General features: G+C 44.7%; 60 protein-coding genes (2 of these 60 running past the window's edge). 31 read left to right on the top strand and 29 right to left on the bottom strand.

The genetic code is table 11. The features are described 5' to 3' along the window. Window positions 1–334 carry the beginning of a transglycosylase domain-containing protein gene (locus DOE51_RS16435; protein ID WP_246845144.1) on the bottom strand. The gene continues 1931 nt to the left of window position 1, outside the view, so the window shows 334 of its 2265 coding nt (coding positions 1–334); its start codon is at window positions 332–334; its stop codon lies beyond the left edge, outside the window. A 115-nt stretch (window positions 335–449) separates the two neighbouring features. On the opposite strand from DOE51_RS16435, the gene DOE51_RS16430 reads away from it, so the two are divergent. From DOE51_RS16430 to DOE51_RS16415, 4 genes are all read left to right on the top strand, one after another. Further along, window positions 450–1085, top strand: coding sequence for a co-chaperone GroES (locus DOE51_RS16430; protein ID WP_246845143.1), 636 nt, complete (start codon window positions 450–452; stop codon window positions 1083–1085). Between the two features lie 9 nt (window positions 1086–1094). Further along, window positions 1095–2513 carry a hypothetical protein gene (locus DOE51_RS16425; RefSeq protein WP_142697614.1) on the top strand — a complete coding sequence of 473 codons (1419 nt, stop codon included), beginning with the start codon at window positions 1095–1097 and terminating at the stop codon, window positions 2511–2513. A 154-nt stretch (window positions 2514–2667) separates the two neighbouring features. Further along, a complete protein-coding gene (locus DOE51_RS16420; protein ID WP_142697613.1) occupies window positions 2668–3357 on the top strand; it encodes a hypothetical protein in 690 nt (229 codons plus the stop codon). A gap of 8 nt (window positions 3358–3365) precedes the next feature. Next, window positions 3366–3740, top strand: a complete 375-nt coding sequence (locus DOE51_RS16415; protein ID WP_142697612.1) for a hypothetical protein — start codon at window positions 3366–3368, stop codon at window positions 3738–3740. Between the two features lie 44 nt (window positions 3741–3784). On the opposite strand, the gene DOE51_RS16410 is transcribed toward DOE51_RS16415, so the two are convergent. From DOE51_RS16410 to DOE51_RS16395, 4 genes are all read right to left on the bottom strand, one after another. Continuing rightward, window positions 3785–4474, bottom strand: coding sequence for a hypothetical protein (locus DOE51_RS16410; protein ID WP_142697611.1), 690 nt, complete (start codon window positions 4472–4474; stop codon window positions 3785–3787). Beyond that, complete coding sequence (locus DOE51_RS16405; protein ID WP_142697610.1) at window positions 4471–6165, bottom strand: DUF1501 domain-containing protein; 1695 nt, start codon at window positions 6163–6165, stop codon at window positions 4471–4473. The genes DOE51_RS16410 and DOE51_RS16405 overlap by 4 nt, the downstream gene beginning before the upstream one ends. Window positions 6166–6178: 13 nt before the next feature. Next, window positions 6179–7735, bottom strand: coding sequence for a hypothetical protein (locus DOE51_RS16400; RefSeq protein WP_142697609.1), 1557 nt, complete (start codon window positions 7733–7735; stop codon window positions 6179–6181). 205 nt (window positions 7736–7940) lie between these two features. Next, on the bottom strand, window positions 7941–9272 hold the full coding sequence (locus DOE51_RS16395; protein WP_142697608.1) for a hypothetical protein: 1332 nt from the start codon (window positions 9270–9272) through the stop codon (window positions 7941–7943). 312 nt (window positions 9273–9584) lie between these two features. Here DOE51_RS16395 and DOE51_RS16390 point away from each other — a divergent pair, with 312 nt between their 5' ends. After that, on the top strand, window positions 9585–10775 hold the full coding sequence (locus tag DOE51_RS16390) for a KamA family radical SAM protein (protein WP_142697607.1): 1191 nt from the start codon (window positions 9585–9587) through the stop codon (window positions 10773–10775). On the opposite strand, the gene DOE51_RS16385 is transcribed toward DOE51_RS16390, so the two are convergent. Beyond that, a complete protein-coding gene (locus DOE51_RS16385; RefSeq protein ID WP_142697606.1) occupies window positions 10772–11242 on the bottom strand; it encodes a hypothetical protein in 471 nt (156 codons plus the stop codon). The genes DOE51_RS16390 and DOE51_RS16385 overlap by 4 nt on opposite strands. A gap of 67 nt (window positions 11243–11309) precedes the next feature. Next, window positions 11310–11927, bottom strand: coding sequence for a hypothetical protein (locus DOE51_RS16380; RefSeq protein ID WP_142697605.1), 618 nt, complete (start codon window positions 11925–11927; stop codon window positions 11310–11312). 171 nt (window positions 11928–12098) lie between these two features. Here DOE51_RS16380 and DOE51_RS16375 point away from each other — a divergent pair, with 171 nt between their 5' ends. Then, entirely contained in the window at window positions 12099–13394 is a 1296-nt protein-coding gene (locus DOE51_RS16375) for a C1 family peptidase (protein WP_142697604.1), read from the top strand. Between the two features lie 18 nt (window positions 13395–13412). Here DOE51_RS16375 and DOE51_RS16370 read toward each other — a convergent pair whose 3' ends face one another. Then, a complete protein-coding gene (locus DOE51_RS16370) occupies window positions 13413–15707 on the bottom strand; it encodes an ATP-dependent helicase (RefSeq protein WP_142697603.1) in 2295 nt (764 codons plus the stop codon). A gap of 172 nt (window positions 15708–15879) precedes the next feature. Between DOE51_RS16370 and DOE51_RS16365 the strand changes: the two genes are divergently transcribed. Further along, on the top strand, window positions 15880–17217 hold the full coding sequence (locus DOE51_RS16365) for a hypothetical protein (protein WP_142697602.1): 1338 nt from the start codon (window positions 15880–15882) through the stop codon (window positions 17215–17217). Between the two features lie 4 nt (window positions 17218–17221). Beyond that, window positions 17222–17857, top strand: a complete 636-nt coding sequence (locus DOE51_RS16360; RefSeq protein ID WP_142697601.1) for a hypothetical protein — start codon at window positions 17222–17224, stop codon at window positions 17855–17857. A gap of 70 nt (window positions 17858–17927) precedes the next feature. On the opposite strand, the gene DOE51_RS16355 is transcribed toward DOE51_RS16360, so the two are convergent. Beyond that, complete coding sequence (locus DOE51_RS16355; protein ID WP_246845142.1) at window positions 17928–18740, bottom strand: SPOR domain-containing protein; 813 nt, start codon at window positions 18738–18740, stop codon at window positions 17928–17930. A gap of 132 nt (window positions 18741–18872) precedes the next feature. Between DOE51_RS16355 and DOE51_RS16350 the strand changes: the two genes are divergently transcribed. Further along, the gene (locus DOE51_RS16350; RefSeq protein WP_142697599.1) at window positions 18873–19712 is read left to right on the top strand and encodes an inositol monophosphatase family protein; all 840 of its coding nucleotides are present in this window, start codon (window positions 18873–18875) and stop codon (window positions 19710–19712) included. Between the two features lie 27 nt (window positions 19713–19739). On the opposite strand, the gene DOE51_RS16345 is transcribed toward DOE51_RS16350, so the two are convergent. From DOE51_RS16345 to DOE51_RS16325, 6 genes are all read right to left on the bottom strand, one after another. After that, entirely contained in the window at window positions 19740–20096 is a 357-nt protein-coding gene (locus DOE51_RS16345; RefSeq protein ID WP_142697598.1) for a hypothetical protein, read from the bottom strand. Window positions 20097–20106: 10 nt separating this feature from the next. Further along, entirely contained in the window at window positions 20107–21030 is a 924-nt protein-coding gene (locus DOE51_RS16340; protein ID WP_142697597.1) for a phosphatidate cytidylyltransferase, read from the bottom strand. Beyond that, window positions 21027–21677 (bottom strand): CDP-alcohol phosphatidyltransferase family protein, encoded by a 651-nt coding sequence (locus DOE51_RS16335; protein ID WP_142697596.1) that lies wholly within the window; start codon window positions 21675–21677, stop codon window positions 21027–21029. Before DOE51_RS16335 ends, DOE51_RS16340 begins: the two co-directional genes overlap by 4 nt. After that, complete coding sequence (locus DOE51_RS19220; protein ID WP_168196475.1) at window positions 21664–21828, bottom strand: hypothetical protein; 165 nt, start codon at window positions 21826–21828, stop codon at window positions 21664–21666. The genes DOE51_RS16335 and DOE51_RS19220 overlap by 14 nt, the downstream gene beginning before the upstream one ends. 144 nt (window positions 21829–21972) lie before the next feature. Further along, window positions 21973–22821 carry an SDR family oxidoreductase gene (locus tag DOE51_RS16330; RefSeq protein WP_142697595.1) on the bottom strand — a complete coding sequence of 283 codons (849 nt, stop codon included), beginning with the start codon at window positions 22819–22821 and terminating at the stop codon, window positions 21973–21975. Window positions 22822–22852: 31 nt separating this feature from the next. Beyond that, window positions 22853–23380: a YceI family protein gene (locus DOE51_RS16325; protein WP_142697594.1), complete on the bottom strand. Its 528-nt coding sequence runs from the start codon at window positions 23378–23380 to the stop codon at window positions 22853–22855. Between the two features lie 135 nt (window positions 23381–23515). On the opposite strand from DOE51_RS16325, the gene DOE51_RS16320 reads away from it, so the two are divergent. After that, a complete protein-coding gene (locus DOE51_RS16320) occupies window positions 23516–24412 on the top strand; it encodes a LysR family transcriptional regulator (protein ID WP_142697593.1) in 897 nt (298 codons plus the stop codon). Between the two features lie 58 nt (window positions 24413–24470). On the opposite strand, the gene DOE51_RS16315 is transcribed toward DOE51_RS16320, so the two are convergent. Further along, a complete protein-coding gene (locus DOE51_RS16315) occupies window positions 24471–24767 on the bottom strand; it encodes a hypothetical protein (RefSeq protein WP_142697592.1) in 297 nt (98 codons plus the stop codon). Between the two features lie 311 nt (window positions 24768–25078). Here DOE51_RS16315 and fliL point away from each other — a divergent pair, with 311 nt between their 5' ends. From fliL to DOE51_RS16255, 12 genes are all read left to right on the top strand, one after another. After that, the gene (fliL, locus tag DOE51_RS16310; protein WP_246845141.1) at window positions 25079–25612 is read left to right on the top strand and encodes a flagellar basal body-associated protein FliL; all 534 of its coding nucleotides are present in this window, start codon (window positions 25079–25081) and stop codon (window positions 25610–25612) included. A 9-nt stretch (window positions 25613–25621) separates the two neighbouring features. After that, complete coding sequence (gene fliM, locus DOE51_RS16305; protein WP_142697591.1) at window positions 25622–26629, top strand: flagellar motor switch protein FliM; 1008 nt, start codon at window positions 25622–25624, stop codon at window positions 26627–26629. Window positions 26630–26644: 15 nt separating this feature from the next. Continuing rightward, window positions 26645–27022 (top strand): flagellar motor switch protein FliN, encoded by a 378-nt coding sequence (gene fliN / locus DOE51_RS16300; RefSeq protein ID WP_142697590.1) that lies wholly within the window; start codon window positions 26645–26647, stop codon window positions 27020–27022. Window positions 27023–27035: 13 nt separating this feature from the next. Further along, entirely contained in the window at window positions 27036–27716 is a 681-nt protein-coding gene (locus DOE51_RS16295; protein WP_246845140.1) for a flagellar biosynthetic protein FliO, read from the top strand. Between the two features lie 8 nt (window positions 27717–27724). Next, window positions 27725–28486, top strand: a complete 762-nt coding sequence (fliP, locus tag DOE51_RS16290; protein ID WP_142698333.1) for a flagellar type III secretion system pore protein FliP — start codon at window positions 27725–27727, stop codon at window positions 28484–28486. A gap of 8 nt (window positions 28487–28494) precedes the next feature. Next, window positions 28495–28767, top strand: coding sequence for a flagellar biosynthesis protein FliQ (fliQ, locus tag DOE51_RS16285; protein WP_142697588.1), 273 nt, complete (start codon window positions 28495–28497; stop codon window positions 28765–28767). After that, window positions 28768–29547 (top strand): flagellar biosynthetic protein FliR, encoded by a 780-nt coding sequence (fliR, locus tag DOE51_RS16280; RefSeq protein WP_142697587.1) that lies wholly within the window; start codon window positions 28768–28770, stop codon window positions 29545–29547. A gap of 35 nt (window positions 29548–29582) precedes the next feature. Continuing rightward, window positions 29583–30641 carry a flagellar biosynthesis protein FlhB gene (gene flhB, locus DOE51_RS16275; protein WP_142697586.1) on the top strand — a complete coding sequence of 353 codons (1059 nt, stop codon included), beginning with the start codon at window positions 29583–29585 and terminating at the stop codon, window positions 30639–30641. Beyond that, complete coding sequence (gene flhA, locus DOE51_RS16270) at window positions 30641–32740, top strand: flagellar biosynthesis protein FlhA (protein ID WP_142697585.1); 2100 nt, start codon at window positions 30641–30643, stop codon at window positions 32738–32740. The genes flhB and flhA overlap by 1 nt, the downstream gene beginning before the upstream one ends. Then, window positions 32730–34199 (top strand): flagellar biosynthesis protein FlhF, encoded by a 1470-nt coding sequence (flhF, locus tag DOE51_RS16265; protein ID WP_142697584.1) that lies wholly within the window; start codon window positions 32730–32732, stop codon window positions 34197–34199. The genes flhA and flhF overlap by 11 nt, the downstream gene beginning before the upstream one ends. Beyond that, complete coding sequence (locus tag DOE51_RS16260; protein WP_142697583.1) at window positions 34196–35026, top strand: MinD/ParA family protein; 831 nt, start codon at window positions 34196–34198, stop codon at window positions 35024–35026. The genes flhF and DOE51_RS16260 overlap by 4 nt, the downstream gene beginning before the upstream one ends. 77 nt (window positions 35027–35103) lie before the next feature. Beyond that, complete coding sequence (locus tag DOE51_RS16255) at window positions 35104–35889, top strand: FliA/WhiG family RNA polymerase sigma factor (protein WP_142697582.1); 786 nt, start codon at window positions 35104–35106, stop codon at window positions 35887–35889. A 50-nt stretch (window positions 35890–35939) separates the two neighbouring features. Here the strand turns inward: DOE51_RS16255 and DOE51_RS16250 are convergent, their stop codons facing one another. Then, window positions 35940–37814, bottom strand: coding sequence for an acetyl-CoA hydrolase/transferase C-terminal domain-containing protein (locus tag DOE51_RS16250; RefSeq protein ID WP_142697581.1), 1875 nt, complete (start codon window positions 37812–37814; stop codon window positions 35940–35942). A 137-nt stretch (window positions 37815–37951) separates the two neighbouring features. Between DOE51_RS16250 and DOE51_RS16245 the strand changes: the two genes are divergently transcribed. Next, window positions 37952–38269 carry a hypothetical protein gene (locus DOE51_RS16245; protein WP_142697580.1) on the top strand — a complete coding sequence of 106 codons (318 nt, stop codon included), beginning with the start codon at window positions 37952–37954 and terminating at the stop codon, window positions 38267–38269. 38 nt (window positions 38270–38307) lie between these two features. Further along, the gene (locus DOE51_RS16240; protein ID WP_142697579.1) at window positions 38308–38643 is read left to right on the top strand and encodes a hypothetical protein; all 336 of its coding nucleotides are present in this window, start codon (window positions 38308–38310) and stop codon (window positions 38641–38643) included. On the opposite strand, the gene DOE51_RS16235 is transcribed toward DOE51_RS16240, so the two are convergent. After that, a complete protein-coding gene (locus DOE51_RS16235) occupies window positions 38640–39749 on the bottom strand; it encodes an RNA polymerase sigma factor RpoD/SigA (protein WP_142697578.1) in 1110 nt (369 codons plus the stop codon). The two genes, DOE51_RS16240 and DOE51_RS16235, sit on opposite strands and share 4 nt — an antisense overlap. A 22-nt stretch (window positions 39750–39771) precedes the next feature. After that, on the bottom strand, window positions 39772–40077 hold the full coding sequence (locus tag DOE51_RS16230; protein WP_142697577.1) for a polyhydroxyalkanoic acid system family protein: 306 nt from the start codon (window positions 40075–40077) through the stop codon (window positions 39772–39774). Window positions 40078–40357: 280 nt separating this feature from the next. On the opposite strand from DOE51_RS16230, the gene aspS reads away from it, so the two are divergent. Further along, a complete protein-coding gene (aspS, locus tag DOE51_RS16225) occupies window positions 40358–42175 on the top strand; it encodes an aspartate--tRNA ligase (protein ID WP_142697576.1) in 1818 nt (605 codons plus the stop codon). On the opposite strand, the gene DOE51_RS16220 is transcribed toward aspS, so the two are convergent. Next, window positions 42159–42818 carry a DUF4097 domain-containing protein gene (locus DOE51_RS16220; RefSeq protein ID WP_142697575.1) on the bottom strand — a complete coding sequence of 220 codons (660 nt, stop codon included), beginning with the start codon at window positions 42816–42818 and terminating at the stop codon, window positions 42159–42161. The genes aspS and DOE51_RS16220 overlap by 17 nt on opposite strands. A 74-nt stretch (window positions 42819–42892) precedes the next feature. On the opposite strand from DOE51_RS16220, the gene DOE51_RS16215 reads away from it, so the two are divergent. Both DOE51_RS16215 and DOE51_RS16210 read left to right on the top strand, forming a co-directional pair. Beyond that, window positions 42893–43660: a DUF1266 domain-containing protein gene (locus tag DOE51_RS16215; RefSeq protein WP_246845138.1), complete on the top strand. Its 768-nt coding sequence runs from the start codon at window positions 42893–42895 to the stop codon at window positions 43658–43660. A 96-nt stretch (window positions 43661–43756) separates the two neighbouring features. Next, complete coding sequence (locus tag DOE51_RS16210) at window positions 43757–44179, top strand: hypothetical protein (protein ID WP_142697573.1); 423 nt, start codon at window positions 43757–43759, stop codon at window positions 44177–44179. On the opposite strand, the gene DOE51_RS16205 is transcribed toward DOE51_RS16210, so the two are convergent. From DOE51_RS16205 to DOE51_RS16195, 3 genes are all read right to left on the bottom strand, one after another. Beyond that, the gene (locus DOE51_RS16205) at window positions 44112–45224 is read right to left on the bottom strand and encodes a CpaF family protein (protein ID WP_142697572.1); all 1113 of its coding nucleotides are present in this window, start codon (window positions 45222–45224) and stop codon (window positions 44112–44114) included. The two genes, DOE51_RS16210 and DOE51_RS16205, sit on opposite strands and share 68 nt — an antisense overlap. A 71-nt stretch (window positions 45225–45295) precedes the next feature. Further along, entirely contained in the window at window positions 45296–46585 is a 1290-nt protein-coding gene (locus DOE51_RS16200; protein ID WP_142697571.1) for a type II and III secretion system protein, read from the bottom strand. Between the two features lie 80 nt (window positions 46586–46665). After that, window positions 46666–47769 carry a hybrid sensor histidine kinase/response regulator gene (locus tag DOE51_RS16195; RefSeq protein WP_142697570.1) on the bottom strand — a complete coding sequence of 368 codons (1104 nt, stop codon included), beginning with the start codon at window positions 47767–47769 and terminating at the stop codon, window positions 46666–46668. A gap of 220 nt (window positions 47770–47989) precedes the next feature. On the opposite strand from DOE51_RS16195, the gene DOE51_RS16190 reads away from it, so the two are divergent. After that, window positions 47990–50161, top strand: a complete 2172-nt coding sequence (locus DOE51_RS16190) for a hypothetical protein (protein WP_142697569.1) — start codon at window positions 47990–47992, stop codon at window positions 50159–50161. 54 nt (window positions 50162–50215) lie between these two features. Further along, the gene (locus DOE51_RS16185; protein ID WP_142697568.1) at window positions 50216–51478 is read left to right on the top strand and encodes an amidohydrolase; all 1263 of its coding nucleotides are present in this window, start codon (window positions 50216–50218) and stop codon (window positions 51476–51478) included. A 24-nt stretch (window positions 51479–51502) separates the two neighbouring features. Here DOE51_RS16185 and DOE51_RS16180 read toward each other — a convergent pair whose 3' ends face one another. The 6 genes from DOE51_RS16180 to DOE51_RS16155 form a co-directional block, all read right to left on the bottom strand. Then, on the bottom strand, window positions 51503–52372 hold the full coding sequence (locus DOE51_RS16180; RefSeq protein WP_142697567.1) for a hypothetical protein: 870 nt from the start codon (window positions 52370–52372) through the stop codon (window positions 51503–51505). An 8-nt stretch (window positions 52373–52380) separates the two neighbouring features. Beyond that, a complete protein-coding gene (locus tag DOE51_RS16175) occupies window positions 52381–52866 on the bottom strand; it encodes a hypothetical protein (RefSeq protein ID WP_142697566.1) in 486 nt (161 codons plus the stop codon). Window positions 52867–52965: 99 nt separating this feature from the next. Next, the gene (locus DOE51_RS16170; RefSeq protein WP_142697565.1) at window positions 52966–53712 is read right to left on the bottom strand and encodes a hypothetical protein; all 747 of its coding nucleotides are present in this window, start codon (window positions 53710–53712) and stop codon (window positions 52966–52968) included. A 41-nt stretch (window positions 53713–53753) separates the two neighbouring features. Next, the gene (locus DOE51_RS16165; RefSeq protein ID WP_142697564.1) at window positions 53754–54128 is read right to left on the bottom strand and encodes a hypothetical protein; all 375 of its coding nucleotides are present in this window, start codon (window positions 54126–54128) and stop codon (window positions 53754–53756) included. Between the two features lie 2 nt (window positions 54129–54130). Beyond that, the gene (locus DOE51_RS16160) at window positions 54131–54403 is read right to left on the bottom strand and encodes a Flp family type IVb pilin (RefSeq protein ID WP_246845137.1); all 273 of its coding nucleotides are present in this window, start codon (window positions 54401–54403) and stop codon (window positions 54131–54133) included. Window positions 54404–54519: 116 nt separating this feature from the next. Beyond that, complete coding sequence (locus tag DOE51_RS16155) at window positions 54520–54810, bottom strand: hypothetical protein (protein ID WP_142697563.1); 291 nt, start codon at window positions 54808–54810, stop codon at window positions 54520–54522. Between the two features lie 166 nt (window positions 54811–54976). Here DOE51_RS16155 and folD point away from each other — a divergent pair, with 166 nt between their 5' ends. Then, a complete protein-coding gene (gene folD / locus DOE51_RS16150; protein WP_142697562.1) occupies window positions 54977–55834 on the top strand; it encodes a bifunctional methylenetetrahydrofolate dehydrogenase/methenyltetrahydrofolate cyclohydrolase FolD in 858 nt (285 codons plus the stop codon). Window positions 55835–55871: 37 nt separating this feature from the next. Further along, window positions 55872–56788 carry the 5' portion of an aromatic ring-hydroxylating dioxygenase subunit alpha gene (locus DOE51_RS16145; protein WP_142697561.1) on the top strand. 124 nt of this gene lie beyond the right edge of the window, so only the first 917 of its 1041 coding nucleotides appear in the window; the start codon lies at window positions 55872–55874; the stop codon falls past the right edge of the window.

Genomic DNA, 56788 nt, shown 5'->3' with positions numbered 1-56788 from the left:
TGTCCACATCTTTATTCACCCATCCAAAGCAAGATTCTTGTTCTTCATTCAGTGGAACTTGCAAACGCGCACTGCATTCTTCTCGAGTTGCAATGAAATAATCCCCTGGAAGAAGGCGTTGATCGTAAGTGCGCTTGCGGAAGGAATCCTTCACAAACATCGCTTCAAGATCGTCGATTTTTGTGAATGTGTGAGCAGTGAAAGACGCCGGAGCCGCGTAATATTCCGTCGGAATAAGAAACTTTTTCGACTCAAGTTTTTGAGTCATCTCTTTTTCCAGAGAGAAGTAAGAGTAGACACCAATGCCAAGCCCCGTGATGATTACAAGCGTCACAAGGATTGTAAAACAAATTAAAATGGTCTTTAATCGTGGTCGCAACATACATGTAGCGTAGTACGAAATTGTCTCTGAAGCAAAGCTCAGATGCAGTTGATTGAAAGGATCGTTTGTGGCTAAGAAGAAATCTTCTGCTAAGCAAACCAAAAAAGCTTCTCCAAAGAAGGCCTCAGTAAAAAAAACAGCTAAAACTACAGCTAAGGCCGCTCCGAAAAAGAAAACATCTCCAAAAGCAAAACCAAAAGTCGTAGCGAAGAAAAAAGCTCCGGTGAAAGCGAAAGCTAAAACTGCTGCTAAAAAATCTGCGCCAGCGAAAAAAGCTGTTAAAAAAGCGACTCCGGTTAAGTCAGCGAAGAAAACTCAAACAAAAGCTCCTGCGAAAGCAGTTGCAAAGCCTGCAGCTCAACATTTGTTGAAGCCAGCGGCGCCAAAGAAAGCTTTGGATTTGAGTCAATTTGTAACTCCACTAGATGACCGCATGATCGTGCAAGTTTCTGGTGCAGAAAGAATGACTGCTGGTGGTTTGTATATTCCAGACACTGTCGCTGATACTTCTGGCAATTTGGAAGGCACTGTTGTGGCAGTTGGCCGCGGTCACGTAAGTAAGAAAGGTCACCTTCGTCCGATGGACGTAGCCGTTGGCGATAAAGTTGTTTTTTCTGAATACGCGGGCTCAAAAATTAAAATTCAAAATGAAGACCTGATCATCATTCGCGAAGGCGACGTGATGGGCGTGGTTGCGAAATAAGGGAACACAATGTTGAACAAAAATTTGATCAAAGTTTTGGGTCTTTCCATTGCATTGATGTCTAGCACTGCGGGTGCGATGGCGTTGGACTGGAGCGGTGGTTATCGCGCTGAATGGACAGAAGTTGATAAACCTTCTTTGGGTACGCCTCCGCAAAGAAAAGCTTATGGTTTGAACTCTTTGTACCTAAGCCCAAAAATCATCGCGGCTGATGGTGTGAACATCAATTCAAAATTCGATATCTTGACGAACTCATTCTACAACAACTCTCAGTTGGGTGAAATCTGGGGTCTGAATGATAGTTCGCCTGTTGTGAACTCACAAAATCAAGGCACATCTTCAATTCGCGTCAGCCAACTTTATTTGACTGTGAATCAAGAGTACGGCGCTTTGATGGTCGGTCGTGTTCCTTGGGAATTCGGTTTGGGCATGACTTACAATGCAGGTAAAGGCATGTTCGATCACTGGTATGACACTCGTGATTTGATCGCTTACAAAATCGTTGTCGGTGACTGGTTCATTATGCCGATGTTGGGTCGCCAACAATCAACTGATTTCGGTCAAGGTGGCACAATCAGCACATTGGGTGTGCAACTTCAATACGAAAACACTGAAAACAAATCATTGATCGGTGTGTATATGGAGCAAAAGAAAGGTGCGGCGAACGCACTTGACTATTCTGCAAGCCAAATTGCGGCTTACGGTGCTTCAGGTGCCGCTCCGAATGCATTGAATGAAACAACAACAAGCTTCGTGTTGGGTCGCGGTTGGGACAGCTTCGGTTTCAAATTGGAAGCTTCATTCTTGCAAGGTGAAACAGGTCTTGTGACTTCTTTCGGCGATGACATCCGCTTGGGTGGTTATGGTATCGCTGCTGAATTGTATTTCCCACGCCAACAATCTAAATGGGATTGGACTGTGAAAATGGGTATGGCGACTGGTGATGACGATTCAACAAACTTCGGTGGTTTCGCTTTCGATCGTAACTATGAAGTGGGTATGTTGTTGTTCAACCACCGTTTGGGTGGTGGACCAGATTTCCTTCAAACAAACACGGTGAAACCAACAACGGGTTCAAACGGTGCAACTTTGAACGTTGGAAACTCTGCGGATGACGAATCTGTGAGCAACGCAGTTTACATCGCGCCGACAGTGAACTACGCATGGAATGACAAATTCGATTTGAAGAACACGCTCGTTTATGCGCAATTGTTGAACACAGTGAAAAATTCTGTTGATGCAAAAAAAGATTTGGGCCTAGAATGGGATATCGAGTTGGTTTACAAACCGAGTGATCGCATTCAGTGGGTGAATCAAATCGGCTTGCTCTTCCCGGGTGATGCTTGGAAAAATGGTACAGGCACAGACGGTAACTTGAGCAGTGATTTTACATTTGGATTTGCAAGTAAAGCCGCCATCAGCTTTTGATAACAACTTGATTGCACTTTGTACGACAGCTTGATGACTTAATTTTACATCTTGTTTGGTGGTGAGCAGGGCCCCCGGGAGCAATCCCGGGGGATTTTTTTTATCCAAATGATATCTTTTTGCGCAAATCGCGATCTGTTCTTACACTGAATGCATGAAATATCTTTTTCTGCTTCTTCCTTTGTTGTTCGCCTCTGGCTGCATCCATAAAAAGCCGCGTTCTGGTTCGTTAACAAGAACCTTTCAGATGAAACAAGTCCCGTTGACTCCTTATCATTGGAAAATTCAATACGATGGCGGTGGAAAAGTTCTTTTCAACCCTGATGGTAGTGGTGATTTGATCTATCAACCGCAGCAAGCTCTGACTTCGGCGCAGACTTTTGCGACTCTTTTATTGTTGAAAGACAGTTTGGATGTTCCGCTGACGGATTACGCTGTGAAGATCGAAGTGACGACCGCGAAGCAGTTGCGCTCATCGACTCCAAATGATTGGGAAGTTTTCTGGTTCTTTGGAAACTACGTGCAGAACGGCCCGAATGATAAGACTGCCAATTATTTTTTGTTAAAGCCAAATACCGGTGTCGAGATCGGCCGCGCGTTTGAAGACGTAGGCCAGCACTTCCTGAAAACTGATGAAGCCAGTGAAATGAAAATTGGCGAACGCGCTACTTTCATCATTGTAAAGGAAGGAAAACGTTTTCAAGTGTATAAGAACGGACAAGAAATTATCGATTATCAAAGTGGGCAAATGCCTGACTCTTTGTATGATCAAGCGGGAGCTTTAGGGCTTTACAGCGAAGATTCATTAATCAGAGTTCATTCATTTGCCTATCAAAGACTCTAGGAGAGATCGTGAAAAAATTGATTCTTGCTCTGTTTGCTACGGTTCTGGTTTCTGGTACTGCGAAAGCGTCTGAAGATTATTGGACTCAGGTCGTTTCATATACGACGACAGAAGATTCGCCTGCATATCGTGATATTCTTGTTCACAATCCCGGAACATATTCTGAAATGCGTGTGCAAATGAGTGGAGCAGGATATATCGATCGCATCGATACAATTTCTTTGTTCTTGTGGGGTAAAGAAGTAGACGGTCTTGATGGTCACTATGAAGCGGGCGAGATGAAAGCGGTTTACTTTGGTTCACGTCAAGTACGATGGATCCGCTTGTATGCACGCTCGGCACCTCCGGGAATGCCAGTGAATGTGAAAATTTGGATGAGATAAAAAAGAAAAAGGCCGCTTCAATGAGCGGCCTTTTTTATTTGGAATTATTGTAATTGCCATCCCGGCGATTCGCAGACTTGCAAAATCACCGCACGCCAACGATTCATCACAGTTTCACCATTTGCAGCAAGCGACTTGTCGAGCTCTAATAAAGAACTCACAACTAATGCTGGCGCATCGTCACCGCGATAGAACAATTCATAAATTTGTCCAACCGCAGACGCTGTCGGTGCCGTTGAATGTATCACTTTTTCTAAGACAGCGGTAACACCTTGATCGACACCTAAGATATTTTCGCACGCTTGGACGTTGAAAGACTGTCGAACCGTGTTGTCTTCAGATTGATATGGCAAATTCGCATTGGCAATAGAGCCACCACAATCAAATCCCGAATAAGAACTGTAAGGATCGCAACCTTGGCCGTATTGAGAGCCCTTAAAGAACACCCATTGATTAATCAGACCTTCAAGGTTTGGAACGGGTGTTGTTGTGGACGTAAAGACTTCTCTGAACAAAGCGGCGACATAATTTTTATTAACCATCTGCACACGTTGCGTGGGCAAGACAGCTTCTTGTTGCGATGGATGATTTAAATCATTCGAACCCATCGACAACGAGTTTGCCGATGAATCAATGGCTTCAAATCCGCCCAATTGCGAACAGTTTTGATAGAACTGAGTCAAAATCAAACCAATGATGATGCCGCCGAATAATCTTTTTGAATTTTTCGTCACGAATTCACCGTTTTCGCTGGGAAGTTAATAATAAGTTTTTCGCCAGTCAAAGAAGCCAATGGCTTCGCCAAATTCTGATAAGGATTTTTTGGCGCACGCAAAAGTTCTGCAACCGTTGACGCCGCCATTGTCGGAGTCGGTCTGCCGTTTTGATTGTAACCATCAATAGGCGCACCCAAACCTTGAGTCCCTTGATAGCCGCCACCAGGGCCACTTTGATAAATGTTACCCACACAATGTGGACCATTCGTAAAGGCACCCGAGAAAACACTCGTCACCATTTGATTGAAACCGTGGTCACTGCCCGAACCGTCAGAGCGTGCACTTCGACCAAAATCAGACATCAATTGCACAACGGTTTCAGACCAAACGTCTTTACCATTTACTTGTGCCGCTTTTAATTTATCAGTTAATTCTAACAATCCTGCAGCGAAGGCACGGAATAAAGCTGTCGTATAGAACAGACCTGCCATACCACCAGATTCATGCATGTCGTGAATCAAGTGATGTGCTACTGCGCCTCCTGTGTTTTGTTCTTGTAGCATGACGCCTGGAACTTCACCCATTTGAATATCGATCGAAGTCACAAGGCCTTTAGTTAAAACATACTCTGCTAACGCTAAACTTTCAGCCCATGAACCGGGACCTGTTGTTTGGCTCATGCTATTGCGAAGATCGAAATCTTTTGAAAGCACCATGCCGCGATTGCCGCTGGCAACGTGCAATTTCCATAATGCATTTTCCTGCGAAAACAATCCCAGGTCACTGATTCCAGGAAGACCTGATTGGCGCATGCTGGTTAAAATCACCTGATTATAACGAGCGACTGCTGGTGCCCAGTAAGAGTTGATGTCACTGACCCCAGCCTTCATCAGTTTCGCTGCATTATCTAAATTCTTTTTTACTACTGCGGAACCCGAGCGATCTGATTTTGCATAAGCCGACAGGCGGGCTTGTGCCAATTCATACGCGGCGATATTACGAGTCTTCACGTTGCGACCGGCAACGCGACCTGGATCTGGCGCCGCAAAACCTTGCATTAAATTTAACAAGGGCGAACCCGTTAATTTGTTCATAGCCTTGCCATGCAAAGAAACGAAGTTACCGAAGTCACCGCGATCAGGCCATTGCACAGCCTCGAAAGTTTTCGTGGAACTATCGGCTGCTAAGCCGCCAATCGACGACACACCACCGACCGGTGTCTGTTGAGCACTGGCGTTGAAAGGATGACCATCAAGGCCCGAGCCGTAACCACGAATAACCAACATGTTTTTAAGAAGATCAGTCAATGGACGATTCGCATTTGCGGATGTGAAAACCGTATGACTGAACATGTGTGGAACCATCACACCGTTATATTCGAAAGTGGAATAAGTGACTCCTGATGCACGTCCATTCGAATTAACGAACTTCGTTGCAACCATTGGATTGAATGCTGGAGTGGGATCGCTTTTATTCGGCGCAATCCAGTGATCGAAAGCATAACGATACGGAGCTCCGATCATCATCACATTCACGTAATTACGAATGCCTTCACCTGCGACTGTTTCCGCATGGGCTTGACGAATAAAGCCATTCGCCATGACATTCAAAAGTCTTTCAATCGGTGTTGGCGTTAAAAACGAACCGCCGGCAATCAAGCCACCTTGTAAAAACTGTCTACGATCGAATTTATTTTCGCTATCAGACATACAAAGCCTCTCATTAAGGACGATAGTTCGCCGCACGGTAATAGTCAGAATTCATAATCTTTTTAATCATATTTCTTACGGATTGATCCGCTCTTAGACCGGCGCCAAGATCTTCAACGAACTTGCGGTCTTTCACCGACTCTTCGGAAAGCTGTTTATTCAAAGTGGCATTGCGTGGATCAGTACGGTCGTACAAAGAAACGGTAATGCCAGTGAAGTATTCAAAATATCTTTTTGCGGCACACTGATAGAAGTCATCAGTCGCGGCGAACGCAGCACCTACGCCAGCAACGTTTGCAACATTTTGATCTACCAACGCACCCGTTGCGAAAGATCTAAAGTACACGCGACCCGACGGTGTTTGACGGTGGAAATTAGGAACTGTTTCTGATGGCCAGCCAGTGACCGAACCTTGATTCACACTGAATGTCGCCATCAAAGTGGAAGTTTTAGTTGTCTCTGGAGAGACGTCAGTTAAGCGTGCGAAATCCGAGTTCGTCGTCACGACGTTACGAAGCGTGTAACCCATCGGATCTAAATTCGCGTGGCACATCACACAGCTGCTAGCATTTCTAAATGGCGTTGAAGAATTACCCACAACATATTGCATGACATCGGATTCACGCAAAGCGGGAAGAGTCGCACACATGAAAGTTTGCATATTCGTTTGTGACCAACGACGCGGAACTTTCAAAGCACCATTCATGATCGTGCCTTTGCCATGACCGAAGTTCATCATGATATAAACGGGCGTACCTAAAATACCACCGCCCAAGCCGGTGTTGATATCGAACATATAATTTAAGCCTGGAACGTTGTTACCACGTTGATCTGTGAATGCTGCTAACGTCACGTTGTTAGCAACGGCTGTATCACTTGTGTTTTTCAAGCGCACACCCACAAGATCACCCACTTCAATTTTTGGAAAGATCGCAAAACTTGAAGCCGTCGTTGTGATATTCGTCGTGAAGTTACCAACTGTCGGCATGAACGCAAACTTGTTCACGTTCAATTCGCCATTGTTACCATAGATACGACGACCCGGAAAATTCACCGCCCAATTCACGCCGATCTTTGCACCCATCGGTTGGTCTTCGCGCAGACCGTGCACGCCGGTTGGTGAAGTCACGATATCTGAATAGCGTCCTGTACTAGAAAGCACAGCGCGACTGATGAACAATGCAGGTTCTGTCGAATCGTAAATATCACCAGTGCCATTTGAGGTTTCGTTGTTGTTATCTTGAATTTGTTCAACTGTGTTTGCAGTGAACCAGCTTCTATGAAAGCTCGTAAGATTCGCAAGAATCGCACGAGCTTCAGAATCATTTTTATTCGTTAAATAACCTGACGTTGGATCAAGCACTGCTTTATCCAGAAGCTCGTTACACGCAACGATGCCTTTTTTAAGACCGGCTTTAACGTCGGCCATACTTGAACTATTGAGTGGAACTGGTTTGCCTGTTAAATGGGAATAACAACGAGCAAAGAGGGCTCTTTCAGTCAGATTTTGTGCGAATGAAATAGAAGAAAAAAGCAGCACCAGTGCTGATGCACCAAAAATTCTGAACATGGTTTTTCCCCCTCGATAGTAGCCTTCAATTTATCGGCAGGAAAACATCATGAGTTGAATTTCAGTCTTAGTTTGAGACAGCGTCAGAAGCACTATATTCGCTTGGAGAGTTTCTGGAGCACTTAGTGAAAATCTTAACAAAAAAAACGGGCCCGTCGTGGGCCCGTGGAGGATTGGGAACTAATATATTTCACTGCGGTTCTGGTTATCGGCGACCAACTGGAACCATGATGTATTGCACGTTGTTCGTGTTACTTGTTGAAGTTGCACCTGGAATTGCAGTGCTTGGTACAAGTGTTGGAGTTACAACTTGAGTTTGTTGACCTACACCGCGACCTGGAGCCAAGCGTGGAGCTACAAGAGTTGGATCAATACTGCCTGGCATAGTTGGACCAACTGATGTGCCTGGAAGTTGTGGTTGAGTGCCTACTCCTGCATTCGGTACAGTAATTTGACCAGGAAGAGTTGTGCCTGGTTGAGTTACCACACCTGTCGTGATCAATTGACCGTTCACGAAGTTGAAGTTTTGCGGAGCAGAGATCAAAGAATTCAAGATTTGATCTGCTGGGTTTGAGTATGACCACACAACACCATTCAAGTCAGCGTAAGAGATTGATTGCTCTGACAATGACTGATTCGCCCAACCTGTTTGCATGCTCGCGAAGTTGTTTTTCGCAGAGTAAACTTGGTTGATACCTTGTTGGTACATTTTCATCCATTGGTTAGAAGCATTCAAATCGTTCGTATTCAAAGCCGTTTGCCAGTTTGTATAGAACGTTTTGACCGTGTTACCTGCGTAACCAATTGAAGCCGCAAGTGTAAGACCCATGCGTTTACGAAGGTCTACCCAACCTTTTTCAGTCACCATTGCATCTTGAATTGCTGTCAAAGAATCCAATGCAGATTGGTTTTCTGAAGAGTCGTTGCTTGCGATAGCTTGAGCAAGTTGTTGTTGTACGTATTTACCGTAGAACTCAGCGACTTCTTTTTGATTTGCTTTTTCATCGCTCAATACTGAAGTGATTTCGTTAATACGGCAGTCCATAGACTCTGCGTCTTTTTCTTTACCGCACTTTTTCAAAGCCTTTTCAGTGAAAGTAGCTTTTGCTTTCGGTTTTACTTTTTCTTCTGGTTTTTCCGGTTTTTCTTCGTCAGCTTTTACAACCGGTTTTTCTTTTTGTTCTTCAATTTTTGCCATCACTGCAACGTTAAGTGCATCGATGTCTTTTGTATTTTTATCGAAAGTGACGTCTTTCAATACGAATTGATCGCGTTCGCAATCTTCGCAGAAACCTTTGCCTTCAACATATTTAGGAAGTAAAGCCAGGACTTTCTTATCACCTGCTTTAATGTATGTAACGTCAGCAACACCTTTAGCTGTTGTGATTTTACTAGTGATTACATCTTCTGATTCGGAAGCAAGTTCCGCCGATGCAAGTCCACCATTGTGAGAATTAAAAGATACATTAAAACCAAGTACCAGCAGTAGTGCTGATGCCATTGCCCATTTTTTCTGAGCGTAAGTGAAAGTTTTCATAAGTCCTCCTGTTAATAGGTCTTCCAGACCCTTTTATCTACAGTGATGTAAAGCGAAGGCCGGGCCAGAACAGGCCTGTCGTGCCAGCCGTCGTAAACGATGGAATTCGTTAAGAGTTCTCATGTTGAGAAGAGTTTCCTGGCAAAGCCGGCTTGTCGAACTTCTATTGCCCCGCTCTGAGACTGGATTTTAATGCATTAATTTCAATGACTTAGGTCATCACGGGCGTCTATGGGCGGTGGCACGTGAAAAGGACTCTTTTGGGCACCTTCTGCTTGCCTGCAAGCCACAAAATGAAGGATAACCACCGCGATGAAGTTTCATTTCCCGAAGAGTCCCAAACCAGAACACATTGCCGAAGCCGATTGGAATAATTGGACGTGGCAGTTACGTCATTCGTTGAAGACTCAACAGGATTTTGCAAAACATTTTGAATTAAGCAGCGACGAACAAGCGGCCTTCAGTGAAGGTAAAGAGCTTTTCAATATTCGCACGACTCCGTACTACGCAAGTCTTGCGGGTGGCCCAGGTGAATCGATTCGTCAGATCTTGATGCCCCAAAAGCACGAGATCGAAGATGGTGCACAACAGATGCTTGATCCTTTGGGCGAGATTCAAAACAAAGCGGCTCCGCGTTTAATTCATCGTTATTCAGATCGCGTTTTATTTTTGATTACTGATATTTGCAGCGTGTATTGCCGTTTCTGCACACGCAAACATTTCACAGGCCAAGAACAAGCCTTCATTCGTAACGAAGAATACGAACAAGCGATTGCTTACATCAAAGCTCATCCAGGTATTCGCGAAGTTATTTTGTCAGGTGGTGATCCACTGACGGTTGGTGATAATCAGCTTGATCGTGTGTTGGGTGATCTGCGCGCCATTGATCATGTCGAGATCATTCGCATCGGTTCCCGCATGCCGGTGGTATGTCCTATGCGTATCACTGATGATCTGGTGAAGATTTTGAAAAAGCACAAACCAGTGTTCGTGATGTCACACTTTAATCACCCGAATGAATTAACTGCCGAAGCCGCTGAAGGTTTAGAGCGTTTGGTGGATAACGGTGTGCCGGTGATGAATCAGATGGTGCTATTAAATGGTATCAACAATCATCCAGCACTTGTACAAGCCTTGAATCGTCGTTTGTTGTATTTGCGCGTGAAGCCTTATTACATGTTCCAGTGCGATCCTTCGATGGGCACGGATCATTTAAGAACTTCTGTGGAAGACTCTTTAGAAATTCAAAAAGAGTTGTGGGGGCATTTGTCGGGCTTAGCGATGCCGAATTTGTCTTTGGATATTCCAAATGGCGGTGGCAAAACTTATTTGGTTCCGAATTTCCAAACAGCGCATGAAGGCACTGTTCGTAAATTTACAGGCTGGGACGGCGTCGATGCGGAATACGTAAGTCCATCGCCAGATAAAATCAAAAAACCTTTCGTGGGCCCTTACGAATCAGAATGGGCCCAATTGAAGAAAGGCAAAACTCCGTCAATCTAGTGCGGAGTAAATTCCAAAGTCAGATACGCATAATCGTTTTCTACACCTTGAGAGAATTCCAATTTCTCTGGCAGAACTTTGCCTTTGAATTGCAACCACGTTGTTGTTGAAGAAAACATTTTTGTTGGAACTTGGTCACGGTCTGTAACCCAATACAAAATTTCGATCGCAGATTTGTCGGCCTTTGCTGAATAGAATTGTTGTGCCAGGAAGTGCACACGGAAAACTCTAAGCATGTTTGTGCCTTTGCCACACCATACGTCCCAGTCCCATGCATCGGGTCTGTCGTAAACGTGGGCGCAGTTCAAGCGAATCTCGCCGTCGTTTGACATGTACGTGAATTTTACGTCGTCTTCTTGGATCGCTTTGATGCCGACTTTAGAAAAGCCTTTTGGCACAGGCGCTGCGAATGAAAGGGCAGGGATCACGAATAAAATTGCTGCGAATAATACTTTGAGTGTTTTCATATTAAAAGCGTAACAAAAAAGGGCTGCATGGAGCAGCCCTTTTTCAGAAATCTTTTGCTATTGAAAACTACCAGATAACAGAGAAGTTCAATACAGCAACTTCGATACCCATGTCGATGTCGCCTTTTTTAACCAAACGGAACTCTGGAGAGTAGCTAACGTTGTTCCACAAAGCGAAACGTTTACCCGCGCTCAAGAAAAAACCGAATTTTTCTTCGCCGCCATCACGGTTGTCTTTAAGAAGACCGTAAAGACCCAAACCCAATTTCGCGAAGAATGCATTTTTAAGATCAGATTGGAAGTTGTAAGTACCAACAGCCAATAGGTCGATCAAAGTTGCGCTGTCGCCACCAGTTACTTCTTTTGGAAGAAGTTGAATACGAGCTTCGCCACCAACTTGGAAACCATCTTTCAAGTAGTGAGAGTAAGAAGCACCAACGTCGATCACTGTCGCAGTGTCGCAGTCTTTACATGCTTTTTCTGAAGTCAAAACACCACGAGTAAGAATAGTTGTGAACTCGTGTTGGCTGCCTGAGCCACCTGAAAAGAAGTTTTCAGAAGAAGCATAGCTTCTTTCAGCTGTTGGTGAGTTTTTAGCTACAACAGTGCCAGTAGATTTAGATTTTGCGTGAGCTACAGATACAGACAACACCAAAGTAGCCAAAGATACGATCAACTTATTCATGAAGAGTCTCCTTTTGTTTAGACCGCCAAAATTTTTTCTCAGGTTTAGAGGTCTAGTCAATCTCATATTCAGACATTATTGCGAGGCGCACTAACTCCTTATTGTTTCCATGAACTCAAAAAGGTCGGGTGCGGTCTTTTCATGAAATTCCGGGTCATGTAATCTAGGAGTATGCGCTTTTTGCTTTCATTCGCCGGATTGTTGTTCGTTTCTACTGTTTATGCGGGAGCTTCAGTCACATCATCACCATGTACAACGATGCCTTCGAGTTTCTTGTCGGACCTTGTGAAAGGTGAACCTAGTGCGCAAGGCACTTTGTGGCAGATGGTTAAAGAATGTCCGCAACAAGTTCAGAATCTAGGAAACTCATCCATGGAGCGCCTAGTTGTAAAAGGCAATTTAGCCAACTGGCAAAAAAATCTGGAAGACGTCATTCGCAGAGACTACCAAGATCGCAGTCTTGATCAGCAGGAAAGCGACTTCGAAAGCCTTGCAAAAATTCTGGGCAAGGGCCCCAACGACGCTAAGGTGCGCGATTTAATCAAACAGTCCAAAGACTCGAGCGCACGCGAAAAAGCATGCACCGCTAAAGACAACCGCGATGACTCTTTAGGAAAGGCACGCAATCAAGGTGAGGTGGGTTGGTGTTATGCCTTTACAGCGGCCGATCTTATTTCCCATAAATTAAAGAAACGTGTATCCGCGACTGACATTGCCTTTGGTTTTAACCAAAAAGATCCAACGATTCTTGGTGAGAAGTTAAAAAAAGCGATGGAAGCCGGAGAGCTGCTTAAGAAAAATCGTTTTACGCTCGAGACATCCAGCGACGGTGGTTTAACGACGGAAGCGATCAACTATCAAACCGCTAAAGGCGTGTGTTTGGAAAAAGATCTTCCATCCGATGAAACGACAATGAGCAGTCTTAAAACATCTTTAGATGAGTTAGACCGTTTGAAATATCAAATGGAAAAAGATCCGCAGATGTGTCAGTTCGGCGCCTACAAAGCAAGCTTCGCACGTTTCCCAGCGCTTCCACTTCGCGATATTTTGCAAACGGCTTACGAGACTGACTATAGCCAAGTCATGGTGAAGCTTGCCGATAAAAACTGCGAAGGCAAGCGAGTCTCGATGAAAGGCATCGAGGCGATTGAAGTTGTGGTAAGGAACGAAAAGACCGCGCAAGAGGCTTTGAAAATGGTCGACAGCGCCTTAGACAATAAGTCAATTGCGGGCATTGGTTATGACATGAAGGTTTTAGGTGATGAAGAAGCCGAAAGTCAGTCGCACGCCTCTTCAATCGTGGGTCGAAGATATAATGCGCAAACAAAACAGTGCGAATATCTATTAAGAAATAGCTGGGGAGACAAATTCGACGATTCATCTCCACTGGAAAATGACAAAGGTTATTACTGGGTTCCCAGATCAAATCTGAAAAGGGTTCTTTCAGACGTGACGGTCATTAAGTAGTAAGCCGAAAGATTCGGCTTACACTCTTTCAAGACGTGCGTATTTCACGACAAACTTTTTCACAGTGTTATCCGTGAACATCACGCTGACTTTCAAGTTATCGCCAGCACCTTCTGTTGCGTAAACAGTTCCCACACCAAACGTCGGATGGCGTACACGCATGCCCTTGTTGTATGTGCCAGAACCTGCTCCAGTGCTTTCGTAATCTGGGAAGTCTTGTGAATCGAAATCATCATGACCGCCACTGCGCGCTTTATTTCGGCCCGTTGCCGAAGATCCCCATGACGATTCATAGTGATCACCAACACTGCCTGTAGAACCATAACGATTCACAAAGCGCGGAGAATCCGCTGCCGCTGAAGTGAAGTGCATAAGCGCTGATGGAATCTCTTTAATGAAGCGAGATTGCGGATTGAATTGCTCTTGGCCCCAAACTCGACGCATCTTTGTGAAAGTCAGCCACAATTTTTGACGAGCGCGAGTCATGCCCACGTAAGCCAGACGACGTTCCTCTTCAATGTCTTCTTCGCTTTCAGATTCAGCCGCACGACCGCTTGGGAAAAGGTTTTCTTCCATGCCCACGACGAACACATACGGATATTCCAAACCTTTGGAAATATGCAAAGTCATTAACGTCACAGAGTTCTGTTCCTGATCCAAAGAATCAACGTCACTGACTAAAGCCATCTCTTCCAAGAAGCTTGTCAAAGTGGATTCTTCGCCACGTTCTTTCGCGAATTGTGCGATAGCGTTGTCGAGTTCTTCTAAGTTCTCGATACGTGCTTGCGCTTCTGGTGATTCATCTTTCTTCAACGCCTGAAGATATTCAGTGCGATCCAAAACGATGTGATAGAAGTCAGTCAACTTGAATGACGTGGCATCGCCTTGCAAAGCATCCATCATGTCTAAGAAACGACGCAGTTTTCCAGTTGTACCAGCGTTGAAGATTTTCGCTTCAATTGCTTTTTGCGTGCCCAAGTACATCGTCAAACCATTTTGCGCGGAAAACTCTTCGATCTTATCGATCGTTGTTTTACCGATACCGCGAGCAGGAACATTGATAATACGTTTCAACGCAATATCGTCTGCCGGGTTCACAGCAAGCTTCATGAAAGACAGAACGTCTTTGATTTCCATGCGTTCATAGAAACGCACGCCGCCCACCAGGCGATAAGGAATCGCCAAGGTGCGAAGTTGTTCTTCAAGCACGCGTGATTGCGCATTGGTACGATAGAAGACGGCGTAGTCATTGTAAGAACCTTCGCCCTCATTCATCATCGTTTGAATTGTTTTAGCGACGAATTTTGCTTCGTCGTATTCGTTACGTTCTTCGCGAACTTGGATCAGATCGCCTTCTGGATTTGAAGTGAAAAGAGTTTTGTCTTTTCTTTGCGAGTTGTTTTTGATCACCGCCGTCGCAGCGTTGACGATGTTTTTAGAAGAGCGATAGTTTTCTTCCAATTTCACGACAACAGCTTCAGGGAAGTCTTTTTCAAAATCCAAAATGTTTTTGATGTCAGCACCACGCCAGCTATAGATCGACTGATCTTCGTCACCGACAACGCATAAGTTGCGATGTGCTTTCGCCAGCATTTGCACCAAAAGATATTGGATGTGGTTGGTATCTTGATACTCATCCACCATGATGTATTGGAATTTTTCTTGATACATTTTCAAGATGTCTGGATACATGCGGAATAGATCGTAAGTCTTCATCAGAAGATCGTCGAAATCCAAACTGTTCGCACGTTTCATCTCGAGTTCATATTTTTTATAAACTTCGACAGTCTTCTGATCCATCAAGCGCTTCGATGATTTTTCTAAACCTTCTGGAGTCAGACCCAACATCTTTGCGTTGCTGATGCGTGCTTGGAAATTTTTTGCGGGATACATCTTGTCGTTGATATCCAACGCCGTCATGACTTTTTTGATTTGGCTCAACTGATCTGAAGAATCGTAGATCGTGAAGAACGGCTTATAATCAAGCAAAGTGATGTGACTGCGCAAAACGCGCACGCAGAAACTATGGAATGTATTGATCCACAATTGCTCGCGGATCATCACGCCCATGTCGTTCAAGATCTTGTAAATACGGTGCTCCATCTCTTTGGCGGCCTTATTTGTAAAGGTCACGCAAAGGATACCGTCTGGAGCCGCAGCCCCCTGGCCAATGATATTTGCCATACGGTGAGTAAGTACGCGGGTCTTACCAGAGCCAGCGCCTGCCAAGATAAGAAGGGGACCGTTCAGGGTCTCGATCGCTTCCTTTTGGGGAGGGTTCATATTTTTCGTAACAAATTCAAGTACATCCATTAACTTCCCCCTCGTGGCAGTTGGCCCCTCTGTCGAAACTTTGGTAGGATTGACAAAGTTTGCCTATCCCTAAGTTTTCATTGAGATTTTGCCCGAACTCGACTACAACTATAACGCGTTTAGTCAAGGGGCTGTTGGAGCCCTCCCGGTTATAGTGTGTCGAGAGGATTTTGTGAAGTTCGATTTTCAGCGAATCACAGCAGCAATTTTGATGGCGACGACTCTCGGAGCCTGCTCTGCCAATCCTGACTCTGCGTCGACTTCGGGCGACGTAAAAGTCCTAGCTCCCATGAATGATGCCAGCTCCAAAAATAGCTACTCTTTGCAGTTTATTGACCTTATCGGCCTTTCCAATCTTCAAGAAGTTTCGGGAAAATTTGTTCGTTTCTTTTTTAGTCCACGCATTATCAACAATCACCTGAATGGCTCCGCTCCAAAGGGTCGTTTTATTCGCAATACTGATGGCAACTATGTGCCGGGCAATGATTTGTCTCAGCAAATGGTGGTGATCTATGCGCACATGCAAAGACTTGCGGCTTTGGATGCCGAGGTTGGTGCGGGTGATGTGAATAAGTGGCCTCGTGATGTCGGTATCGGTGTGCGCGTTAAAGGCGGAATGAGTAATAACGCTTTCTATGATGGCAAAACAGATTCAATGCTTTTCGTTCCCTACACGCAACCGGATCTTCCGATTGCAGCGAATGGCGGAATTCTTGCGCACGAACATTTCCATTCTTTGTTTTATAAATTAGTTCTTAAAGGTTTGAACGAAGAAGCATCAGTGCACGATCGTAATTTGTTTTTGCAGGCTTCAGGAATTTCAGCAGATGACAAACACACTGCTGACGCGACTCCGGCACCCATTGGTCGTTTGGAAGCACGTTCTGATTTCAGATCGTTGGATAAAGATGAACTACAGGAAGCTTATCACACAGCTTTGATGCGTGGCTTGAACGAAGGTTTTGCGGATTTCTGGGGTTGGATGTACACGGGCAATCCTGATTTTATCGCGGCCTCTTTGCCTTCGCAAAAATCAGTTCGCAGTTTGGAAGTTAAAAACGCAGATCTTGTGCACACAATGCCAAGTGAACTCAATGTTCGCAGAGACGTTTCGTTTTTCATGGTCAACAGCGGCGACAGCATCGAATTGAACAGCAACTTGATTGGTTACGCTTACACGTTAGGGACGCAATACTCACGCGTGTTGAAAAGACTTTCTGATATCACAAAAGAAGCGCGCAACTTAAGCGAAGCCGACGCCCGTTTACAAGTGGGTAAATGGTTGGTGAAAACTCTGCCGTCAGTGCGTGCGGGTTTGGCTGCTGCTGATAACGAAAATTTCTATAACTCTGCAAAACTACTTGATGGTTTGACGGAGTCGATGGGCGAGTTGCAACAGTCCGAGTGCGAGTACCTAGCACTTGTCCAAAATAATTCGGGCGGCATCATCGACGGTAAAAAGAAAACCTGCAAACAAGTTGACTCATCTTGGAAAGTTGTGACGGAGTAAGCTTATGAAAAAGCTTGCTTTGTTATTGGCACTTCTTATTTCTACACAATCTTATGCACAACCAGCGGCTGGCAGAGCGGAAGCGCCGCCAACATCTAAGCTGAAAATGCCATCGCCGCCCGAAGCACCGGTTGATTTGCAAGTGTATCCTTTGGGTGTGGAAATGCGTTACGAGCGCAACGAAAACCAAGAATTTGAAACTCACAACTTTATGAATTTCGCATTTGCGCTAAAGAAGAAAAACTTAGCGGCATTGATCGAATATTCTCGTTACACACAAGACTCTGGCAACAGCACAAGTGGTGTGAATCTAACTCATCAAGAAATGCTCTTGTGGGGCGAGTGGCATTTTGTGCAAAGTGAAGCGCCTGAGGGTTTCATGTCTATTTATGGCGGCTTGGGTCTTGGGGCCTATAACGAAGAAATCAAAACCACTTTGATGGGTGCTTCGCAAACCGATGATGGTGGTTACAAAGTGATATCGGCATTAAAGCTCGGTGCTTCTGCAGGATATAATCTAAATCATACTTGGGCTTTAGTGGCAGCTCTTGAAGGACGCGCACTGTTTGCCAGTGACTTCGATCCAAACCCGATTCCGAGCGGCGTTCTGCGCGTGGGATTTTCTTATAAGTTGAAATAAAAAAAGCCAAGTCGTGTGACTTGGCTTTTTCTTTTTGAGGACTAACGTTTTAGGAAGTCTATCCGTTAGATTACTCAGTGATTTTTTGAACGATCGCAGAGCTTACTTTAGCTTTGCTCAAAAGTTCTGTTCTGTAGCTTGCAGCTTCTTTCGGAGTTGCAAATTGACCAACGCTTACGCGGAACCAAGTTTTACCTTTAACAGTCGCTGGTACGTAGAATGCGCTGTAACCTTTGTCTTTCAAATCAGAAGCAAATTTTTGTGCTTCAGCTTCATCAGCGTAAGAAGCAACTTGCACTGTGAATTTACCAACAGTGTATTGCGCAACATCTTTTGGAAGAGAAGAAGGAACGCGTGCTTCTTTAGTCGCTGGAGCCGCTTTGTGCTCTGTTGCTGTTGGAGTTTTACCAGCAGCCAATTCTTTTGCCATTGCAGAAGGCTCTTGTTTAGCAGTCGTCGCAGGAGCAGCTTTTTCTTTACCGTGAGCAGTTGTTGCTACAGCTTTAGTTTCAGCTTTCTCTGCTTTTTCAGCGCCGTGTTCACCGTGCTCAGCAGCAGCAGTTTCAGCGTGTTCGCCTTCTTTGGCTTCAGTTGCAGGAGTGTTTTCATCAGCTACGAATTCTTCAGCCAACTTTGCGATTTCTGCATCAGTCATTGTGCCTGATTTTTTCTCGCCGTGTTCAGCAGTTGCAGCACCTTCTTCACCTTCATGAACAGAAGCTACTTCACGTTCTGCTTTCTCGCCTTTTTGAGGTTCTAATTGTGCCAATTGATGTTGGTTGTCACTGTACTTTTTGCCGACCAATGTTCCGATCGAAAAAGAAAGTAATGAGATAAAGAAAACTAATACTAGTTTTACGACAACATCTGTCTTAGAAGCCATTTTTTGAATCCTCATAAGTTTAAACTCGCTTGAATGCTTAAGTTTCGGGCCCTTCCTTTGGCCTTAGATCCATGTTAGCGTTAACTCACGTTAATGGTCAACGTTCAGGACCGGTCTTCGTTAGGGGAAAGCATGGAAAACAGCGTAAAATCAATGGATTGGCAGCAGGTCTTAGGTACAGCCATTAAGGCCGCGAGCCTTAGCAGACAAGTGCTTCTCAATTATTTCGGGAACTTAGAACACATCGAAGAGAAGTTTCAAGCCGGTTTGGTGAGCGAAGCTGACAAAGAATCCGAGCGTGTCATTGCGGAACATCTTAAGAAAAATTTTCCGACGATCGAGTTTTTGGGCGAAGAATCATATGCCGCTGGGGCTAAGGTCCAGTGGCAACCTGCGGGTCCACAAGGCCGTTGGATCATCGATCCGCTTGATGGAACAACTAATTATATTCATCGCTTTCCGATTTTCTGCATCAGTATTGGCTTAGAAGTCGATGGAAAAATTCAACTGGCGGTGATCGATGTGCCGATGTTGAATGAAACATACACAGCGATTCGTGGGCAGGGTGCTTTCGTTAATGGTCGCCCTTTGCGTGTCAGCAAAACTTCGCAGTTTAAAGATGCATTACTTGCAACAGGTTTTGTCGCAGAACACGAGCACGTGATTTCTGAACAATTAAAAATCTTTTCTAATATCGTTCGCAAATGTCGTGGAGTGCGCAGACCAGGCGCTGCTGCTTACGATCTTGCGCAAGTCGCACGCGGAGTCTTCGACGGTTATTGGGAAAGAAACATTCAACCGTGGGATGCCGCTGCGGGAATTTTATTAGTTGAAGAAGCAGGCGGAAAAGTTCAGACCTACAAAGGCGATGAGTATAACCCGTATAAGAATTCAATCATTGCCGGAAATGCCGACGTGGTGAAACAGCTGCAAACAGAGATCACTCCGTTTATTTCTGAAGGCACTCACTAAGGGGGTCAGCCGCGCGAGCAGGGGCGGCTAGGCAACTTGTCTTGAAAAGATCGCGATCACTGAAATACCGATAATAACCAAAGCCGTGCCGATCCATTGTGGCAGGCTCAGGTTTTGTTTATCGATAACCATCTCTAGGAATGTGCCCCACAAGAATGTTGTCGCGTAGATTGGGAAGACGACAGAAATCTTTCCACCCAAGCGATAAGCGATGACGAATAAAACCATCACTACGCAAAAGCTTAAAACTCCAAGCATGATGTTCCAATTTGCGTAAAGAGGAACCTCTTTCATTTTAGAGGCGCCCACTTTATAGAAGTACTGGCCACCGGCACCAAAAAGAGCAGCGATCAAATTCAAAATAATTGGAATCGTTTGGTTCATGGCCTTGTCCTTAAATCAAATATTTAAATGCGTAAAAGAAAACGATTGAAGTTAGTGCCAGTGAATCCACACGGTCTAACAAGCCACCGTGACCCGGGATTGAGTTTCCAAGGTCTTTAATGTTCAAGTCACGTTTGATAGCAGAGAATGTGATATCACCAAAGAATCCAGTGAAACCGATCAACGCACCAAGAACAGCGGCCTGAGTGCCTGTGACACCGATGAAGTTAGAAATCGCATATGACAAAGCTGTTGTTGAAGCAACACCGCCGATAAGGCCTTCCACCGTTTTCTTTGGAGAAATCTCTGGGCACACTTTTGTTTTACCGAACAACTTACCCCAAGTGAATTGGAAGACGTCGTTAATTTCAGTCGCAAGAATAAGGTAAAGTACTAAGTGATATTTTTGTTCTTGTGGAACGAAGTCTTGGTGGTGCGAATACAACAAAGCAATGTGCGAAAAGCTGAACACCGTCATCATCATCGACCAGTGAATCACGCCCATCGTGCGACTGACGTTTTCAGTAGAACCAGACACGATACTGCGTAAGCTTAAAGCCAAGAACAACATCACCGGAATAAAAGTCAGGAAGAATGTTGTTTCATTGTAGTAAGCAAGAAGATATTGGATCGGAATCGCGCAGTAACAAATTCGCAAAACTTTTTGGTGGCTTTCGCTGAGGTTGTATTGCGTGATGATCTCGCGGAACGCAAAGATCGAAAGTACAGCAAGGCTTACTGTCGCTAAGATGTCGTTTACGAACAAAGCAACAGCGGCAACTGTGACCATCACCCACCATGAAAGTGTGCGCTCAATCAGTTCTGAAATAAGTTTGCCTGGTCCTTTAATCCAACGAACCAAACCGAATACGGAAGTGAGGACCGTCAATAATGAATAGATCGAAATCAATGCGATTGAAATTGATGAGTTCATTTTGTCTCCTTAAGCGCGCGCGCGTGGGAAGAGATACGACGAACGAGTGTTATTAATAAACCTACAAACATAATCCATAATGCCACGTAGACCGCATCGATATTGAAGATCATATCGATCGCAGTCGCTATCGTTAGCAAAGCCATGCGATGTTGTTTCGCCATAGGGCCCAAGAATTGATGGCCTAATCCTAAAGATGCGCCCAATGCGCGAATATACGCAGTCATTGTCGCAAGAAAAATATTTGTCGCAGCCAAGGCCATTCCGAAATCATGAGCTTGGCAGTAAAGACCCGCACCTAGGATAATGATCGCGTCAGCGATACGGTCAGGAATCTCATTATAAAGATCACCAACCGCAGACTTCTTTTTATATTCAATCGCAAGCATGCCGTCTAAAAGATTGCACAACAGACGTAATTGAATTCCAGCAATAGCAAAAATTAAAAGCCAAGAATTCGCAGTCGAATGAGCTGCGATATAGGCGACAAGTCCGCCCAATGCGAAAACAACACTCAAGACAGAAACCTGGTTGGGCGTGACATTCGTTTTCGCCACAGCCAAAGCCAACTGTTGAGCCCACGCTTTACCGCGCGTTTTCAACTCACGTCTTGATGATAATTGTTTTGCGGCGTTAGAGGATTCCACTTAAACCCTCTGTTGGATCGAAGATTCCACATTCCGCGTTTTTTTCGCGGCATTGCAGTGCCTTTGGCATCAGTGTCGACCACAACGCCCACAGCACCACCCAGCCTACAATCGCAGGAAGCAAAGCCAAAATAACGACTTTTGTTACCATAGAAATCTCACCTTTTTTATATTCAGTGGATTCTAGAGCAAAAGTTCCGCCACAAAATGGCTTTGTCAGGGTTCCGTTAATTTCCTTTTAAGGAAGTTTTCTAAGAACAGCACTGTCTAAGGATTTTACAGCAGCCGAAGGGTGCTACTTTCTTGCTTTTTGGAAACGAAAACCACGAGCGAAAATAGCATCTACCACACGAACCGGGAGCAGCTTCATCAGCCACGCTTGGAAGTGAATGTTCTTACCAATTAAATAGTAAGGATAGGGATTTGGCAGAGTGATCGCTTGCAAAACTTTATTCGTAACATAGCTTACGGGCACCGCGTTTTTTGCGACATCTGTGACGGCAGATTTCAGGCTATTAATAGCATCACCGTAAACTTCTTGAAGTTCTGGCGTCAGTTGCGCTTCCAGTTTTTCACTCTGAGCGATGGACTTATCCCAGATATCTGTTTTGATAGGACCTGGTTCAATCAAAATGACTTTCACACCTAACGAGCGCAACTCGCGGCGAAGAGAATCCGAGATCGCACGCACGGCATGTTTTGAACTTGTATAAGGAGCCAGAAACGGCGAAGACATTCGCCCACTGATGGAGCCAATGTTGATCACGCGACCTTTGGTTTTACGAAGCAAAGGAAGAAAGGCTTGAGTCACCTGCAGAAGGCCGAAGACATTGACTTCAAAAAGATTGCGCCATTCTTTTAAGTTCATGGCTTCAATCGGACCACCCAAGGCGATGCCGGCATTGTTGATCAAGACGAAATCTTTAACACTTTGTTGGGAAATAATATTCGCGGCGGCAACGACTTCTTCATTTGAAGTCACGTCCATACGAATGACATGTAGAGTAGGGTATTTATCTTTAAGATCTTTGAGTGCTTCAAGTTTACGAACGCAAGCCCACACTGTGTAACCTTGTTCTAAGCAAGATTTAGTAAGTGCGAAACCAATTCCAGTAGAAGCGCCGGTAATCAACACATGTTTCATACCGGCACGATATCAGGTTTTTTACTTTAGACTAAGTTTGTTTTACGAATTGCACATCTAGTTGCACTGTGACGTCGTCACCAACAAGGAAGCCACCGGCTTCAAGTGCTGCATTCCATGTTAAACCAAAGTCTTTGCGTTTGATTTTCGTCGTTGCTGAAGCACCAATTTTCAAATTGCCCCATGGATCTTTCATTTCATCCGTTGGGCCTTCAACCGCTAGGGTCACTGGCAATGTCACACCATGAATTGTCAAATCGCCGATCACTTTCAAGTCGCCAGCTTCGCCTTCAATGCGCGTTGATTTAAATGTGATCGCTGGATATTTTTCCACGTCGAAGAAGTCAGGGCTGCGAAGATGTGTATCACGTTGCGCTTCGCGTGTGTTCACGCTGGCTGCGTCGATTGATACGTCAATTTTTGATTGCAGTGGATTTTTTGCGTCGTATTCAAGTTTGCCCGACATTTTTTCGAAAGCGCCGTGCACTTTGGCAATCATCATGTGTTTGATTGAAAAGCTTGCTGAAGAGTGGGAAGGGTCGATGTTATATGTGCTCATAAAGTTCTCCATTTTATTGTTTTAGTATCTTGTTTAAATCCTCAACCGAAGACATACACAGCTTATCGAGCCTTTTGATAATTTATTAGATAGGAAAAACTGGAATCATTATCCAATGTATTGTATAATAGCATCATGGATTATAACGAAGTAGCGGTATTCATTAAGGTAGTTCAGACGGGAAGCTTCTCTGCAGCGGCAAAGAAACTTGGAATTCCTAACTCAACGGCAAGTTACAAAGTCTCATCTTTGGAAAAACGTTTGGGTGTGACTTTGATTCAACGAACAACTCGTAAGTTGAACATCACTCCGGCGGGGCAGGAATATTTTAAAAAATGCACATTGGCTTTTGAGGCGATTGAAGCGGCCGAAGCAGAAGTCGCAGCCGTGCAGGGGGAGCCACAAGGTCTTTTGCGTGTCACCGCGCCTAAAGAATTCGGTGGAGCTTTAATTGCGGAACTTATCGCTGAATATAAAAAGAAATATCCCAAGGTACGTGTCGAATTTATTCTGACCGAGCGACGCGTGGATCTTCTAAGTGAAAGTGTCGACTTGGCGATTCGTGCCGGAGAGTTGCAAGACTCTTCGTTGATTGCGAAGAAAATCGGTGGCGATTATTTCATCGTGGTCGCTTCACCAAAATATTTAAAAGCGCACGGCACTCCTACTCATCCACGGGAACTTCGTCATCACTCGTGTGTGCAGTTCACTCCGGTCGGTATGGATGAATGGCGCATGACGAATTCAAAGGGTTCCCTGAACGTTCCGGTTTCAGGCTCTGTTCTTGTGAATGATTTGACGACGGTTAAAAACTTGGCGGTCGCGCATGAAGGGATTGCTTACATTCCGTTGCATTTCTGTTCTGATGAATTGAATTCGGGAAAGCTTGTTAGAATTTTGCCAGAGTGGCGTTCAACGACCGCAGCATTGCACTTCGTTTATCCCGCACAAAAGTTTGTTAGCCCTAAATTAAAATCCTTCATGGAAATCGCTTCAGCGAAGTTGAAGAAAGAATTTGGTAACGAAATCTAAAAGAAAAAGAGGAGTGCGGCCCCTCTTTTTCTTTCTTACCCAACGAAGAACTTTGCGACTAGTGAAGGAATTTATCTTTCAACTCGCCGTATTTATGTTCAACGTTTTCGGATAGTTTTGCCATCCAGCCTTTTGCAGTTTCATCACTGATATGAAGTGAATCCATAACACTGTGAACTTTTTTGCTGGCTTCATCTTTCGATAGACCTGTGCGATCGCAAACCAGTTGAATTAAGTCATCTGGGCTTCGCAATGCAGTTTTGATCTCATCTTCAGAGATGTTCATACTAGGAAATTGACTCTGTAACGCGCTTTTGATGTCGCCGAATTTACCTTCAAACATTTGCATGTCCATAGGGAGCCTCCTACTCGATTAAGGTCGAGTTTCGTTGAATCTCTTTACACTCATAGGGCACTCCTCTTGCAGTGTTTCGTCAATATTCTGCGGAGTCCCGTTTCAAAGATCATGGGACTGTTTCTGTGTTTCTGACGCCAAAACTTTGACTAGCGTCATAGAATTTTTGGATGGAAACATTTTCCCCCGGGGAAAAAATTGCCTCATCTCAAATATGTTGGAACGCATCACTAGACCACAGGCTAAGGTCCTGTTGGCATTTGTGTTGCTTATAATTAATCCGAGATCTCTTTCATCATGGAGGATGAATAGTGGCTGAGGAAAAAGCGGCAGCAGCAGAAGCACCAGCACCGAGCGGTGGCTCTGGACAAAAGCCTATACTTCTAATCGCATTGGCAGTTATCAACATGCTTATCGTCGCTGGCGTGGGCTTTATGCTTTACAAAGGCAAACAGAAAGAAGCTGCCGAACCAAAAATCGAACAAGTTATTAAAGGTGAAGCGGAAGCTCAACACAAAGAAGCCACTGAAGAAAAAGAAGTGGTTGGTAAGGTTGTGCCGTTGGAAACTTTCATCGTAAATCTTGCGGGCTCTAAAGGTCGTAAGGTTGCGAAAGTTAACATGGAACTTGAAATCAAGGGTGACCATGCAGCGGAAGAGATCGACAAGCGCAAAGCGCAGATCCGCGACATCATCATCATCATTCTTTCAAGCAAGACTTATGAAGAAGTCTCTTCGCGCGAAGGAAAAGACAATTTGAGAAATGAAATTAAAGACACAATTAACTCTTTCCTTGTGCAAGGGAAGATTTCAAACGTGTTCTTCACAGAGTTTATCTATAACTAAGGCAGGACTATGAATCAGGTTCTTTCGCAAAGTGAAGTAGATGCCCTGTTAGCCGCGGTTTCCGACGGCGATGTGGCCTCTTCCGAAAGTCCCAAAGCAGAAACGCAATCTGCAGGTAGTGCAAAGGCTGACGATCGTAAGATTGTTTCTTACGATTTAACCAGCCAAGACCGTATTATTCGCGGTCGCCTTCCGCAGCTTGAAGTTATCTATGAAAAATTCATGCGTGCATTCCGTGTCTCGTTGTCATCGGCGCTTCGTAAGATCGCATCGATCACATTGACAGGTACAGAATTCTTAAAATTCGGTGAGTTCATCAATACTTTACCGATGCCAACATGTATGAGCGTTCTGCGTTTCGGTAATCTACGGGGTTCCGCTTTATTCGTAATTGAAAGTAAATTGGCGTACGCCCTTGTGGATTCTTTCTTCGGTGGTGCGGACCGTCCGTACACGAAAATTGACGGTAAGGATTTTACTCCGATTGAATTGCAAATCGTGCAAAAAGTCGTGGGTCTTGCGATCAACGATATGGAAGCGGCATGGGCTTCTATCGAAAAAATTGGATGTTCGTTCGTACGTACTGAAGTCAATCCTCAGTTCGTTGGTATCGTTCCTCCGACAGACGTAGTTATTGCGTCTACATTCGACGTTGAATTGGAAAATGCATCGGGCACAATCTCGATCGTTATTCCTTACGCAACGATCGAACCAATTAAGCAAAAACTTTCAACAGGTTTCCAAGTTGAATCTGATCAAACAGATAAAAGACTTTGGACATCTATCATTCAAGAACAGCTTCTTGAAACAGATATGGAAATTAAGGTCAATCTTGGTGAAACCGAGATCAAACTTCGTGACCTTATGACTTTGAAAGTCGGCGACGTTATTCCACTTGATCAAGATGCATCAGGGGAATTCGACGTTGAAATTGAAAATGTAAAAAAATTCAAAGGTTATTACGGAATCCATCACGGGACTGTGGCAGTTCAAGTAACTCGCCCGGTAACAAAGTAAGGGCGGGGGGAATAGATGACAGACGATAAATTAGACGACTTGGCAGATCAGTTAGTCGCAGAAGCTGCAGGTATGGCAGCGGGTGCTCCTGCATCTGGCGGAAAAAAAGCTATTGAAGGTAACGGTCAAAAAGACAGAAACCTGAACCTTATTTTGGATATTCCTTTAAAAGTTACAGTTGAGTTGGGCCGCACAAAAATGCCTGTTTCTGAATTACTCAATTTGACTCAAGGAAGTGTCATAGAGTTGAGCAAGCTTGCGGGTGAGCCCATGGAAGTTTACGTCAACGATAAATTGATCGCTCGCGGTGAAGCCGTAGTTATCAATGAAAAATTCGGTGTTCGTCTAACTGACGTTATTTCACCGGCTGAACGCGTAGAACAATTAAAATAATAAGAGGTTGCGGATGCGTTGGTTGTTGCCTTTACTTTTTGTGATTTCAGTTTCAGCTCAAGCTGCGGAAGAAGCTTCCCCTGCGACTGAAGCAACTGCTGTTGCTTCAGCTTCTGCTCATGCTGAAGCGACGACTCCGGTTACGGCAGATGCCGAAAAACCAAAGGTCGATAATCGCAAAGAATCAGAAATTCCATTGAACCTTGATGGAAACAAAAAGGCATCGGCTGAAGGCGGCGGTATGTTCCGCATCCTTTTCACGCTTTCGATGTTAGGTGTTGTAGGTACGGGTGCTTATATCTTCTTGAAAAAGTATTCAGTGCCAAAATCTAAAAAACACCAAACGCAAATCAAAATTTTGCAACAGCATTTCTTGGGTCCTAAGAAAAGTTTGGCGATCGTTCGTGTTGCTGGCGAGTCTATCTTGGTTGGTATCACGGATCACAATATCTCTATGATCAAATCATTGTCTTTGCTTGACGATGAAGTTCCAGAAGAAGCGCCAAAAAGTTTCGGTAACGTGCTAGGCGGTTTTAAGGCGAGCACAGCAGATTTCTCTGAAACTGAAGATGAAGCTGTGACTGAAACTAAAGCAAAAAGAAAATCGAACGAGCTTGATAGCGATGAAGAATTCGCGATCAGCGGTATTAAAGACATCGTATCTAAACGTCTTAAGGGAATGAGGTCATTCTAGTGGGCGCGTTGAAGAAGCCAACATGGGCTCTGCTTTTGAGCCTGATCGTTCTGCCACTAGTTTTGTTAGCCAGTTCAAGTGCCTTCGCGCAAGTGACTTTGCCGACTGTGAACTTGGGTTTCAAAACGACTGACAATCCAAATGAAGTTGTGAATGCAGTGAAATTGATTTTGATCATGACGGTGCTAACGTTAGCTCCGGCAATCTTGATCATGATGACTGGTTTCACACGTATCATCATCGTGCTGTCTTTCCTAAGACAAGCGATGGGTGTGCAACAAATGCCACCGAATCAATTGCTTGTAGGTCTGTCTTTGTTCCTTACGTTCTTTGTGATGCAACCGGCATTCAACGAAATGAACAAAAACGGCATTCAGCCCTATATCGCTGGGAAAATTTCTCAGGAAGTGGCGATTGAAAATACGTTGGGTCCTTTGCGTAAATTCATGTTCGGTCAAACTCGTGATTCTGATTTAGCGTTGTTTATTAAGCTTTCAAAAATTGATAAACCAAAAACTCGTGCGGAAGTTCCAACGATGGTTTTGGTTCCAGCCTTTGTGGTGTCGGAATTAAAAACGGCTTTCCAGATCGGCTTCATCATCTTCCTTCCGTTCCTTGTGATCGACATCGTGGCATCAAGTGTGTTGATGGCGATGGGTATGATGATGCTTCCTCCAGTTGTGATTTCGTTGCCCTTCAAGATTATGCTTTTCGTCCTAGTCGACGGATGGGGTTTGCTCATCGGTTCGATGGTGAAAAGTTTCGGGTGAGGTGAAAGATGACAGAAGAATTAGTAATTAAATTAGGTCAAGACGCACTAAGAACAACGGCATTGCTAGCGGCACCGCTGTTGATCAGTACATTGGTTGTCGGTTTGGCTGTGAGTATTTTCCAAGCGTTGACTCAAATCAATGAGGCGACTTTGACGTTCATTCCAAAAATGATCGTGGTGGCTGTCGTGTTTGTCCTGGCAGGCCCATGGATGATGGATGTGATGTCTACGTACACTGTCAATTTGTTCGATAATATCGCAGTGATGGTAAGGGAATAGATGATTAACTGGAGTGCGATGACCGAAGCACAAATTCTGCTTTTTGCGCTGATTCTTCTGCGCATGATTGCGTTTATTGTGTCATCTGCATTCTTTGGCTCTAATTCAATCAGCGTTCCGGTAAAACTTTTACTCTCGATCGTATTAAGCATGTTGGTGTTCCCGGTGGTCCGAATTGGCAACGTGAACTACCTTACAATCTCTAATGAAATCATTGGCTTAACCATTCGTGAAGTGATCATCGGTTTATCGCTGGGTTTTTTAACCAGACTGTTTTTCTTCGTTGTCTCAATGGTAGGGGATTTGATCTCTATGAGCGTTGGTTTGGGTGCAGGCCAGATGTACAACCCAATGCTTGGTTCACAAGGTAACGCATTAGAAAGTTTCTATTCGACTGTTGGTACTTTGGTTTTTCTTTCTATCAACGGTCATCACATGCTGATTAATGCGATCGTATCGAGTTATCAGTTAGTTCCAGTCAGTTCATTGTCGTTAAACGTAGGTCCTTTTGCAGAGATGGCGATGTTTGGACAAATGGCAATGATCCTGACGATCAAAATGTGCGCGCCAGTTTTGGTGACGGTCTTTTTGATCAATTTGGCTTTCGGCATCTTGGGAAGAGCAGTTCCCCAGATCAACGTCCTGGTAACAAGTATGCCAGTGACCATTATGCTAGGGATGACAGTGGTCTTCATCTGTCTTCCTTTGTTAACAAGCGAGATGAACGGAATTGTTGAAGTCACGGCTGGAAAACTCTTCGACGTGATGAAACACTTATAAAGTACTACTAACACGAGTTCTAGGAAGGAACGGAAGTGTCAGAAGAAAACGAAAAGACAGAAGAAGCAACGGACGCCAGACGGGAAGAATTCCGTAAGCAAGGTAACGTTGCTCATTCAAAGGAGCTTGCGTCTGCAGTAATTCTACTTGCAGCGGCTGGCTCCGTTTATGTTTTGGGTCGTTTCTTTTTCAAAAACTTCTACGAACTTTTCCAATACTCTTTCGGTCCAAATCTTGTGCACCTTGTGCGTGAAGGCAAATTCACTGAAGCATTCCGCATGAACGGTGAAAAAGCGTTTATCTTGATCATGCCCGTTGTTGGTATCGCAGGTATTTTGGGTGCCGCTTCGTCGATTGTGCAAATCGGTTTCTTGCAAGTTGAAGATGCATTGTCTCCAAACTTTGAAAAAATGAATCCAGTTGAAGGTATGAAACGTATCTTCAGCATGCGTTCGTTGGTTGAAGGATTGAAGTCATTGCTAAAAATGGCAGCGATCGGTTTGGTTCTTTACATGTTGCTTCGCGGGGAAGTTCATCAAATTCCATACATGATGACTTACTCTGTAGAGCAGATCATTACGTATCTTGGTGCGGTTGTCGTAAAACTTCTTGGTGGCGTGGGCGGTGTGATGCTGGTCCTTGCTGGTGCTGATTATTTCTATCAGCGCTGGGATCTTGAGAAGAAAATGATGATGACGAAACAAGAAATCAAAGAAGAACACAAGCAGCGCGAGGGTGATCCTATGATCAAATCGCGCATTCGTCGTATCCAACGTGAAATGGCTAGTAAACGTATGATGTCTGAAGTTCCAAAAGCTGACGTCATCATCACGAATCCAACGCATATCGCAGTTTGCTTAAAATATTCTGATAATCTTCCGGCTCCGCAGTTGATCGCCATGGGCGCTGACAGTGTAGCGGAAAATATCAAACAAATCGCAAGAGAGCACAACATCCCAATCGTAGAAAACAAGCCTCTTGCACGTACTATTTTTAAAACAATGAAAATTGGCCAAGTTATTCCGCGTGAGTTGTTCGTGGCTGTTGCGGAAGTACTTTCTTATGTTTACCGCCTGCGTAGGAAGAAAAGATAATGGAAGAAGTTTTTCAGTTCTTAAAACGATTTGAGAAATACACTAAGAACACTGACTTGCTAATTGCATTCGGTGTCTTAGCTATTTTAGCGGTAATGATCATCCCGCTGCCGCCATTGCTTTTGGACTTGGGTCTGACATTCTCTCTAGCGATTTCAATCTTGATCTTGCTAGTTAGTATCTATACGCAAAAAGCTTTAGATTTCACTTCATTCCCTTCGCTTCTTTTGATGACGACGTTGTTCCGTCTGTCACTGAACGTAGCGACGACTCGTTTGATCCTGACTCACGGTCATGAGGGTGAAGCTGCTGCCGGTCACGTTATCGCATCATTCGCGAATTTCGTTGTCGGCGGTAACTACGTCATCGGTTTCATCATGTTCTTGATCCTTATCGTGATCAACTTCATGGTAATCACAAAAGGTTCGGGCCGTGTGGCTGAAGTCGCTGCTCGTTTCACTTTGGATGCGATGCCAGGTAAGCAAATGTCGATTGATGCTGAGTTGAACTCAGGTCACATCACAGAAGCTGAAGCTCGTAAACGTCGTCGTGCGATTGAACAAGAAGCTGACTTTTACGGTGCGATGGACGGTGCCTCGAAGTTCGTACGTGGTGATGCTATCGCGGGTATCATCATCACTCTTGTGAACGTTATCGGTGGTTTGGGTATCGGTATCATTCAAAAAGGGATGGATGCGGGACAAGCTGCAAAAGTCTTTACGATGTTGACGATCGGTGATGGTTTGCTTGCGCAGATCCCAGCTTTGATCATCTCTACTGCTGCCGGTATCATCGTCACTCGTACTTCGAATTCTGATAAAGACATGGGTGGTGAGGTCACAAGTCAATTGTTGTTGAATCCTCGTGCCGTCATGATCTCTGGTGCGGTTTTGATCTTGATGGGCTTGGTTCCAGGTCTTCCGACAGTTCCATTCTTGATGATGGGTGGTTTGCTGGTTGGTATGTCATGGGTTATCAAACGCTACAAACAAGAAACTGCGGATGCTGAAAAAAGAAAAACAGAAGCCGCTGCAAACGTTCCGAAAAAAGAAAACATCGAAACCATGCTTCCAGTCGATATGTTGGAGCTTGAAGTTGGTTACGGGTTGATCAGTATCGTTGAATCGGATCAAAGTGGTGACTTGCTTGAGCGTATCGTCAGTATCCGTAAGCAATTTGCTTTGGATTTGGGTATCGTGGTTCCAAGTATTCATATCCGCGACAACTTGCAGTTGGCTCCGGGGGAATACCGTATGCTTATCAAAGGCAATAAAGTGGGTGGCGGTATGCTTCGCCCTGATTCATTGCTTGCGATGGATCCAGGTAACGTTTCTGATTCTATCGAAGGAACGCCGACCAAAGAACCTGCATTCGGTTTGGATGCGATGTGGATTTCTCCAAATCGCAGAGAAGACGCCGAATTCGCCGGTTACACAGTTGTCGATCTTCCAACAGTTATGGCGACACATATTACAGAACTTATCCGCACGCATGCGCATGAGTTGTTGGGGCGTCAAGAGGCTTCAAGCCTTATCGAAAACTTCAAGAAGTCACATCCAAAAGTGGTGGAAGAGCTTATCCCAGATCTTCTTCCATTGGGTTCGGTTGTGCGTGTTATGCAAAGCTTGCTTAAAGAACAAGTTTCAGTTCGTAACTTGTTAACGATCTTTGAATCGTTGGCAGACGAAGCGCCACGTACAAAAGATATCGAGGTTCTGACGGAAGCTGTTCGTCGTGCCCTTGCTCGTGGTATCACGGCTAAGTACACAACGGATCAAGGCAATATCCCTGTGATGACTTTGCATCCAGTGATTGAAGAGTTGATCGCGAACTCTTTGTTACAAACAGAACAAGGCGTGCAATTAGTGATGGATCCAAACACTGCGCATCGTTTGATCAACGAAATCGCGCGTGCCGTGGAAAATCATCCAGAGATTGCAAGTCAGCCGATCTTGCTGACAAGCCCGACTTCGCGCCGTCATTTATATAAATTAACTTCAAGATTTATTCCGCAACTTGTTGTCCTTTCACACAATGAATTGACTTCAGATGCGGACGTTCAATCAGTTGCCCTTGTGGAGATGAGCCATGCAGGTTAAGAAATTTGAAGCACGTACAATGAAAGAAGCATTGGAAATGGTTAAGACTCAATTGGGTCCTGACGCCATTATTCTTTCGGCTCGCGACAATAACAAGAGCTTCGGCCTTGTTGGTGAAGGCAGTGTTGAAATCACAGCAGCAGTTTCGGAAGAAACTTTGCAGAAAAAGAAATTTGCGGAATCACGTTTGCGTGAACAAGATCTGCAAAGATTTCAGAAAACGTCTGCACGTCAACAAAAAGAGTTGATCGCTAAGATGGTTGATAAGCATACGCAAAAGAATCAACCGCCGCCGCAAATCACACAACGTCGTTATATCGACATTGAAGAAGATGAAAATTCTTATGCTCGCCAACAACAAGTTTCCGAACAGCGTGTAAGAGCATCAGCGCAACGGGCGTTGCATGCTTTCCAAGAGCAAGAAGAGATTTTCACAGGTCAACGTAAAGCTCCGCAAGCGGCACCAGTTAAACCTGCGACCCCAGCGGCAAGACCGGTGCAAGCGGTTCAGCCAGCAGCTCCATCTGCGGCAGAATCAGAAGCTATCCGCGCTTTGCAAAACGAGATCGCGACGTTGAAACAAGTTATTACTCAGTTCCAACAGATGCCACAAAACTTCGTGGGCACACATCCAGGCGCTGACTTCGGTATTTCTTATGACTTGAGCAACGTGTTTGCAAAATTGACTGGCGCAGGTGTTGCTCCTGAAATTACGGCAGAGATTTTGACTCAAGCACAAGAAACTTTGCCGGCATTGAAATTAAAAAACAAAGCTCTTGTTGAAGCATGGGTTGCTCGTCATGTTTTGGATGCGACTCGTACAGTGAGTAATCCAACAGCAGGCAAGATTCATTGTTTTGTTGGTCCTGCAGGATCAGGCAAAACATCAACAATGATCAAAATGGCCAGTAACATGGTTGTGCGCGAAGGTAAGAAAGTTGCCTTGTTCACAACGGACACTTATAAAGTGGGCGCTGCAGATCAAATGAAAATCTATGCGCAAATCTTGAATGTACCGTTTTCAGTGATTCGTACTCAGAATGACTGGCACAATTTGATGCGCTACTTGGCGAATGTGGACTGCGTTCTTGTCGACTTCACAGGTTTAAGCCTTAAAAACAATGACGAGATTCAAATGATGCGCAGTCTTTTGCCGCCACAAGGTTTGAATCCAAATATCCATTTGTGTCTTTCAGCGAATACAAAAGACGCTGACGCTACAGAATTGGGTCGTCGCTATTCAATGTTGAATTATAAAGACGTTATCTTCTCTGGTTTGGATGAGTCATCACAGCATGGCACGATCTATAACTTCATGAAGCGCTTTGATATTCCATTGCATTCATTTGGTATCGGTTCGCGAGTTCCTGAAGACTTTGAATTTGCGACAAAAGAACGTTTGTTGGATTTGATTTTTAAAATTACACAATTAAGACAACAGGATTCTGAAGCAGTATGAAAAGAATGAATTCTTTTGATATGTACCGCACAAGAACTATCAGCGTGACATCCGGCAAGGGTGGCGTTGGTAAAACGACTTTGGTTGCTAACTTGGCGCTAAGCCTTGCACAAAAAGGCAAAAAAGTTTTGATCTTGGATGGCGATTTGGGGATGGCCAACGTCGATATTCTTTTCGGTGTAAGAACGACGGGCAATATTCATGACATTATTGCCGGCCGTAAAGAGATGAAAGAAATCCTTGTCGAAGTGTCTAAAGACGTCCATCTGATTCCGGGTGGCAGTGGTGTGGTTGATTTCAATCACATGAATCACTTCGAAAGAAGAGCGATGGTGGAAGCCGTTAGCTCATTGCCTTTGGGTTATGATTACTTGTTAATCGATACCGCTCCAGGCATCGCGGAAAATGTTTTGTTCCTTAACTCTGCAGCGCAAACGGTGTCGGTGGTGATTACTCCGGACCCTGCGAGTTTTGCAGATGCTTATGCTTTGATCAAAGTTTTGAACAAGCAATACAAAGTGAATCGCTTCTCGATCATCTGCAATCAAGTGCGTGATGAAGAAGAAGGCCTTAGTTTGTATCAACGCTTTAACGATGTCGTGAACAAGTTCCTATACATTGGTCTTGATTACTGGGGTTCAGTTCCTAATGACGTCGTTTTGAAAAAAGCAACACAAATGCAGCGTCTTATTGTGAGACACGATATCGGTGCCGAATCTGCAAAAGCCATTCGTCAAATTTCTAATCACATCGAGAAATCCTCGAAGCTGATTGAGGCTGGCGGCGGTATGCAAATGTTTTGGGATCAAGTCGTCGGCTCTGCGTAGTTGGCACGAATAAACCAGAGAATTGGACTTTCAGCACAGACACCTGTTTGTTAACATTGTGGTTACGAGGGAAAAATATGGGGAAAAATGCGGCATTGTTGAAGAAGTACAAAGATGAGCCTAAGCAGCTCGCGCCCACAAAAAAAGACGATCTAATTAAAGAATACGCTCCTCTTATTAAGTTCATCGCACAAAAGATTGCCGTGCGTCTTCCTTCGAATATTGAACTTGATGACTTGATCTCTGCTGGTGTTATCGGCTTGATGGATGCTATCGAGAAGTACGATTCCACTCGCGACAATAAGTTTAAAACTTACGCTGAATTCCGTATTCGTGGTGCCATTCTTGACGAACTTCGTGCACAAGACTGGGTTCCACGTTCAATTCGTGACAAGGCAAAATTGCTTGATAAAACAATGGTGCAATTGGAAGCAGATCTAGGCCGTACGCCAACTGATGAAGAAGTGGCGAAAGCTTTGAATGTTTCTATCGACGAGTTCCACGATCTTGTGAATCAAGTTCGTCCGGTCAGCTTGTTGCCAATCGACCAAGCGACAACATTCAGTAACACTGACAAGAAATCCATCATGGATATCTTGGAAGGTTCAAGAACGAACAGCCCTTTCAATCAATTAAACGTTAAGAACATCAAAGAAGTTGTTGCGCAAGCCATCGAAGAACTTCCTGAAAGACAACGTTTGGTTCTTTCTTTGTATTATTACGAAGATTTGAACTTGAAAGAGATCGGTCAGGTTCTTCGTGTCACTGAATCACGTGTTTCTCAACTTCACGCGCAGGCAGTTGCAAGACTTCGCGCCAAACTAGCAGCGACAATTGGTGCTGGTGAATTAGAGATCGCGTAATTAACAAATAAATCTAAAAAGAAAAAGGGAGCTGATGAAGCTCCCTTTTTTTATTTCTTTTTCGCTGCGGTTAAAGCGCCTTTCAGTAGTTTTTGAAAAACGTGCTCTTGAAGGCCGCTGGGATGATCTAACTTCATCCGCACCATTTCCTTATTCCAGTCCTCTTTCGATGAACCAAAGCCTTTTAGCAGTGTTTTAAACAGGCGCGAAGGACTGCTGTTCTGAAGATAGAACAAACCTTCCTGTAAGTTTTCTTCTTCGAGAGTAAAGTCACTACCAAAGGGGAAGCGTGGCAAAGCTTTCTGCGCACCTAAAGTCTTGGCGAATTCTTTTAAACGAGCTGGTGTGTTGTTGCGCACTTCGGGTGGCAGTTGATAATTCTTGTCAATCTTGCCGTAATGTTTTGCTTCATCCAAAAGTTCGTCTTGATATTCAGAATCAGTGATCGCCAAAATTCGTTTGATGCAATTCGCGTCACTTTGACCCTTTAAGGCTGCAATACCATATTCGGTCACAACAACGTCGCGCAAATGGCGAGGAATTGTGATTTGTTCATTATTCCATACGATGTTGGACGTACGTTTTTCTTTTTTCGTGCGTGCACTTTTAAGCATTAACACCGAATGTGAATCAGGCAGTTCATGTGACATCGCTACAAAGTTATATTGTCCACCCACGCCACTGACGACCTGACCATTGTTCAAAGTTTCAGAGGCAGCACCACCCAGTAAGTTCATCGTCATGCACGTATTAAAGAAACGCGCATTCTTTCGTTGGCGACGTAAAGCCAATTCATGCGGATCGTAAAGATCATTTACCTTTGAAACCCGAGTCATCGAAAGACCAGCAAAGTCTTCGCCTTCCAATTCGCGCAGCCACTTATAAAATTCCGCAGATCCCAAAAAGAAAGCGCCATGCAAATAGCGCGAGGCATTTTCTTCATGATCTTTAATCATGCGCTTTAATACGCCACCTTTGCGTAAGTGCATGAAGCCATCCATCAACATTTCGCTTGTGCCGTAAAGACCAACTTTGAAGGGTTCGTCGTAAAGGTCAATGGATTCAGGCTTAAAGAAAAGTTCTTCATAGCGACGAACAGCTTCTTTATAAACCTGATTGTTGTGCTGACGCAGCAATGTTGAATGAACCAGGCCATCCGATAAGGAACCGATTCCAATTTGCAAAGTACCATCATCTTTAAGCAAACGGCTGGCGTGAAAACCAATCATATGATCCACCAAACCAACGGGAAGTTTCGGCGGAGCAAACAAGCGTTGTTGGATTTCGGAAGATTCCAGAATTCCACCAAAAAACTCAGGATCAACTTCGGCATCGCCCTCAAGATAGGGAAGATCCGGATGAACCACGCCGATGACTAGTAAAGGTTTGTCGTGTTTTTTAAATAAATCTGCGACATCCAAAGTAAGATCGGGATTGCAGCTTAAGCTGTATTTCTTACCATCAGAACTTTTCGCAACTAACTGCACGATGACGTTAATGCCCATTTCAAGAATAGTTTGTGCGACATGGGTATAATTTAAGCTGATGTAGTCGGGCTGTGCGATCTCGTTGTGTAATTGAGTGCCCGCTTGGAAGTAAAATTCATGCACACGAATATTTTTGGGTAATTTGTGCGCGCTTAAATCTTTTACGTATTCAAGGCGGGGATAATTGGCGCCAAAATGATTTTCATAAAAGACATCGACGAATCTTTTTTCTAAATCTGATTTCGGATCAGGAATATCAAGCGACAAAGCGGTGAAGATAGTCAGTTGTGACGAAGCATCTTTCTTCACGCGATTGTAAATGGCATTGATCAGCTGATTGGGTTTTCCAAGTCCCAATACTGTCGCCATTACGATGCGTTTACCAATTTGTGCGAAGACAAAGTCTTCTGCCTCTTTCAAAGTCGAAAACATTCTCATCTCGTAACCTCTGGTAAGATTTTAGGCTGGGTTTGATAAAATGGTAGATTTTTATTCTGCAAGCTTCTTACGCATGGTCGTGACGGTCTACAAAAACGAGTGGAAGCATTTCCTTTGCGCCCTTTATGATCAGATACATGAAAAAGCTAATCCAATTAATCACAGTGGCAATGGGCGTATTTATGGTTCTAAAAGGCACAGCAGGAGCAGCAGACGGCTCTTATGCGATGTTCTTCAAAGAAGTCGGTGTTGAGCACCTTGGAGCCGAAGTCATCATTCACGATGCAAAACCATACGGTCAAGATGACTCTAAAGAGATCAAACTGATGTGGATGAATAGCATTAAGTCAAAAGACGAGGAACTAAAAATCGTCGGCAAAGTTGCGATGGATGATGTCACTGGACAGTTTCAAAAAGACGTTCGTGCGGAAGCCTTTATGGCACTCTCTTTCTAGGTGCATCTCGTGTTAGAATAAAGACTGCGGAGGTGTGTATGAGAAAGTTCTTTGAAGTTCTACTCAGCATCTTGCTTCTTCTAGCGCCACGCTTATTGCGAGGAGCCGAAAAAGATTACTCCGACTATCACGCTGTTCCGCAAATCCGTACTTATCAAGGTCTGCAAAGTCGCATGCCAAGTTCAACAACAAGTTCAAGTATTCGTGCCTGCTCTTATTACGGAGAAAATTATCGCGTCTATGATATTGCGCGCTTAGAAATGCACAGTTCAACTTGTCAGCAAGGACAATCAATTGATCGTTCATTGCCTGATAGACCTGAAGAAGAAGTCTATAGAGTCGGGGAACCCTTCGATGTTCCTAAAAGAAATTAGGATTCCGATTCCATCTTAGTTTTGATTTTTTTAAGAACGCGAGCTTCCATCTGACGAACGGCTTCGCGAGTAATGCCATACTTTTCGCCGATCTCTTGCAGAGTCAGCGGTTCGTCATTCAAGATACGTTCATCTAAAATGATTTTTTCACGATCAGAAAGTTCTGGGCGAATTTCTGCGAGTTTTTGTTTAAGCAAATTCAATTGCTCGTGTTTCGCAAGTTGCTCATCCAAGGGTTGATCGGATGTATCTCTTTGTAAATCACCAAGGCTTGTCCCTGACTCATCATCGATAGGACGATCCAGGCTGACATCACGACCTGACATACGCATCGCCATGTCGCGGACTTCGTCTTCGGGAATTCCCAAACGATCGCTGATCAAAGCCGTGCTGGGTTCAATGCCCATGGCATCTAAAGCTTCTTTCTCTTTTTGCAATTGATAGAAAAGCTTTCTTTGATTTTGCGTCGTTCCGATACGCACCATTGAATACTGGCGCATCAAATATTCTTGGATGTAACCGCGAATCCACCACACGGCGTACGTGATTAAACGTGCGCCTTTGTAAGGATTAAATTCGCGAACCGCGTGCATGAGGCCGACGTTACCTTCTTGGATAAGGTCGATCATCTTTGCACCGAATTTAGAATACTCTGCCGCAACTTTAACGACGAAGCGTAAGTTTGCTTTTACTAAAGCTTGTGCCGCTTCTGGATCTTTTGATTCAAAGTATTTTTTAGCAAGAGCGGTTTCTTCTTCCTTCGTCAAAACTTTGTATCGACGAATTTCGTTCAGATACATGACTAAAGGATCAGCTGACGTTAGAGCTTTGGAAGAATCCGCGACGACGATTTGTTTGTCGTCTTTACCGTCAATGACATCACCGCCGAAATCTTCTTGTGGAACCGCGTAAGCTTTTTCAGCTTCGCCACCTGAAAAATCAGGATTCGTTTCGTTTGAAGAGTCTTCGACAATTTCCGCAACGACGGGTTTGACTTCAACTTTGGCCTTTTCTTTTTTAGACAAAGTGCTGCCTTTAGAAGAAGTCTTTGCAGGGGCCTTCTTCGCAGGGGCTTTCGTTTCAGTCTTTGCCTTAGTCTTTGCCATTGAAGTTTTTAATCCTGAGTAATTACGCTAAATATTTAGAAAGTTTCTTTTGTAGAGTTTCTGTAATCTTGCCTTTAAATGGCGTCAGCATCAGCGGCAAATCGACAGTCACGCTGACTTTGCTACCCGCGCCAGATGCCGCCACATTCATATCGGCCTTAAATTGCGAACCGTTCATTTTGCAACTCATAGCGCCATCATTGAAGTTACATGCAAGCTTAGGATCGAACTTACGAATATCTTGGTCATTCGCAAGGAACTCTTTAATTTTTGTGTAAGCTTCTTGGGCGCTTTTAGAGCTTTGGTGGTCGATAGTAAATTTAGGCATGAGAAAACGTCCTTTCAGCTGAAGACCAAAAGCAAAATTATAACCTTTGGAACAAGAAAAGAAAGCCTTATGGCGGCAAACGTTCTCAGCCCAAGGGCTAGTTCAACTTTGGAAGCAGCTGCTCCGTAAGAATGAGTCGTCCAAACAATCTGTCAAGGCGGCCCCAGTTCAAACTATAAAGTTTAATTTTCGCTGGCATAAATAGATGCTTTTTGACTGTATGACCGTGAAATGACAATATAAGCAACTAGTTAAATCCCTTCACAAAAAAGGTACTCCAATGAAATTTGTCAGCCAGTTAAAGAGGTCAGAGTACTGCGGAAAATTAAGCAGTGCGCATGTAGGTCAAAAAGTTGTTCTTATGGGTTGGGTGGATGTTCGCCGTGACCATGGAAGCTTAGTATTCATCGACTTGCGCGACCGTGAAGGGATCGTTCAAGTAGTTTTGGATCCAAATAAAAATGAAACTTCAGCAGCAAAAAATCTTCGCGGTGAATTCGTTCTAGCGGTTGAAGGTGTTGTGCGTGCTCGTCCTGACGGTATGAAAAATGCCAAAATTAAAACCGGCGAGGTTGAAGTTGAAGCCACTCGCTGTGAAATTTTGAATGAATCAGCCGTTCCGCCATTCCAAGCAGGCGATAACAACGTTAACGAAATGTTGCGTTTGAAATATCGTTATTTGGATTTGCGTACGCCGCGTTTGCAAAACCACTTGATGACTCGTCACAAAGTGGCGCAAGTCGTTCGTACATTCCTTTCAGACAATGGTTTCTTGGAAGTTGAAACGCCGATTCTTTATAAATCGACTCCAGAAGGTGCGCGTGACTATCTTGTGCCTTCACGTGTGAACCAAGGAACGTTCTATGCGTTGCCTCAGTCACCACAAACTTTGAAACAGTTGTTGATGATCGGTGGTTACGACCGTTACTTCCAAATCGCTCGTTGCTTCCGTGACGAAGATTTGCGTGCAGACCGTCAACCAGAGTTTTCGCAAATCGATATGGAAATGTCTTTCATCGACCAAGAAGACATTATGGCGATGAACGAAAAACTTTTGCGTAAGATCTGGAAAGAAATCAAAGGCATCGACGTAAAAGAAATTCCACGCATGACTTTCCAAGAGGCGATGGATCGTTTCGGTAATGATAAACCAGACACGCGCTTCGGTATGGAAATCAAAGATTTGAAATCTGTTGTGACAGGTTCAGGCTTTAAAGTTTTCGACGACGTTCTTGCCCGTGGCGGAATCGTTCGTGGTATTGCCGTTCCTAAAGGTGGCACGTACTCTCGTGGTCAGTTCGATAAATTGACGGACATGGCGAAACGTTCGGGCGCAAAAGGGTTGGTATGGATCAAAGCGGAAGCTGACGGCACATACTCTTCACCGGTTGCTAAGTTCTTCTCTCCTGAAAAATTGGCAGAGATGTTTAAAGCCGTCGGTGCGAACGCTGGCGACTGTGCTTTGATCGTTGCTGACGATTACGAAGTGGCATGTGCTTCATTGTCGACGTTACGTATGCACTTGGGTAAAGAGTTGAACTTGATCAACACAAGCCAATACAACTTCTTGTGGGTTGTGGACTTCCCATTGCTAGAGTACTCACCAGACGAAAAACGTTGGGTGGCTCGTCATCATCCGTTCACATCTCCGAAAGATGAGTTCTTTGGTGACCTTTTGGGTAACAACGAAGCTGCTTACGGCAAGATCTTGGCGAAAGCTTATGACCTTGTTTGTAACGGTTACGAAATGGGTGGCGGTTCTATCCGTATCTATCGTAACGAAATTCAACAAGCAATGTTCCGCCTGTTAGGCATGAGCGAAGAAGAAACGAAACACAAATTCGGCTTCTTCTTGGAGGCTTTGAAATACGGCACACCTCCGCATGGTGGTATCGCTTGGGGTCTTGACCGTCTTGTGATGCTTCTTTGTGAAACGGATGCGATCCGTGAAGTTATCGCATTCCCTAAAACTGCGAAGGCTTCTGACTTGATGTCTGATTGCCCAAGTGAAGTGAACCGCGATCAGTTGACGGAAGTAGGCGTGCGCTTAACTCCGCTAGCTGAAAAAGCTTTGGAAGAGACTAAAAAGAATTCTTAATTGAGATATTCCCGGAAGTGGTCACGATTTTAATCTTGCCCACTTCCGCGGGATTGATTCCTTCGACAGATTTTCCCATCGTTTCGTTTTCGATTTTTCCCGTCGCTGATTGCAAATCAAACTCGTACATCTTTTCTTTTGGTACTAAAACCTCTACCGGACCTTCGATATTTTCAATCGATACCGGCGCAACAAAAGATTTTGGAATATAGATTTTCGCAAGCAAGTTCGAATCAGATACAGAACTGCTTTCGTGGCCGTTAATGTTGATATGCACCCAGTTGCTTGCTAGCGGTTCGTGCAATTCAATAATCAAATTACTTGGATCGCCACCTTGAACAATGAACGGGCCATGCTCGAAGCGGGGAATTTTACCAGTCAGTTCAATTTTTAAACTTGAACCTTCATAAGGCAGGACTTGAACGTGCGAACGCCCCGATGTGATGTGCAAGGTTTGAATGCCTTGTAAGAAAAATTCCTCTTTTTCTTCGTAGGCCTCACCTTGTGTGAGTTTTGACGTCACGGAATTGAAAGCATTAAAGATTGAATCAGGATGATTGAAGACGTAACCCATCATCAGGATTAAAGAGCCAACCAATACCAAAAAAAGAGCGGCAGCGCCTAATAGGAACTTCTTCAACATAGACCTCGAGATTAACACATTGAAAATCCACTGAAAACGATATTGAATTAACGTAAGGAATCAAAGGGGCTGCTGTGCAACGCGTACTTCCAGAAACAGATTTAGAAAAACAAATGATGTGTATGGGCGCAGTGTTCATCGAAGAAAACCACGTCTTGGATGACCTTTATGACATTATAGGTTCCGACCTGCAGGATGGAAAAGAACTGACTGCGGACGCGAAAGAACAAGTTTTAAAAGAAATGGATGAATACTTTTTCCGTTTGGATTTGAACTGGGGTTCAGAAATTCGCGGCGATTGTATTGAAATCCTTCGCGATTTCTGGGGCGTTGCTGATAAAACAACGGCGCTTAAAACTTTGGAAGACATTCGCCAACAAGGTCATCGCACAAAATTTAATGTCTTAAAAAATACGATTCCGAAGGGTGGCTTGGATAAAGTCTCTTTGGAAAAGTTCAAACAGATTTTTACTTTCGACTTCGGCGATCAGCAAGAAATGGCGTTGCAAGATGACGAATACGCTTTGCTTGCAACATGGATGCAAAAAACAGATCGTTTCGTTGGGGAGTGCGGCGTTCTTGGCTGGGATATCGGTCGTTTGGTTCATTTGACTCGCTTAAGTTATATTGCCGGTTACATTTCTGATGACGAGGCGTGGGCTGAAATCTTAAAGATGGCACCTATCGCCGCAGGGAAATTCAAAGACTGGCGCGAGTTTGCATTAAGCTTCATCATCGGCCGCACATTCTGGGCAGGCGAAGAAGATCCCGAAGTAAAAAAAGTCTGCGAAAGACTGTTGGGTCACCCTGCAAGTCCGTGGCTTTTCTATTCTTTAGTCTAGTTTCCGATAAATTGTCTCAAGTTCAGACGTTCCATTCCGATACGTAGTTTGTGAAGGCTAGGATGGCTTTCGCAAAGACACACACGGAGGTGTGGAATGGATAAAATCAGCGGCATTCTTCCAGCAAGCCCGCGCATGAAACTCGCGGAAATTGCAACTGCCCAACCAGCTCGCCCAGGCGCACCTGCAGAAGGACGCGTTGAAGGCAGGAACTCACTTGGTGATCGCGTTATTCTTAGCAAAGAGCTAGAAAAACTGCGCGCAACAGGGGAGCTACCTGGTGGACCAGAAAATGCGCCGACCTACAAGAACACTGCTCAGAACAGCAAATTGAAAACGATCGATGATTTGAACAAAAAGTTCTTCTCGAATCCGAAAGATTTGGCTCGTGATGACAGCTCGATCACTCGTTCGGAAGAGGTTCTGAATAACGTTGAAGACACAGAACCAATTATTGCTCCACGCTTTCAAGCAGAAAACCGTGGTCTTCCAATGAGCAGAGGCGAAACAGCCCTTTAAGTTTTCTTTGACCTGATTCAGTTCTTTCCGTCACGACAATATAGTCGAGCGAGAGCTGAATCAGTTTTCTAATGGCAGTTAGGCTCCATTGCGGAGCCCCCATTTGTATAAGCATTTCCAATCGGATCAATGCTTGTCCCGCATCTTGCGCATGTAAAGTTCCAAAACTTCCTGAATGACCTGTCGCTAGCGCCATCAAAAAATCTTTGGCTTCAGCACCACGCACTTCACCCATCACGATACGATCCGGTCTTAAACGCAACGAACGCTTCACCAATTGAGTTTGATCAATACTTGGCAAAATACCATGTGGATCATCACGGGTAAGCAATTTCATGCTGGCGCCATTAGGCACGGTGATTTCAGAAGTGTCTTCAATAATCACCACACGTTCATTCTGCGGAAGCAGATTTAAGAACGAATTCAGGACCGAAGTTTTCCCTGATCCTGTCGAGCCAATCACTAAGAAGTTCTTACGATCACGCACAAGTTTATCGAAAGTTTGCAGCCATTTCTGATCGCACCAGTTGTTAGTTGCAAGTTTTTGGAAGGTCCATGGATTTTTAGGATGACGACGAAATGATAAATGAGAATTGCTGCGTGTAACTTCATCGCCAACAATACTTAAGCGGAAATCCAAAAACTGCGCATCCACGCAGGGATGTTCTATGGAAATATGCGCTTTCGCCTGAAGACAAATTCTTTCCAAGCAATTGCGAAAGCTCAAATCCGAAAAAAATGTGTCAGCGTGATGAAAAAGCTGTCCCCCTTTTTCAAACCAAATTTGTTCGGGGCCGTTGACCAAGATTTCTGTGATCTCTTCATCTTGAAAGAGGGGAGTCAAAGGTCCCCAAGTATCGAACTCAGCCCGAATGCGATCTTGAAGTAAGGATTCTTTATTGTTCAATCGATCACTGATTAATTGTTCAATACGTTTCGATCTTAAATTCGATTCTTCGTCAGCCGACAGAAGAAACTCATTAATTGGAAGAGCACGGATCTCGTCTTGAATATTTTCAAATAAGGTCTTTGCTTCTAAATTCATAAAACACCAATTTTTAAAATCTATAACTTAGTTTCGTTATCTTTTCGCTATCGGATTGGGCGCTATGTTTATTAAAGATTACCGATATGTTGATTGTTCGGAGCATTGTCGCCTTCTTGCATGATGGACGGACGAACGAAGATCACAAGCTCAGAACGATTTTCTTTAAACTCTTTACTGCCAAACAATTCACCGATGACGGGAATTCGTGAAAGACCCGGCAAACCTTGGCCGTCATTTGCATCTTCGCTTTTTAATAATCCTGATAATGCAATCGTCTGTGCGCTTGTGATGTCAAAATGACTGGAAACTCGGTTGGTCATAATTCCCGGAACGTCATCGACCTTTAAAGCATAGTCAACGCGTGAAATTTCCGTTTCAATTGAAATACTCATGCGGCCAGCGGCATCAGCTTTGGGTTTTACTTTCATCAAGATACCAAAACGTTTCCACAAGATGTCGTGCACTTCGTAATTCATAACCTTAATTGGGAACTCACCACCTGCTAAGAACTCGGCTTCTTTACCGCTACGGCAAAGAAGATTCGGACTTGCTAAGATTTTCGCTTTGCCGATTTTTTCCATGGCCTGAATCGCAAACTCTGCATCTTTTGCGCTTAATACCCCAGAAGACAAGACGCCTTTAAATTCAGGCGGCCACGAAATACCATGTTTAATCAAATGCTCGCGCGAAACTTCGGCGACAGTGATTTGCACCTTAATTGTCGGAGCAATATCCAAACTTTCCTGATCGCGGATGATGTTGACGCCATAAGGGCGAAGCAGTTGTTGGTATTTTTTAAATATCAAATCATTGCCAGCGACGCGAATCTCTGCCGCAGGTTCAAAGATAATCGTTTGCGGTGGAACCTTTGCTTTGTTGAATAGCTCACTAAAATATGTTTGCGCTTCTTTCTGCAAAGGTTCACTGAGTGAAGCGCGCATTTGATATGAAATCGTGCTGGGCGCAACCATCTCTGACAATTTCAACCAGTCTTGAAGGCGATACAGGCGGCCGCTGACCATAAGATCGCCCTCGCTGATTTCGGGTTGCAGGCCGACGATTCTTTTAAGTGCGTCACGCAGGAACTCGTAAACAGTTCTTTTTTCGGGATGAACGACTTGCACTTTGTAAGTGACGCCGCCGGCTTGAACGGTTGTCAGGCCCTCTTTGCGGGCCTTTAGGATGATGAGGCCACCTTTGCCTTCCGCTTGAATGATTTGTCCATCCTGAATCCATACGCGAGCCGTACGCGGGCCCGGGCGCAATTCATAAGTGTCGCCCAACGATAGCGTCAGATCGCGTGCGAAGGAGAAAGAGACGAAAAGGAAAGCAATGAAGAAAAGGCTGAGTGTTTTCATGACAAAGCCCCGAAGCAATCTTCAGGGCTTTGATACATCTATTAAATATTAGAAGGACAGTCGCCGTCCGGACAGCCGAACTAGGCTAGCGGCAGTTCGAAATAAACCATCACACCTTGATCGGTGTTTTTAAACTGCAAAGTCGAATTATGCGATTTCAAGATCGACTGACAGATCGTTAGACCCAAACCAGTTCCCGTCGAGTGGTGCATAACGTCTTCGTCAATATAGAAGGGCTTCGTGATCTTATCCATCACGTTCGCAGGCAATTGCGGGCCTTTGTTGTGGACGATGAAGCGTAGATTCGAACCACTCTTCATGCTTTCAACGTGAATCGCGCTGCTTTCAGAACCAAACTTCGCAGCATTGTGAATCAGTCGCTGCATCACTTGTTTAATCAGGCGCACATCGGCATTCACATGCAACGGTTCTAATTTCACCGCGATCGTCTGTTGTTTTTGCGCCATCAGGGTTTGTAAATCTTTTGGCATATCATCGAACTGTGTGAAGGCGACGCTTTGACGATCAATCTTCAACTGATTCGTTTCGGCGCGAACAACCAATAACACATCTTCAACTAAGTTCTTCAAACGCTCGGCACTTTTACCGATTCGATTGACCATCAACTTGTCTTCATCATTCAGTTTCGATTCTGCCAACAAAGAAGAAAAGCTTAAGATCGAAGTCAGCGGCGTTTTCAATTCATGATTGATCAGAATCATGAAGTTAGATTTCGCGACATCTAAGCTCTTAAGTTCTTCCAAAGCTTTCGCAAGCTCTGCGTTTTTCTTTGCAAGCTCTTGTCCCAGCGCAAATCTTTCAACTGCATGATCAACCGTATTCGCAAGGTCCACGGGGTCCCACGGTTTTGTGAGATAACGGAAGATCTGTCCTTTATTTACTGCCATGATCACAGATTCAAGATCTGTGTAACCAGTCAGAAGAATACGAGTTGTCTCAGGATGAGATTCCAGAGTTTTTTCTAGAAACTCTACGCCTGTCATTTCTGGCATTCGTTGGTCAGTAATAATAAGAGCAAGGGGTCCTGGATTTTGGTCGAGAACAGCCAACGCCTCTTTTCCAGAGGTAGCCTTTAGTACAGTGTACTTACGACGAAAGAGCCGTTCTAGGGCGTCTACGTTGTCTATTTCATCATCTACACAAAGAATTGTGTGCTTAGTCATACTTGCTAGTGTAGGATTTCGAATAGGGCAGTGCAAAGGAAATGTAACTGTCGCTCTTGTTGTCATGGATGACGACTTAAACTGGTGTAACCAAAATGCTGCTCGACAGTCTAGTTTCCACCGGTTTTCCATAGATTTGCCTGATTTTGAGTCAAGTCCTAGTCCAATCCTGACGATGAGTGAAACTGAAGAAGTGTTTTTTCCAATCAGGAGATCATTTATGAAGTTATGGATTCGCATCGCAACTCCATTCACAATCGTGATGGGAATTGCAGCAAGTGCTCAGGCACAATCCTATGGTTATGGTATGTGGGGCGGAATGCAATCTTGCCCATACCAAGTTTCTGCTGGCGCGGGCGCTTCAAGCGAACAAGACGCGATTAAAGAGATTCAGCAGAGTATCACTGAACTCCAAAAACAAAAAAGATCTAAAGACACAGAGTTGAAGCGTTTGCAAACGCGCGATATGAGAGACTCGAAGAAAGCGATTGAAGGCGTGATTAGCGCTGACTACGCAGACTTCATCTTCAATCACATCGACACAGGCAGAAGCTGTACTGAATATAAAGGTATCGGCCAAGAAGGTGACACTATCGCTCAAGGTGATGAAGGTGGAACTGCAGTTCAAGCTCCTGGAACTGAAGAGACATCTCCATTTGAATCTTCTGAGTGGAATCAAATGTGTGACAAATCTAAAGTGGGCTCTGTATCGGGTTCAGTTTGTTCTGTTAAAAAATTCAGAGCTGAAGACAAAGGCGCTTACACTGTAGAAGATTGCCGTCGTGCTTTGGTTGATTATAGAAAACAAAAACTTCAACAAGATAAATTGAAACGTGAAGTAGCAGCTTTGGATCGTCAAATCGCTGCACAAAAAGATGCATTGAAAGATGCAAGACAAGACGCTATCGATGCTCAACGCCAAGCTCAACAAGATCGCCTTGAAGGTGGTATCTGTGAAACTTGTGCGATGACTGGTAACGGTTACACTTATCAAAAACCAGAAACTGATTGGGCGAGTGTTGCAGGTAACTTGGTATTGGGTGGCTTGGCTACTTATGCTGGTTACAAAACAAACCAAATGGTTGTCGATGCAAACTCTAGCCTAGGTTATCCTTCAAATCCTTATCCAGCATGGGGCTTCGGCTTTCCATTCTTCGCGCAAGGTCTTTCACAAGCAATCGGCGGTGGTAGCGGTATTTACGGTGCTATCGGCGGCGGTGTAGGTGCTGGTGGTTTCGGTTGCGCAGGTAACAACGGTGGTCCTTACGGTATGCAAGGTCCATTCGGTGGTGCAATGGGTAATGGTATGTGGGGCAACCCATATATGATGGCTGGTATGAATCCATCAATGATGGGTGGATTGTTCCTTCCTGGCATGGGTCCTTGGGGCGCAGCAGGTCCGTGGGGCATTGGTGGTCCATACGCAGGTGCGATGGGTTACCCAATGATGGGCGGCATGATGGGTATGCCAATGGGTAACATGATCGGCGGTGTAGCTGGCGGTATCATGGGAATGCCGATGGGCTCTATGGCTGGCGGTTACATGATGGGTATGCCAATGGGCGCGATGGCCGGTGGCTATATGATGGGCATGCCGATGGGTTCGATGGTCGGTGGTGTTGCTGGTGGTATCATGGGTATGCCGATGGGCTCTATGATGGCCGGTGGTATGATGGGTTATCCAATGGGTTCAATGGCAGGCGGAATGATGGGCATGCCAATGGGCTCTATGATGGGTATGCCGATGGGTTCAATGCTTGGCGGTGTTGCCGGTGGTATCATGGGTATGCCGATGGGCTCTATGATGGCTGGTGGTATGATGGGTATGCCAATGGGTTCAATGGCAGGTGGCTTGATGGGCATGCCAATGGGCGCGATGATGGGGATGCCGATGGGTTCAATGCTTGGCGGTGTTGCCGGTGGCATGATGGGTATGCCAATGGGCTCTATGATGGACGGCTCAATGATGGGCATGGGCGGTATGGCTGGCAGCTTGGGCATGATGCAAATGCAGCAACAAATGATGCAAATGCAAATGCAACAGTACCAATCGTACATGCAGCAGCAACAAACTTACATGCAACAACAAATGCAACGTCAACAAGTCGTAGCGAGCTTGCAAACAGAGCTTTACGGTTTGATCTCTAGAATCCAACAAGTTCAGTACGGCTACGGCACGACTGGTTACATCGGTGGTTCTATCGGTATTGGCGGTACAATTGGTACGGGTTACATGAGTTCTTCGTACCCAATTGGTGGTTTGACGTCTCCAGGTTACGGTGGCGTTGGTGGTGGTGTGACAGCTACAACTCCAATCGGTTCCGCAGTTCCTTCGATCCCAACTCCAGTTGGCGGCGCGACAGCGACAACGCCAATCGGAACAGGTCGCTAATTTAAAAATTAAAACTTAAACAATGTGGGCCCCTCTGCTAAAACAGAGGGGCTTATGTTTTTTAAGATCCCACGTCTTTACGACAGCCATACTCACTTCCTTGCAACCGGCGAATTCGCTTCGGGCCTGTATTTGCAGAAGCTGCAATCGGCAGAGGAATTGGCCAATTGGGATCTTTCCAAAAACAGTTTCTATCGCGAAGACTGGCTTGTTGGTTTCGGATGGAATGATAAAGACTGGTCAGTCAAACCCACAAAAGAAATTCTTGATCGTTTGTTTCCTCATCGTCCTGTCTATTTGGCAAAAGGCGATGGTCACTCGGCCTGGGTGAACTCATTGGGTTTACAACGTTTGGGATTGCAGTCTGATTCTGGAATTTTGAAAGAGGCTGAACACCTTTCTTCATGGGATCGCCTTCCTGATTTTTCCAAAGAGCAAAGAAAACAACACATCCTTGCTGCCTGCAATGTCTATAACACTGCGGGTTTCACGCACGTGCGTGACATGACGGGGACTGAGTCGTTGTGGAATTCTTTGGTTGATTTAGAAAATGAAAAACTTCTGACTGTGGCACTTGAAGAAAACTTCACGTGTTATGACTTGAAGGGGTTTGAAGACTCATTGAAATTGGCGTTGTACACGCGTCAGCACGAAACGCCGTTGTTGCGCTCTAAAGGCATTAAATTTTTCTATGACGGATCGTTGGGTTCAGAGACTGCTTACTTGTCTCGTCCTTATCGCGGTATCCCTGATGGTCCACGTGGTCGCACGTTGTGGTCTCTAGAGGATGTTGAAGTTTTGATGAAGCGCACGTGGGAAGCAAAGCTCGAGGTTTCTGTGCACGTGATCGGTGATCAAGCTGTGCACGATATGGTGAGCCTTGCCCGCAAAGTTTCAGCGCAAGGATTTGTGGGACGTTTGAATCTTGAACACGCCCAAGTGATTCGCCCTGAAACGATTCAGATGATGAAGCCGTTGCATGTGCGTTGTCACATGCAACCTTGTCACTGGCTAAGCGACAAAGCGTGGTTGCAAGATAAACTGCGAGATCTTTATCGTTATGCATTTCCTTGGGAAGCGCTGCGAATGGCGCAAATTCCAATGTCATTTGGTTGTGACAGCCCTGTTGAACCGTCATCATTCATGTCGAACTATCAAGCGCTTGAAGAAAGCCCCGCTGCACGAATTAAAAAGTTCAACGGCTCTTTAGAAGAAGTGCATGCGCATCCGGATTCTTCTTTCGCTCCGAATTCACACACGGTGATTGAAGATGGAAAAATCAAAGAAGTCGTTTTCTGCGGAAAAACGCTTCTTTAATTCGATCTCTTAATTTGAATTCATTTAGTTTTTATCGATAACGAGTGTCTTGCCTTGCATCGCGACCACCGCTCCTCCGGCAAGAACGGCACCCAGCGAATAAACCAGCACCTTGTGATCATCAACCCATTGGGCGAACGAAGTCTTTTGTACAGGCGGCGTGTAAGCTTTCTTCGTGCATTCTTTAGAGAAAAATACCAGCGCGCGATTATTTGTATCAAAGTCATCGATGTTCGAAGAAAAGCCATCGCAAGCGCCTTCGATAAATGGATCCGAAAAGAAATGCTGTTGTTGAAACTGTTGATAAGTTCCATAGAACGAAATCTTTTTGTAGGCGCTTGAAAGCAATGTCCAGTGATAACTTGCACGCGAATCAACCGACACAGTTTTTGGCTCGGCAAGATCAATGGTGATCGATTCAATCATCAAAAGATCTGCTTGCGGCCACTGACGTTTCACCTGTTGGATATCTACTTTTTGCAATTGGCACGACGGTTCTGGAAGAGCATCGACTAAAGCGCTGACCTTGCACGTTTGAATATCCCAATCTGCAGAACGTGAATCTTGTGACTTCTTAGAAGAGAAATCTTTAAGGAACATCATGCTGTTTTCAGTTAGGGGAGCTTGACGTTGAAGTGATTCAACTTCTTTTTTTAAATCAGCTTCGGGTTTTTGCAATTGATCACCCAAAGCAAAAACTTGTTCTTCTTGAATAGCGTTACGACGAAGTTGCTGACTTTGAATTTCCGCGTAGGTCACTGCACCTTGCGTATTGCGAATCACTTCTTTGTACGTTGCTGGATCCGCACCCGGGGCCTGCACGACAAGCAGTTCTTGGGCGCTTACTTTGAATGAAAGTAATAACAATGTTGTTAGTAAGATCATGTTTTTCATAACTCATCCTAATTTTGGTATTCAATGTGTACTGAAGACTTGCTGGCACTTTGAGTCACTTCGGTTCCCTTTGAGTCCGGGTTTTGCACAACCGCGATGAAAGGCCCTGGAAGACTTAAAATTTTAGAGCTGTCGTTTTCTTTCGCCAAGACGGCATACTGCTGTGGGTTCAGTGGTGCTCTTAATAATTTAATTCTGGATGCGACCTTGATATTGCGACGTTTGTGATCGCTACCGCCGCTCAGGTACAGATCGACGACTCCGCCCATGTCGCCGACGAGTGAGCTTAACGAATCGGCATTGGCCAAGTCTACGGGAACTAAGACGTAACCTTTTGGAATGAATGTATCGACTGAAGTGGGTGCGGGATCTTCTTTAGCGATGGGTGCAACCGATTCTTTGTTGAAAGAAAAGATCAGTGAAATCAAACCCAAAATGATGAAAGCCGCTAGATAAATTTTAGTATCGAACTTAAGGGCGCGCAGTTTTTCCATGGGAAACCTCTTGAGTGAATTGGTACGAGTGATTTCGTGTTTTGATCTTGGTTAAGTTATTCATCGCTGCGAAGAAAATCAGAATAATCAGCGATAAGACTAAAGCCGCTTCGACAAGGACTTGTCCTTTTTGATTTGGGGAACCCACTGTAACTCCTGCTGTTGTAAAGAGACGCTACAACGCTCTTGGAAGCGGTAATCACCACTTAAGAAAGGCGCAAGCATCGGAACGACTTTCAGACGATATTGCCAAGATTGCTCCAGCGCTTGGGCATCAGAAAAGTTCTCGACAGGATTATAAGTCGGAGGTTCGAAACCCTCCGGACGGACAGCCAAAGTCTTTGGCATGGCAATGGGTCCTGATAATTCATAAGTGAAAAGGGGAATGGTGCTTAAGGATTTATGTCCTTCACTTAAAACCCGCGAACGTGTTTGTGTCTGCGACTTCAGCATTCGCAAGTTGCTTTGAATGATGAGTTGTTGTTGTTTCGCCATAAAAACGCGGACTCTTGCTTCTATGGTAGCGAGTGTTGCTAGGGCTGCGGGGGATGCGCCTGATTCGGCGGCTCTTCGGGCAGCGATCAGCTGTGCACGAAGAATAAGAGCTTGCGGATTCATCGCCAAGAGTTTTTCAAGATGAACAGCAACCTTGCTTTGCCCTTCAATCAAAGTGTTGCGACACGCATACTTGATGCGAGCTTCAACTTGCACAAAAGAAACAATCGCAAATGTCACAAGCACAGCACCCACCAATGCTGGCAGCAAAGCTAAGATTAATGCTGTAGCGAAACCTTTGTTGTTCGCAGCAACGGAAGGATCGGTGCGAAAAGCCTTCACAAAACGCAAAAGAGTATTATTAATAAAAAGATCAGTGCGAAACTTTGCCATTAGAAACTCGATTTCAGAGGGAACGAGACTTTCTTTTCAATCACAAGGGGAGGGCCGAAGTTTTTCGCGATCAACGGGAAATTTACTTCCACTTCGCCGCGACTTTGCGATCCGCTTTTATGCACGGATAAGCGGCCCCAGTTTTTATGCATCATAATTTTTGCTAAACGTTGTTCGTATTCGAATGAACACGTCATTGCCGTGGATTCGTTCGTACACAGCAAAGCTTCATGAAGATAATGATCGGCGCAGTAAAAAATAATTCCGCGATAACAAAGAAAACTCAAAGCGAACAGGCTTAAGAAAATCACCGGCAAAGCAAGAAGGCTTTCCACCAAACCTTGCCCGCGGCGATTGCGCAGAAGATAGCCCATGGCTACTTCTGCTTACCTTTGCCGGAACTGTTGACGGAGTCTTCAAAGAAATTGCTGAAGTCGCGCTTCTTATACAAACCCTCTGTGACTTCATAGGCATTTTTCTTTTTGGAATCGGTGCCACCTAAGGCTTGTGCGACGTTGGCGAATTGTACGTCGATGTTTGCGCCAACGACTTTAATCACGGCGATACTGCCAACTGCGACAATCGCAACGATGATCAAATACTCGATCAAGCCTTGGCCTTTTTTATTTTTAATTAGGGATTTTTTCATAATGACCTCCAACGGATTCAGAGGTCGTTAAGCAAAATGGGAATCTTGCTAAAGAGGGATGTATCAAAAAACAAAGTCCGGGTGGTCCGGACTTTGAGAGCTTGATATTTTTTAGGCTATTTCTTTTTTGCGCCTTTAGCGGCTTCAGCTTTTTTCGCTGCTGCTTTTTCTTCTTTGGCAGCGGCTTGAGCTTCTTTCTTCGCTTCGTTCTTTTTCGCCTTACGAAGTTGAATAATACGATCTAGGATCTCGTAAGATTCTTTTTGCAGATCGTTTTCGTAAACAAAGCGGTAGAAACCTTCGATTTCAGGGCTTTGGCGGAACTTTTTTAGGGACGTAGGAAGGCTGTCAGATTGAACGAAATCGATCGAGCTGCCGTCTTTGGAAAGCTTAACTTTGTCTGCCATTATTAAAACCCCTGTCTTTTTAAGAACTTGTACAAAAATGCCCGGTTTGATGCAAGTACAAAATGACTCGGTGAGGTTATTTTTGAATATGGTTAAGGTCTACTAAATCATTGAATTTCTTTAGAAAACGTAGAAAATAAGTCATCAGATTTATCGGGGGTGTGACATGGTTGTTTTAGATGGCAAAGAAGTCTCTAACAAGGTTCGCGCGTCCCTGATCCCTCGAATTGAAAAATTCCACGAAAAAGTCGGGCGTCCTCCTCATTTGACGGTTGTCATTGTGGGGGATGATAAAGCCAGCCACGTCTATGTTCGTAATAAGAAAATCGCTTGCGAGAAATTGGGAATGACTTCCAGTATCCACGCTCTGCCGGATACGGCGACACAAAACGAACTGAATACTTTATTGCGCGAGCTGAATAACGACGCGAAAGTGGACGGCATTTTGGTGCAGTTTCCTCTGCCAAAACATTTAAGTTCTGATGAAGTTTTAAGTGTTGTTTCTCCAGAAAAAGATGCGGATGGTTTGACTTTCAAATCGCTGGGTTATTTCTTTGCGGGAAAACCGATTGTTCGTCCGTGTACTCCTGAAGGAGTGATGACGATTCTTAAGCACTACAACATTGAAGTTGAAGGCAAGCGTGTGGTGGTTGTCGGGCGTAGCAATATCGTCGGCAAACCCATGGCGCACATGCTGACTGAGGCCAATGCGACGGTCACGATCTGCCACTCTAAAACGAAGAATCTTTCGCAATACACGAAAGAGGCGGATCTTGTAGTGGTGGCTGCGGGTAAGGCCGGTCTGCTTGGTAAAGAAGACTTCAAAAAAGACGCAGTTGTCATCGATGTTGGAATGCACGGCTCTGGCCAGGGTGGAAAACTCTGCGGAGATGTGCGTTTTGAAGAGCTCAACGGGTGGGTGGCTGCCGCGACTCCGGTTCCTGGTGGAGTTGGGCCTATGACGATTACAACTCTTCTACAAAATACTTGCCTCCTAGCGGAAAAAAGAGCACGACTCTTTTAGAAAAAACTCTGCAAAAACAGCTAAATAGGATTTCTGAATGTACACAGGTTTTTTGAAAAACGTATGGTATGTGGCTTTGCCATCTTCTGAAGTGAAAGATGCAAAACCGGTTGCTCGCAAAATCATGGGCGAGCCTGTCGTGTTTTACCGCGACTCTAAGGGAAAAGTAGCAGCGATGCGTGACATCTGTCCTCATCGTGGAATTCCGTTGAGCTATGGTCGTGTTGTGAACGATCAATTGGAATGCCCGTATCATGGTTGGAAATTTGATTGCACGGGAACTTGCACAGAGATTCCTTCTCTTCTTCCAGATCAAGATTTGAATCCAAACAAAATCAAAGTGCGCAGTTATCCTGTGCATGAAGCTCAAGGCATCATTTGGATTTTCGTTGGCGATAAAAATTACGACATGACGAAAGCACCACAGGTTCCTGTGATGAAAGCGTTCCCTGCTGACGTGAAACCGAAATTGGAATTCGTTGTGAATTTCCCATGTCACGTCGATCACGCGGTGATTGGTTTGATGGACCCAGCGCACGGTCCGTACGTGCACAAAAGCTGGTTCTGGCGTTCAGAAAAATCAATGTTAGAGAAAAAGAAACTGTTTGCTCCAGTGGACTACGGTTTCCAAATGGTTCGGCATCAACCTTCAAAAAACTCAAAAGCATATCGTTTGCTAGGCGGTGTTCCTACGACAGAGATCACTTTCACTCTGCCATGTGTGCGCATTGAACACATCGAAGTGGGTAAACGTAATTTCTATTCATTCACGGCGTTGACTCCGGTGGATGAGAAAAACACACGCATCACGCAATTGGTTTACTGGGATATTCCATGGTTGAGCATCTTGAAGCCAGCGGTGCGTAAATTCGGTGAAGTGTTCTTGGGTCAAGATATGGATGCTGTCACAAAACAACAAGATGGTCTGAAATACGATCCAAGCTTGATGTTAAT

Origin of the sequence: Bdellovibrio sp. NC01 (assembly GCF_006874625.1) — a bacterium.
GTDB lineage: Bacteria > Bdellovibrionota > Bdellovibrionia > Bdellovibrionales > Bdellovibrionaceae > Bdellovibrio.
This window is presented reverse-complemented; position numbering and strand designations above follow the sequence as displayed.

What these genes read in the sequence shown, in the direction of transcription:
- DOE51_RS16180 (WP_142697567.1), bottom strand. Translation starts at nt 52,372, where the DNA reads ATGAAAAACATGATCTTACTAACAACATTGTTATTACTTTCATTCAAA.
- DOE51_RS16175 (WP_142697566.1), bottom strand. Translation starts at nt 52,866, where the DNA reads ATGGAAAAACTGCGCGCCCTTAAGTTCGATACTAAAATTTATCTAGCG.
- DOE51_RS16245 (WP_142697580.1), top strand. Translation starts at nt 37,952, where the DNA reads ATGAAAAAGCTAATCCAATTAATCACAGTGGCAATGGGCGTATTTATG.
- DOE51_RS16315 (WP_142697592.1), bottom strand. Translation starts at nt 24,767, where the DNA reads ATGGACATGCAAATGTTTGAAGGTAAATTCGGCGACATCAAAAGCGCG.
- DOE51_RS16260 (WP_142697583.1), top strand. Translation starts at nt 34,196, where the DNA reads ATGAAAAGAATGAATTCTTTTGATATGTACCGCACAAGAACTATCAGC.
- DOE51_RS16340 (WP_142697597.1), bottom strand. Translation starts at nt 21,030, where the DNA reads ATGAACTCATCAATTTCAATCGCATTGATTTCGATCTATTCATTATTG.
- DOE51_RS16350 (WP_142697599.1), top strand. Translation starts at nt 18,873, where the DNA reads ATGGAAAACAGCGTAAAATCAATGGATTGGCAGCAGGTCTTAGGTACA.
- flhF (WP_142697584.1), top strand. Translation starts at nt 32,730, where the DNA reads ATGCAGGTTAAGAAATTTGAAGCACGTACAATGAAAGAAGCATTGGAA.
- DOE51_RS16155 (WP_142697563.1), bottom strand. Translation starts at nt 54,810, where the DNA reads ATGGCAGACAAAGTTAAGCTTTCCAAAGACGGCAGCTCGATCGATTTC.
- DOE51_RS16400 (WP_142697609.1), bottom strand. Translation starts at nt 7,735, where the DNA reads ATGTTCAGAATTTTTGGTGCATCAGCACTGGTGCTGCTTTTTTCTTCT.
- aspS (WP_142697576.1), top strand. Translation starts at nt 40,358, where the DNA reads ATGAAATTTGTCAGCCAGTTAAAGAGGTCAGAGTACTGCGGAAAATTA.
- DOE51_RS16355 (WP_246845142.1), bottom strand. Translation starts at nt 18,740, where the DNA reads ATGGCTTCTAAGACAGATGTTGTCGTAAAACTAGTATTAGTTTTCTTT.
- DOE51_RS16420 (WP_142697613.1), top strand. Translation starts at nt 2,668, where the DNA reads ATGAAATATCTTTTTCTGCTTCTTCCTTTGTTGTTCGCCTCTGGCTGC.
- DOE51_RS16370 (WP_142697603.1), bottom strand. Translation starts at nt 15,707, where the DNA reads ATGGATGTACTTGAATTTGTTACGAAAAATATGAACCCTCCCCAAAAG.
- DOE51_RS16185 (WP_142697568.1), top strand. Translation starts at nt 50,216, where the DNA reads ATGTTTTTTAAGATCCCACGTCTTTACGACAGCCATACTCACTTCCTT.
- DOE51_RS16380 (WP_142697605.1), bottom strand. Translation starts at nt 11,927, where the DNA reads ATGAATAAGTTGATCGTATCTTTGGCTACTTTGGTGTTGTCTGTATCT.
- DOE51_RS16320 (WP_142697593.1), top strand. Translation starts at nt 23,516, where the DNA reads ATGGATTATAACGAAGTAGCGGTATTCATTAAGGTAGTTCAGACGGGA.
- DOE51_RS16425 (WP_142697614.1), top strand. Translation starts at nt 1,095, where the DNA reads ATGTTGAACAAAAATTTGATCAAAGTTTTGGGTCTTTCCATTGCATTG.
- DOE51_RS16230 (WP_142697577.1), bottom strand. Translation starts at nt 40,077, where the DNA reads ATGCCTAAATTTACTATCGACCACCAAAGCTCTAAAAGCGCCCAAGAA.
- DOE51_RS16405 (WP_142697610.1), bottom strand. Translation starts at nt 6,165, where the DNA reads ATGTCTGATAGCGAAAATAAATTCGATCGTAGACAGTTTTTACAAGGT.
- DOE51_RS16250 (WP_142697581.1), bottom strand. Translation starts at nt 37,814, where the DNA reads ATGAGAATGTTTTCGACTTTGAAAGAGGCAGAAGACTTTGTCTTCGCA.
- DOE51_RS16160 (WP_246845137.1), bottom strand. Translation starts at nt 54,403, where the DNA reads ATGAAAAAATCCCTAATTAAAAATAAAAAAGGCCAAGGCTTGATCGAG.
- fliN (WP_142697590.1), top strand. Translation starts at nt 26,645, where the DNA reads ATGACAGACGATAAATTAGACGACTTGGCAGATCAGTTAGTCGCAGAA.
- DOE51_RS16220 (WP_142697575.1), bottom strand. Translation starts at nt 42,818, where the DNA reads ATGTTGAAGAAGTTCCTATTAGGCGCTGCCGCTCTTTTTTTGGTATTG.
- fliR (WP_142697587.1), top strand. Translation starts at nt 28,768, where the DNA reads ATGATTAACTGGAGTGCGATGACCGAAGCACAAATTCTGCTTTTTGCG.
- DOE51_RS16345 (WP_142697598.1), bottom strand. Translation starts at nt 20,096, where the DNA reads ATGAACCAAACGATTCCAATTATTTTGAATTTGATCGCTGCTCTTTTT.
- DOE51_RS16390 (WP_142697607.1), top strand. Translation starts at nt 9,585, where the DNA reads ATGAAGTTTCATTTCCCGAAGAGTCCCAAACCAGAACACATTGCCGAA.
- fliQ (WP_142697588.1), top strand. Translation starts at nt 28,495, where the DNA reads ATGACAGAAGAATTAGTAATTAAATTAGGTCAAGACGCACTAAGAACA.
- fliM (WP_142697591.1), top strand. Translation starts at nt 25,622, where the DNA reads ATGAATCAGGTTCTTTCGCAAAGTGAAGTAGATGCCCTGTTAGCCGCG.
- DOE51_RS16240 (WP_142697579.1), top strand. Translation starts at nt 38,308, where the DNA reads ATGAGAAAGTTCTTTGAAGTTCTACTCAGCATCTTGCTTCTTCTAGCG.
- DOE51_RS16325 (WP_142697594.1), bottom strand. Translation starts at nt 23,380, where the DNA reads ATGAGCACATATAACATCGACCCTTCCCACTCTTCAGCAAGCTTTTCA.
- DOE51_RS16385 (WP_142697606.1), bottom strand. Translation starts at nt 11,242, where the DNA reads ATGAAAACACTCAAAGTATTATTCGCAGCAATTTTATTCGTGATCCCT.
- DOE51_RS16375 (WP_142697604.1), top strand. Translation starts at nt 12,099, where the DNA reads ATGCGCTTTTTGCTTTCATTCGCCGGATTGTTGTTCGTTTCTACTGTT.
- DOE51_RS16200 (WP_142697571.1), bottom strand. Translation starts at nt 46,585, where the DNA reads ATGAAAACACTCAGCCTTTTCTTCATTGCTTTCCTTTTCGTCTCTTTC.
- DOE51_RS16330 (WP_142697595.1), bottom strand. Translation starts at nt 22,821, where the DNA reads ATGAAACATGTGTTGATTACCGGCGCTTCTACTGGAATTGGTTTCGCA.
- DOE51_RS16205 (WP_142697572.1), bottom strand. Translation starts at nt 45,224, where the DNA reads ATGAATTTAGAAGCAAAGACCTTATTTGAAAATATTCAAGACGAGATC.
- DOE51_RS16395 (WP_142697608.1), bottom strand. Translation starts at nt 9,272, where the DNA reads ATGAAAACTTTCACTTACGCTCAGAAAAAATGGGCAATGGCATCAGCA.
- DOE51_RS16255 (WP_142697582.1), top strand. Translation starts at nt 35,104, where the DNA reads ATGGGGAAAAATGCGGCATTGTTGAAGAAGTACAAAGATGAGCCTAAG.
- DOE51_RS16295 (WP_246845140.1), top strand. Translation starts at nt 27,036, where the DNA reads ATGCGTTGGTTGTTGCCTTTACTTTTTGTGATTTCAGTTTCAGCTCAA.
- folD (WP_142697562.1), top strand. Translation starts at nt 54,977, where the DNA reads ATGGTTGTTTTAGATGGCAAAGAAGTCTCTAACAAGGTTCGCGCGTCC.
- DOE51_RS16210 (WP_142697573.1), top strand. Translation starts at nt 43,757, where the DNA reads ATGGATAAAATCAGCGGCATTCTTCCAGCAAGCCCGCGCATGAAACTC.
- DOE51_RS19220 (WP_168196475.1), bottom strand. Translation starts at nt 21,828, where the DNA reads ATGGTAACAAAAGTCGTTATTTTGGCTTTGCTTCCTGCGATTGTAGGC.
- DOE51_RS16235 (WP_142697578.1), bottom strand. Translation starts at nt 39,749, where the DNA reads ATGGCAAAGACTAAGGCAAAGACTGAAACGAAAGCCCCTGCGAAGAAG.
- DOE51_RS16360 (WP_142697601.1), top strand. Translation starts at nt 17,222, where the DNA reads ATGAAAAAGCTTGCTTTGTTATTGGCACTTCTTATTTCTACACAATCT.
- DOE51_RS16190 (WP_142697569.1), top strand. Translation starts at nt 47,990, where the DNA reads ATGAAGTTATGGATTCGCATCGCAACTCCATTCACAATCGTGATGGGA.
- DOE51_RS16165 (WP_142697564.1), bottom strand. Translation starts at nt 54,128, where the DNA reads ATGGGCTATCTTCTGCGCAATCGCCGCGGGCAAGGTTTGGTGGAAAGC.
- flhA (WP_142697585.1), top strand. Translation starts at nt 30,641, where the DNA reads ATGGAAGAAGTTTTTCAGTTCTTAAAACGATTTGAGAAATACACTAAG.
- DOE51_RS16195 (WP_142697570.1), bottom strand. Translation starts at nt 47,769, where the DNA reads ATGACTAAGCACACAATTCTTTGTGTAGATGATGAAATAGACAACGTA.